The sequence below is a fragment of the Acinetobacter sp. MB5 genome (assembly GCF_003261585.1).
Taxonomy (GTDB): Bacteria; Pseudomonadota; Gammaproteobacteria; order Pseudomonadales; family Moraxellaceae; genus Acinetobacter.
In genome coordinates, this window is the sequence record NZ_POVU01000002.1 from 230,687 (window position 1) to 288,357 (window position 57,671).

The following is a 57,671-nucleotide window of genomic DNA, read 5'->3' on the forward strand; positions in this document are numbered from 1 at the left end:
GAACAAATGCAGTAAGGTTTCGACATCGGCAATATCATTGATCGCAACAATATCGAAATGAAATTGTTTTGGATTTTCAAACCATGCCCGAATGACATTGCGCCCTATTCGCCCAAATCCGTTAATTGCGATTCGTTGCATGATCTTAATTTCCTAATAACCCCAAATTGAGTCCGTTATCTTAAAACATTCAAGATGGTGATGATAGCTGAACAATCCATTTTTCAAATATAATTCAAAAACAATTAGCTACATACCCATAAAAACAATGAAAAAAATTTTCCTGTGTTGCTCCCTTCTGCTTTTATGTCATTTGAGCTTTGCAGCAGAAGCTTATTCACTCTGCTCTCAAAGCCAGCAAACCCAGCTACTCCAGAAATACCACCTCAAACAAAGTCAATATTCAGAAGATAATGACAATTATATCAGTTGCTTAAACCTTGATTCAAAACAGCAAAAAGTTGCTTTGGCAATTAGTCGCTTAACTTCTACTCCACCACATAACGAAGATGATGTCCCAGAAACTTTTAATTTAACGCTTTACCTGATTGATCCCGCATTATCACAACCAATGAGTCACACAGTGATCGAAAAAAATATTGAATCTGATGCTCTCGAGTTTACAGGCATTGAATTTGATACCCATCGTTTTTCTAACTTAACAAACCAAGATGTACTTGGTATCAGGTTATCTCACAGTGTATATGGAGGAATCAAAGCTCAAGAAGATCGTTTATTACTGCTTCAGTTAGAACATAAGCAAAAAATTCGAAAAATTTTAGATCTTATGACAAATGATTCATCTGGAATACAAATTGGCTGTGGAGGCGTATTTTCAGCAGTTGATCGAATTTTGATTTTAAATCCACAAACACATTTCGGTTTACAAGACATTCGTATTCAGACAACCAAAACGATCAACACAGTGGATATAGAAAGTTGTCAATCACAAAAACAAATCATCAAAAAACGCTATAAAATCCAATTTAATGGCACATATTATGTGATTCCAGATGATGGATTGGTGCATGAAGCACTCTAGATATTTAATTTTGCACCATTAAGATAAAATATATTAAAAATCAATTTTTTATCTTAAAAAACACAAACCACTCTTTTATTTTCGGTTTGAGTAGAGCAATTTCTTTAAAATCAGGAAAAATGCTTACAATTTAATCACCGAAAGCATATAACAAACATAGACTTATTTTCATAGATTTGTCGTGATTTATAGCTAAAATCGTTGGTCATACCCTGATTTTTCGTTATAATTTGGCGTTTTTAAATTATCAGCCTCGTATTAATCAGTTTTACTATTCTAAAAGATTTGATTTAATGCGTTTAGCCAAAATGATTAGATGGAGTGACTTGTTGTGAGTACACGTTTTATGACGTCCGCTGAAATTCGTGAAGCCTTTTTGCATTTCTTTGAAACAAAAGGTCATACACGTGTCGCATCGAGTTCTCTCGTTCCCGCGAATGACCCAACATTACTATTTACCAATGCGGGTATGAACCAGTTCAAAGACTGCTTCTTGGGTTTAGAAAAACGTGATTATATCCGTGCGACAACTTCACAGAAATGTGTTCGCGCAGGCGGAAAACACAACGACTTAGATAACGTTGGTTATACTGCACGTCACCATACTTTCTTTGAAATGTTGGGTAACTTCTCGTTTGGTGATTACTTCAAACGTGATGCTATTACCTATGCATGGGAATTCTTAACCTCAGAGCAATGGCTCGGTTTGGACAAAAGCAAACTCTATGTCACTGTTTACCATACAGACGATGAAGCCTATGACATCTGGAACAAAGAAGTTGGTCTAGCTGCTGAACGTATTATCCGTATTGGTGACAATAAAGGCGAAAAATACGCATCAGATAATTTCTGGGCAATGGGCGATACAGGCCCTTGCGGTCCTTGTTCTGAAATTTTCTACGATCATGGTGATCATATCTGGGGTGGTTTACCTGGTTCTGCCGAAGAAGATGGCGACCGCTATATCGAAATCTGGAACAACGTCTTCATGCAGTTTAACCGTACTGCCGATGGCGTGTTACATGCATTGCCTGCCCCTTCTGTTGATACAGGTATGGGCTTAGAGCGTATTTCTGCCGTTTTACAACACGTAAACTCGAACTACGACATCGACTTGTTCCAACACCTGATTAAAGCGGCGGCTGAAATTATTGGAACAGAAGATCAAGGACAACCGTCTTTACGTGTGGTTGCTGACCATGCGCGTTCTTGCTGCTTCCTGATTGCTGATGGTGTTAACCCATCGAATGAAGGTCGTGGTTATGTGTTACGCCGTATTATCCGCCGTGCGATTCGTCACGGTAACAAACTTGGTGCAACTGGCACATTCTTCTACAAAATGTTGCAACCTTTAATTGACGTGATGGGCGAAGCTTATCCGCAATTGATCGAGAACCGTGAACGCATCGAAGCAGCACTGATCAAAGAAGAAGAACAGTTTGCAAAAACGCTTGAACAAGGTTTGAAAGTTCTTGAAGGCGAACTCAGCCAGTTAAAAGGCAATGTTATTCCTGGTGAAGTCGTGTTCAAACTCTATGACACATACGGCTTCCCTGCTGACTTGACTGCTGACATTGCACGTGAACGCGAACTGACCATTGATGAAGCTGGTTTTGAAACTGAAATGGCTGCTCAACGTCAACGCGCGCGTGATGCAGGCAAATTCAATGTTGACTATAACAGCATTGTGAAAGTGGACAGTGAAACTCAATTTGAAGGTTACACTGCAACTCAAGGTCAAGGTCAAATCGTCGCAATCTATAAAGATGGCGAACAGGTTGACGAAGTGGTTGAAGGTGACGAAGCCCTCATCGTACTGAACCAAACCCCTTTCTATGCTGAAAGCGGTGGTCAGATTGGCGATACGGGTATCTTCAAAAACGAGACAGGTATTTTTGAAGTTCAAGACACCAAAAAATCAGGTGCGGCATTTGTTCACCAAGGTATCGTAACCATGGGTAGCCTAAAAGCTGCTCAAAATGTGGAAGCCACTGTCAAAGCTGACTTGCGTGAAGCTACTGCACGTAACCACTCTGCAACTCACTTGTTACATGCTGCACTGCGTCAAGTTTTAGGTGCTCACGTTCAACAAAAAGGCTCTTTGGTTGCTTCTGACATTTTACGTTTTGACTTTGCCAATGACCAACCTGTGAGCTTCGAGCAACTTCAACAAGTTGAACGTTTGGTCAATCGTGAAGTGATTGCCAACACTGCGGTAACAACTGAAGTACTAGACATCGAATCTGCCAAAGCCAAAGGTGCAATGATGCTGTTTGGTGAAAAATATGGTGATGAAGTTCGCGTATTATCAATGGGTTCGATCATTGATGAAAAAAACTTCTCAATCGAACTTTGTGGTGGTATTCACGTTAAACGCACAGGTGACATTGGTCTGTTCAAAATCACCTCTGAAGGTGGTGTTGCCGCAGGTGTTCGTCGTATTGAAGCGGTTACAGGTACGAAAGCGCTTGAAGTTGTACAAAAAACCGATGCAACCATTCAACTCATCAATGGTCTATTGAAAGCTCAAAAAGACCAAACCCTAGAAAAAGTTCAAGCAACTGTTGAGCAAGCATCAAGCTTGCAAAAACAGATTGAACAGTTGAATCAAAAACTTGCGAATTTCCAAGCAAGTGAATTGATCAACCAAATGCAAACGATTGCTGGTCGAACTACTTTGATTAGCAGCGTTCAAAACGTCGATGCGAAAGCATTACGACACTTACACGACAGTATCAAGTCCAAATTCGACAATGCTGTGATTGTTTTAGCGGGTGTTGAAGCTGACAAAGTGAGCTTATTGGCATCAGTTGCGAAAGAATTCACAGCAACCTTGAAAGCGGGTGATATCATCAAGCACTTAAGCCAAGAGCTTGGTGGCAAAGGCGGTGGGAAACCAGATCTAGCACAAGGCGGGGCACCACTCAATGACAAGTTTGATCAGGTTATGGCAGCACTCCCTGCTTGGCTTGAGCAAAAATAATCTCACTTTTTGTGTAACTGACCCTGTTTAAAGCAGGGTCACGGCTTGTATGGAAAAATTATGGCATTAATCGTACAAAAATATGGTGGTACCTCAATGGGAACACCCGAGCGCATTTTAAATGTAGCTCGTCGCGTGAAGCGCTGGCATGATCATGGTCACAAGGTGGTTGTGGTGGTGTCTGCAATGAGTGGTGAAACCAACCGCTTGTTGTCTCTCGCGAAAGCCATTACCGAGACACCTGATCCTCGTGAACTTGACCAAATGGTATCTACGGGTGAACAGGTTACTATTTCCATGTTAGCGATGGCACTCAATTCAATTGGTGTTGAAGCTAAATCTTACACAGGTCGTCAAGTGGGTATTAAGACCGACAGCGCCTTTACCAAAGCACGTATTGAAGCAATCGATACCGATGTCATGACTGCCGATCTAGATGAAGGTCGTGTAATTGTGGTTGCTGGCTTCCAAGGTGTAGATGCGATTGGCAATACAACAACACTTGGTCGTGGTGGTTCAGATACGACTGGTGTGGCACTTGCTGCTGCGCTACGTGCAGATGAATGCCAAATCTACACAGACGTTGACGGTGTATATACCACCGATCCACGTGTTGCACCAAAAGCGAAGAAAATTGATCGTATCTCTTTTGAAGAAATGCTTGAGATGGCATCTTTAGGCTCAAAAGTTTTACAAATTCGTTCAGTTGAATTCGCAGGAAAATATCAGGTTCCGCTACGTGTCTTGTCAAGTTTTGACAACGATAACGACGGCGTATTTGATGATGAATTCAAACAAAACGTAGGTACACTCATTACAACTGAAGCGGAAGACACTATGGAACAGCCTATTATCTCTGGTATCGCATTCAACCGCGATGAAGCTAAATTGACTATTTTAGGTGTACCTGATGAACCAGGTATCGCTTCAAAAATCTTATCTCCAATCGGTGCTGCCAACATCGAAGTCGATATGATCGTACAAAATATTGAAGAAGATGGTACAACCGACTTCACTTTCACTGTAAACCGTACGGACTTCGCAAAAGCAAAAGCAATTTTGGACAATATTGCGAAAGAAATTAACGCACGTGAAGTGACTGCACGTGATGACATCGTTAAAGTGTCTATCGTGGGTGTTGGTATGCGTTCTCATGCGGGCGTTGCAAGCAAAATGTTTACAGCTCTTGCTGAAGAAAACATTAACATTTTGATGATTTCAACTTCTGAAATCAAAATCTCTGTGTTAATTGAAGAAAACTATTTAGAGCTTGCTGTTCGTAGCCTACACACTGCTTTCGGTTTAGACCGTGAACATGGTGAAAGTAGCGCACGTGCTTAAAGCTTATTCACCATCTTCAACTTTTTAAGAAGATGAGTGAGAAAAAACGAGAGCCGCTCTATGGAAACTAGAGCGGCTCTGTTATATTAGCAGAGAATATTTAGAAAATATTTAACAATCACGGTATCCTACTGCTTCTTAGTAGTTATCGCTTGCTGTTAAATTATTTTTTCTGAGGTTGTGGTTTAATTTTTGCATGACAGCAATGCAGGTTTGGCGCTTAGCAAGGAGATAGACATGCTGATTCTGACTCGACGTGTCGGAGAAACTTTAATGATTGGGGATCAAGTCAGTGTGACCGTACTTGGTGTTAAAGGCAATCAAGTTCGCATTGGTGTGAACGCTCCCAAAGAAGTATCAGTGCATCGTGAAGAGATTTATCAACGCATTCAACATGAACGCGCTATGCACGAGCACCTTCAAAACATTGATCAAGATTATCAACCATCATTTTACGATGATGAGTTTAATCAAAATAAGTTTAACCGCTAATTTACAGATGGCGTATTGCTATGCAGTCTGTAAAAATATTAAAAGCGATCCGTTTGGTCGCTTTTAATATTTTAAATACACTCACTCTAAGCCTAAAGCCTTTCTCACAGGCTTATAGCTACGGCGATGTTGATCAATTACACCAAATTCGGCAATTGCGTCAAAATGTGCCTTGGTTGGATAACCCTTATGTTTTGCAAAAGCATATTGCGGATATTGTTGGTCTAGTTCCAGCATTTGCCGATCACGTGTCACCTTAGCCAAAATACTGGCTGCACTAATTTCAGCGTGAGTTGCATCTCCCCCAACAATCGCTTCGCAAGCAATCGTTAAACCTTTTGGAATCTGATTACCATCCACTAAAACCTTTTCAGGTTGGACAGATAAACCCTCTACTGCTCGACGCATCGCTAGAAAAGTCGCTTGTAAAATATTTAACTGATCAATTTCTTCATGGGTTGCTTCTGCAATTGACCATGCCAACGCTTTTTCCTGAATTTCAACAAATAATTTTTCACGCTTCTTTTCAGTCAGTTTTTTAGAATCATTTAAGCCATCAATAGGATTATTCGGATCTAAAATAACGGCTGCCGCAACAACCGAACCTACCAAAGGACCTCGCCCTGCTTCATCGACTCCTGCAATTTTCATGTATTTTTCCTAGCGTTTTAATGTTTCAGCAACACACTGATTTAATGTACGTGTCACAGCATTACTAACAATTGTTGCGCGAGCAGTAGGATCAATTGCAGCGGTTGCTAAATCAACAGCAGTAATATTCTCAGGTGCTTTATCACTTACGCAGCCACAAACATTATTTTGAACCGTTTGTTGTTGCTCAGTCGTCATTGCACGACTCATGATTTGCCATGCAGGCTGGTTATTAATTTCCGTAGTACACTTGGCATTAATTGCAATTTTAATCGCTGTCATTCCCAGTTGCTGTGCAGTACCTGTTTGCGAATCACCAGTTACTAACGTTCCATCTGTTGCACATGCGCTACACAACATTGTCAAAGCACAAAGTACGCCAAAAGATTTTTTCATTTTGCAGTTACACCATAAATTAATTGGGATATTTTGCCCAAAGCATTACAAAAAGCATGTGATTTTTACCGTCCACATGACTATTTGTATGAAATCAGACCATAAAACAAGAGATTGTTCTAAATTTCATACAACACTGTTACGCAGATTGCATTTTAAGCCAATATCTTCAATTTTTATAATGCAAAAACCTATAAACAGCTTCCAATTGAGAAAGCTTCATGAACACACAGTCACCTTATTACACGCGTACGGCACAGTATCTACATTGGCTGATGGCAATTATTTTTATTAGTGCGTGGATCATCGGTTTTTATAGTGGCAATTTCCTCAGCTACGATACAGATGGTGCATTCAAAGGTGATGTCATTACACTGCATAAAAATATTGCAACCACCATTTTATTTTTAGTGGTTATTCGCATTTTCTGGCGCTACACACACCCTGCTCCACAACTTCCCGACAGCATGTCTACAAGTATGAAAACCATGGCACATTTGGGACATTTAGGGCTATATTTCATGTTACTAGCATTACCAATTACTGGCTGCTTATTTAGCTGGACTGCTGGGCATCCTGCACCTGTTTTATATTTGTTTAACATTCCACAACTTCTGGATAAAAACCCAGACATTATGAACATTGTAAAACCTGTTCATATTTACTTGTCTTGGGCAGCAGGTTTATTGTTGGTTGGACATATTTTGGCAGCACTTAAACACCATTTTATCAATAAAGACACTGTTCTGCTCAGCATGACTCGCCAACCAAAGTAGTGATTTCAAATAAAAAAGGAACGCATTCACGTTCCTTTTTTCAGAATTTAAAGAATCTAAAATTTACAATGCATGGATTTGATTTATCCATTTTTCTTTTTCAACATCATTCAAGAAAGATGCTTCAAATGAATTAATCGCCAATTTTTTCAATTCATCTTCAGTCAGATGCAACGCATCTGCAATCGCAACAAAGTTATCATTCATATATCCACCAAAATAAGCTGGATCATCTGAATTGACTGTCACACATAAACCCTGCTCAAGCAGGCGTTTAATATTGTGATCACGCATATCATTAACAACACACAGTTTTAAGTTACTGAGTGGACATACAGTCAATGGCATACGTTCTTTTGCCAAACGCTGCATTAAAACAGGATCTTCTTCTGAACGAACCCCATGGTCAACACGATTGACTTTGAGCAAATCCAATGCTTGCCACACGTATTCTGCTGGACCTTCTTCACCCGCATGTGCAACGATCAAGAAGCCAGCTTCACGTGCCTGTGCAAAAACACGTTCAAACTTTTCTGGTGGATGCCCCACTTCACTTGAATCGAGTCCCACACCAATAATTTTATCTTTAAATGGCAAAGCTTGCTGAAGTGTTTCAATGGCATCTTCTTCACTTAAATGACGCAGGAAGCACATAATCAGTTCTGAACTAATGCCCAATTTGGTTTTCGCATCATCACATGCACGCATTAAACCATTCAACACTGTTTCAAATGCAATTCCACGCACCGTGTGGGTTTGCGGATCAAAGAACATTTCCGTATGGACGACATTGTCCTGCTGGCATTTTTCAAAATATGCCCAAGCCAGATCATAAAAATCTTGCTCATGAATCAGGACATTCGCACCTGCATAATAAATATCTAAAAATGATTGCAGATTATGAAAATTATAGGCTTGCTTCACTTCCTCAATCGTTTGATAAGGGATCGCAACTTGATTGCGTTTCGCAATCGCAAACATGAGCTCAGGCTCAAACGTACCTTCAATATGTACATGCAGCTCCGCCTTTGGCAAAGCACGAATGAGATCAAGTTGACTCATGTTATCTCCTAAAAACAAAAAGGGTGCAAACCGAGTTTACACCCCAAATTTTAATTAAAAATTAACCGCCAAAGGCAATAAACTTAATCACCCAAAGCACTGCCACAATCCACACCATATAAGGCACACTGCGTGCTTTTCCTGTGAATAGCTTAATTAATGCATAGCTAATAAAGCCCATTGCAATACCATCGGCAATTGAATAGGCAAATGGCATGAACACCAAAGTCAAAAAGGCTGGAACAGCTTCAGTAATATCATCCCATTCAATATGGGTGATCCCCTGAATCATCAATACACCAATAAACAATAACGCTGGTGCTGTTGCAAAACCAGGAACTGATTGAGCCAATGGAGCAAAGAACAGACATCCTAAAAATAGGATCGCAACCACAACTGCTGTTAAACCTGTACGTCCACCTGCTGCAACGCCCGAGGCCGATTCAATATATGGTGTCGTTGAAGATGTACCCAGTGCAGCACCTGCAATAATGGCACTAGAATCAGCAAACAAAGCTTTTTTCAAACGCGGCAACTTACCTTCTTTTAATAAGCCAGCGCGGTGTGCAACACCCACCAAGGTACCTGTCGAGTCAAATAAGTCCACCAAGAAGAAGACAAAAATAACCCCAACCATACTTGCAGTGAACAGACCTTTAAAGTCCATTTGCAAAAATGTTGGTGCCAATGATGGAACCTCACCCACCACGCCTTGAAACTTGTTTAAGCCCATCACGGTTGAAATCGCAGTGATTGCCAAAATACTAATAATAATTGCGCCGCGTACACGGAAGTGATGCAAAATCACAATCATTAAAAAGCCCAGTAAAGTCAGCAAAACAGTGGGTTGCTTAATATCACCCAAACCCACTAAAGTGGCGTCATTATGAACAATAATGCCTGCATTTTTTAATGCAATGAGTGCCAAGAACAGACCAATACCGCCACCAATCGCAAATTTAAGTGACATTGGAATTGCATTTACAATGGCTTCACGGACTTTCAAAAAGCTAATTAAAACAAAGATAAGTCCTGAGATAAACACCGCAGCCAGCGCTGTTTGCCAGTGCACATGCATACCTAAACACACTGAATAGGTAAAATATGCATTGAGTCCCATACCAGGTGCGAGTGCGATTGGATAATTTGCAATTAATCCCATCACTAAACAACCAATGGCTGCAGCCAGACAGGTCGCTACAAATACCGCACCATGATCCATTCCTGTGGTAGAAAGAACCAATGGGTTAACAATAATGATGTAACACATGGTGATAAATGTAGTTACACCTGCAAGCACTTCTGTTCTAAACGTTGTCTTGTTTTCACTTAACTTAAATAAACGCTCAAGTACACCTGATGAAGATTGAGGAGTCGCCATATACAGCCCTTGAAAAAAATGTCGGTGGTGTGCAATACACGTCAACATTCACGAGAGAATTCGTAAAACAACATAGATTGAGCATTGCTAAACTCAATGCTCAATCTATGTAAATCACCTTAACTACCCCAAATGAAATTAAAAAAGCCGCATTTCTCGATGCAGCTCATTTAAATATTTGGCAGTCAGTTAATGCTCAGCCAAAAAACAGTGCCTTAGTATAACATAAGTCTGCAAAATGTTGCATTTTGTGATGATCTTATCAGTTCCTTTACTTACCTAACCACTGTGCCAGAGTCACCCGATCATTTTGTCCATAATCCTGTACGGTACGAATTTGGATAAATCCAACATTTGCAAATATGTTTCGCACAGCAGCACCCTGATCATAGCCATGTTCTAGAACTACCCATGCTTTGGGATTCAACCAATCTACCGAGTGCTGCACAATGGTCTGCAAATCTGCCAATCCATGCTCATCGGCAACCAATGCACGTAAAGGCTCTGCACCCAGTTGCGCCATATGCTCATCTTCAGGATCAATATAAGGCGGATTTGACACAATCAAATCAAACTTTTGCGCTGGAATTGCGTCAAACCATGCGCCGCAGGCAAACTTCACTTGCTGTAAATGATGGCGCTGCGCATTTTCCTGTGCGACCTGCAAAGTCGGCAAATAAATATCGGTTGCCAAAACCTGCCACTGCGGGCGTTCACTGGCAAGTGCCAAAGCAATTGCGCCCGTCCCCGTCCCTAAATCCACCATTGAACACTGTTCAGGCAAATCCAGATTGAGTACAGTTTCAACCAAAATTTCGGTATCAGGTCGCGGCACTAAAGTATCAGCAGTCACTTTTAAATCCAGCGTCCAAAATGGCTGTGAACCAATCACGTAAGCTAAAGGCTCACCCTGCTCTAAACGCAGCAGTCCTGACTTATATTGTTGAACTTGATCTTCCGTCAAATCTTGTTCACCACGATACTTGAGTTCCAAGGCACTCATGCCAATAACATATTCAAGCAGCCAGATCGCTTCCTGACGCTCGTAACTATCGGCATCACCTCGCAGATTTAAAGCTTCTGCAATCTTCATTAGCCGCCATTTTCCTGTGCAAGCATGGCTAACTGATCCGCCTGATATTCACGATGTAAACTATCGAGCAACTCAGTCAAATCACCTTCCATAATCGCATCCAACTTATATAAAGTCAGGTTAATACGGTGATCAGTCATACGACCTTGTGGATAGTTATAGGTACGAATACGCTCCGAACGATCGCCAGAACCGACCAAATCACGGCGCATTTCAGAGGTTGCTGTTTCTTGCGCTGCACGTTTGGCATTTTCCAAACGCGACACCAAGAGCGCCATCGCTTTGGCTTTGTTTTTATGCTGTGAACGCTCGTCCTGACATTCCACCACAACACCTGTTGGAATATGGGTAATACGCACGGCTGAATCTGTTTTGTTAATGTGCTGACCACCCGCACCCGATGCACGGTAAGTATCAATTCGTAAATCGGCAGGGTTAATTTCAACCGTCGTATCAACATCAACCTCAGGTAAAATCGCAACCGTACACGCTGAAGTATGTACTCGACCTTGCGATTCAGTTGCAGGTACGCGTTGTACACGGTGTGCACCACTTTCAAATTTTAAGCGGCCATAGACACCATCACCATTCACCAAACAAATGACTTCTTTATAACCGCCATGCTCACCTTCATTTTCAGACAGGATTTCAATACGCCAACCTTGCGTTTCAGCGTATTTGCTATACATACGGAATAAATCACCTGAGAAAATTGCAGCTTCATCCCCTCCTGTTCCTGCACGAATTTCCAAATATGCTGAGTTCGCATCATTTGGATCTTTAGGAATCATGAGAATGTTTAGATCAGCTTCAAGTTGCTCAATTAAGGCTTTATTTTCTTTAATTTCTTCTTGAGCCATATCCTTAAAATCAGGATCGCTGAGCATACTTTCTGCGGTTGTAATATCTTCTTCAGCTTGGCGATATTTTTGCCAGACTTCGGTAATTTCAGACAAATCACTGTGTTCACGGGATAATTTGCGGAATCGCTTATTATCAGAAATCACTTCTGCATCCGCCAATAATGCGGTTAACTCTTCATGACGGTCAGAGAGTTGGTCTAATCGTAAACGCAACGATTCTTTCATTGTAAAAATATCTCAATAATAACAGTGCTAAAACTAGCAGAATTCGAACTGCACATAGTTTAACTCATTCTTATCAGAAATAAACCTAAGCCTTTTTATATGTAAAATCGATGAACAACTAAACCCAGTTTGTTCTCCTAATCATTTATCTAAAAAGCAAAATCAAAAGAACCACCCGCCACCTTATTTTGAGCACTACGGAAAATTGCCATAACATTGCACTTAAATTGTATAAGTCTCACAATTGATCATTTAATGAATTATTTTAATATAAAACATACAAACATTAACTAAAGCATCGTAAGGCTGTGTGAATTCTTCATGATTAATCTGAATTATCTTGTTACCTTTGCCAGCAATCAAATATGTTCGATGACATGGAGTATCAACGATGAAAAAATTCGCAATGATCTTAATGAGTGCCACGTTGGCAACGTCAGCGCTTACAAGTGTTGCTCACGCAGGTGATGCTAATGTCGCTATTACAAGTGCTCTTGGTAGTGTCGTAGGCACGTCTGTTGGCCGCCACATCGGTGGCAACAGTGGTGCCCTTGTCGGCTCAGCCATTGGTGGTGGCGCTGGTGCCGCTGTTTCAAGCAACCGTCACAACCGAACATCAGCAGCCATTGGCGGTGCTGTTGGTGGTGCAGCAGGTTATTCTGTCGGTAAAAATGTCGGTGGTAACCGTGGCGGACTGGTGGGTGCTGGTTTAGGTGCAGCGGGTGGTTCAGTCTTGGGCAATAGAATTGCCAATGATAAACGTGCTGACCGTAACTATTATTATAGTCAAGCACATCATCACAGACATCATCACCACTACTACCGCTAAGCAGTATTCTAATCAGGTTAAAATGGGGTATATTAGTCACTCATTATTATAATAACTCCATTTGAACTATGAGAAATCTCAGCGATATTCGCTTTTCGATTTTGGAGCTAGCTTCAATACGTGAAGGCCAGAGCACCCAAGCAACTTTAGAACACACGTTGCAACTCGCCCAGTATGCAGAGCAACTTGGGTACTATCGCATGCTATTAGCAGAACATCACAATATGAGTGGTATTGCGAGTTCTGCGACGTCAGTTTTACTGACCTACTTACTTTCAAATACCAAACACATTACTTTAGGTTCTGGGGGTGTCATGTTACCCAACCATGCCCCTCTTGTTGTTGCAGAACAATTTGGGACAATGGCGACACTCTTTCCTAATCGTGTAGTGCTCGGCTTGGGACGTGCTCCTGGTACAGATCCGATAACGATGCGGGCATTGAGACGTGGTCATCAGGCTTCCGAAGATCAGTTCCCCCAAGATGTTCTAGAAATTCTGCAATATTTCAAAACACCGCGCCCCAATCAGCAGATTATTGCCACACCAGGACAAAACACCCATGTTCCTGTTCTCTTGCTAGGATCAAGTTTATTTAGTGCTCAACTGGCTGCTCAACTAGGACTCCCTTACGCATTTGCCTCACACTTTGCACCTCGTTTTTTAGAAGAAGCAATAAAACTTTATCGAGAAAACTTTCAACCTTCGGAATATCTTGATCAACCCTATATCGCTATTGGTGTCCCTACAGTTGTTGCACAAACGGATGAAGAAGCCCAGTTTTTAGCAACGACTGCGTATCAGCGCATTTTGGCTTTATTCCACGGACAAAGCTTAAAACTTAAACCACCAGTTCCATCTATGAAAGGGTTATGGTCAGTTGACGAACAACAAGCTGTTCATAATTTTTATCGCCTTGCTCAAATTGGTTCAATTGAAACAGTACAACACGGTTTACAACGATTAGCAGACCAGTTAGCTGTCGATGAGTTCATTTTCACTTGCGATATTTATGACATGCAAAAGCGACTCAATAACTTCAGATATTTAATAGAAATGAAATAAGTTAGTTAAACCGATCATTACACTTCTGTAAAGCAACGTTACCCCATGCTCTTCTTATTACGTTATACTATAACTTTTATGCGATTTTGAGTTGTGGTTTATGTTGCTGAAACGGATAAGTATACTCCTGACAATTTCTTGTAGTTTTATTGGTTGTACCGAGACACCTCCAACTTCAAAATCAATAACAAAAATTCCTGTTCAGCCATCCATTCCACACACTGCACTTCCTCCTATTTCATACCAATCTTGGCTGTTACAGAGTGATCATCAATATAAAGTTCAAGCATATAAAAGCTTTTTAGCACAGCAACAGGTTCAATTTGTTGTCCCCGATTTTGAAATGTTCCGTTCTGCTCGTGACTGGCAACAATGCAATTATGATGAATATGATGTTCCAGAGCCATCCGTCTGGCAAAATGCCGTCCCAACTTTACGTTTACTCAAACACCTACATGACACAGGCATTATTACTGATTTTGAAGTCACATCCAGCTACCGCTCTCCTTATCTAAATCGCTGTGCAGGTGGTGCAAAATCATCAAGCCATGTACTCAACTCAGCGATTGATTTTCGAATTGGTCCACCTCAACCTTCAGAACAAGAAGTATCAGAAATTCAAGCAACCAAGATTAAGCTTTGCAAATTTTGGCAACAAGAAGGACAAGCGCTCAATATGGGACTCGGCATTTATAGTACGGGACAAATTCATATCGACACACAAGGTTTTCGAACATGGGGGCCTGACCATACATGGCATAGTTCTCTATGCGGAGAAATAATTCAATAAAAACAAACCATGAATAAAAAATCCGTCAATTTGACGGATTTTTTATTCGAACAATATATTCAATTAACGGAATTTTTTATGGTTTACATCACGAATAGTCAATATCTTTTGACCTTCTTGTTTAGCTTGAGCCAATTTTCCAGCTTTCACCAAGGCATTGGTTTTATCAATTTCCATGACTAAATCATCAAAACCTGCGCGATACGCTTTTAATTGTTGAGGATCTTTTTGCACTCGATTTGGTGGCATTTTTTTTGCGTCTAACGCAGCAGCACGCATTTGGCTCAAAGCAAGCGTTGCCTGTTTTGGATTATTACTACTAGCAAAGGTATTATAATTACTCGCCAGAATATGCATATCGCTACCTAAGCTCGCTGCAATGCCCCATTGGCTAGCAAGTAATGTTGATACCGCCAGAACACCGCCTAACACAAATTTTTTCATCATCACGTCCCTATTGGTTATTGGGTAAGTTATCTTGACTTGGCAAGCATGCCATAACTTTGAAATGAAATAGAAGTAGAAAGTCAGTTATCACGTTGAATTTAAGTAAACTAATGTTAAGCACTTGCATTAATGTTATATTATAACATAACATTAATGCATTCATTGTGTTTAGGACATTCGCTATGCTGACCCAAAAAAAACTTCCTGTGACTGTTCTCTCAGGTTTTTTAGGTGCAGGCAAAACCACTTTACTTAATCATATTTTAAATAACCGAGAAGGTCGTCGAATCGCGGTGATTGTCAATGACATGTCCGAAGTCAATATCGATGCAACATTGGTCAAACAAGGGGGAGCCGCACTTTCCCGTACAGATGAACAACTGGTCGAAATGAGCAATGGCTGTATTTGCTGTACTTTGCGAGAAGATTTATTACTCGAAGTAAAACGCTTAGCCTTAGAAAATAAATTTGATCAAATCGTGATTGAATCTACAGGTATTTCCGAGCCTTTGCCTGTTGCTGAAACCTTTACTTTTGAAGATGAACACGGCATTTCTCTGAATCAGTTTGCACAACTCGATACGATGGTTACGGTCATTGATGCGTTTAATTTCCTTAAAGATTATGCATCTATGGATATGCTACATCAACGCGGTGAGTCTCTCGGCGAAGAAGATGAACGTTGTGTGGTTGATCTGCTCATCGACCAAATTGAATTTTGTGATGTGCTCATTATTAATAAGATTGACTTAATTCACACAGAACAACAGCAACAACTTTTAGCGATCTTGCATCGTCTAAATCCACGCGCAAAAATTCAAATTGCTGAGTTTTCTAAAGTTCCCCTAGACAGCATTTTAAATACACAATTATTTGACTTCGAACAAGCTGCCCAGGCGCCAGGTTGGTTAAAAGAGTTACGTGGTGAACATACGCCTGAAACGGAAGAATATGGTATTCACAGTTTTGTCTATCGTGCTCGCCGTCCGTTTCACCCTGAACGCTTTTATCAACTCACCCAAAATGAATGGCAAGGCGTGATTCGTTCTAAAGGCTTCTTTTGGCTTGCCAGCGCTCCAACTATGGCTGCATCTTGGTCACAAGCAGGTGCAATGGCGCGTCATGGCATGGCTGGCTATTGGTGGGCGAGCATTCCACCCGAGGAGTGGCCACAAGATGCTGAATCACTGGCTGAAATTCGAAAATACTGGGACAAGCAAGTTGGAGATGCACGTCAGGAAATTGTCTTGATTGGAATGCAGATGGATCAACAACAATTAATTGCCAAGTTTGATGCTTGCTTACTCAATGATGATGAAATGGCTCTTGGCCCAAATGCTTGGCAAGGCTTTAACAATCCATTCGAAGGCTGGAGTGTTTGATCATGAATCAAAGTCTGCCTGACATTTCACAAACTCAGCAGCCAAATGACTCAAGCCCTTTGGCTTGGGTCGGTATGCAAGGCATTGATCTACCGTTACAACTTGAGCAAAGTACAGGAACTTACCCTATTCTTTGTAAAGTCGATGCTACGGTTAATTTACCTCGTGCAGATATTAAAGGCATTCACATGTCGCGTTTATATCAGCACTGCAATCAACTGCATCAACTCAGCACTTTGGAGATCTCTCAGCTTTTACAAAAGATGGTCATGAGTCATCAAGATTGTGGCTCTTCAGCAGCACAGTTTAATTGCCAATTTAAGTTACTCTTACAACGCCATGCACTTTCAAGCCCTGAGCTATTTGGCTGGAAATCTTACCCTGCCAGACTTCATGCAAAATTGGAAAATGGGAAATTCACCCTTGAACTGGGTGTCGAAGTGAGTTATTCATCCACCTGTCCATGCTCAGCCGCACTCTCCCGACAGGTTATTTACGATGCATTTCTTGCCGATTATTCCGAAGATATCGAAGTCAATACGCAACAGGTGGCTGAATGGCTATTACAAAATGCATCTCTTGCTACACCGCATAGTCAACGCAGTTTGGCTCACGTCACGATTCGACACCACTTAACAACTCAGGACTTAAAAATTGTGGAATTGATTGATCTCATCGAAGAAACCTTGCAGACCTCAACGCAAACCGCGGTCAAGCGAATTGATGAACAAACATTTGCCAAGCGTAACGGGGAAAACCTGATGTTTGTGGAAGATGCTGCACGGCGTTTAAGTCATGCTTTAACACAACATTATACAGATTGGTCACTCAAGGTTGACCATCAGGAGAGTTTACACCCTCATAATGCGGTTGCTTATCAGCATTCTGAACACTGGTTAACTGACATCTAAATATAAAGTTTCTTTAACTTCTTCCATAACCACATAGCTGTGTGATGAAGCTGAAGCAGGTAATTTTTTCAGTAAATCGCCAAGCAAACGTCGATAGGCACTCATCTCTTTCAGGCGGGCTTTCACCAGATAATCAAACTCACCTGAAATGAGATGGCACTCCAAAACTTCAGGAATTTGTGCCAGATCATGCGCGACCCGATCAAAGACATCCCCAGATTTGGCAGAGAGCTTAATCTCAAGAAAAACCAACAAATTTTTATCTACTAATGCAGGGTTAACACGCGCATAATAACCAGTAATGATCCCGTCTCGCTCTAAGCGTTTCACACGCTCAGAACAAGGCGTAGTGGATAAATTCACCCGAGTTGCAAGCTCACTGATGGCAATACGCCCATCTCTTTGCAAAATGTCCAAAATGAGGCGATCTGTACGGTCTAATGGTCGCATAGATTTTTTCCTTCCCTAGAAGTCATTTGTCAGCGAAAACTTATAGAATTCACTATATTTTAGCTTAAAAAATAGTTAAATAAACTGATTACCTAACTCTATACTAGCAAAATCAACTAAGGATTTACACAGAGGGTTTGTGATGCATGTCATCATTCTAGGCAGTGGCGTTATTGGAGTAACCAGTGCTTATTATCTCGCAAAACAAGGGGCTAAAGTGACTGTGCTTGACCGCCAGCCAAACCCTGCTGAAGAAACAAGTTTTGGCAATGCAGGACAGATTTCCCCTGGTTATTCAACCCCTTGGGCTGCTCCTGGCATTCCATTAAAAGCCATTAAATGGATGTTCCAACGCCATGCGCCACTGGCAATTCGTCTAGATGGTTCATTATGGCAACTCAAATGGATGTCACAAATGCTCGCAAACTGTAATGCTGAGCGTTATGCCATCAACAAAGAGCGTATGACGCGTGTTGCCGAATACAGCCGCGACTGTTTACGTGAGCTACGTAAAGATACAGGTATTAGCTATGAAAACCGCTCAGGTGGCACATTACAGCTATTCCGCAATCAAGCTCAGATCGAAGCAGTACAACGTGACATTAAAGTTCTTGAAGAATGTGGCGTACCACATGAATTGCTTACACCTGATCAATTATCAAGTGTTGAACCAGCCTTGGCACGTGCCAAAGATCGTTTGACTGGTGGTCTACGTTTGCCAAACGATGAAACCGGTGACTGTTACTTATTTACCAATCGTCTCGCAAAAATTGCAGAAGACATGGGTGTTGAGTTCCGCTTTAACCAAAATGTTGAATCTTTGGTTTGGGAAGGAGACAAAGTTACAGGCGTTAAAGTTGGCAATGAAATTCTGAAAGCTGACCAGTTTGTCTTGGCATTTGGTAGCTATAGCCGTGATTTTATTGCACCACTTGGCTTAGATGTTCCAGTTTACCCAGTAAAAGGTTACTCAATTACGGTTCCTATTGTTGATGCAAGCCTTGCTCCACAATCGACGGTACTGGATGAAACTTATAAAATTGCAGTCACCCGTTTTGACAACCGTATTCGTGTTGGTGGTATGGCTGAATTGGGCGGTTTTGATTTACGTCTCAATCCAAATCGTCGTGCAACCTTGGAAATGGTTGTGAATGACTTGTTCCCAGGTGGTGATGTCTCTCAAGCAACTTTCTGGACAGGCTTACGCCCGATGACTCCAGACAGCACACCGATCATTGGTGCAACCAAATACAAAAACCTATTCATGAACACTGGTCACGGTACGCTTGGCTGGACGATGTCTTGTGGTTCAGGGAAATTACTGAGCGATATTATCTTTAATAATAAAACAGAAATTAGTACTGAAGGTTTGGCGATTAGCCGTTACGGACATTAAGTTTCCTGCTCTCTCCCAACTAAAAGAGCTGACCTCGGTCAGCTCTTTTTTTATCCAAAACATTTTAACCGATACGACGTTTAAGACCTGTCATTTGCAAAATACGCGTAGAGATTTCTTCAATCGACATCTCAGAAACATTCAAATATGGAATGCCTTCCGAAATGTAAATTCCTTCTACTGCACGCAGTTCCATTTGGCATTGATTAAAGCTTGCATAACGACTACCCGCCTTACGTTCAGTGCGAATTGCAACAAGACGCTCAGCATCAATCATCAAACCAAACAGCTTGTTTTTATGCTGCTTCAATACAGCAGGCAAGCGGTTATCATCCAAGTCTTCTTCAGTCAGTGGATAATTCGCAACACGAATACCAAATTGCAAAGAGAGATAAATCGACGTCGGGGTTTTACCTGAGCGCGACACACCAATCAAAATAATATCGGCTTTATCATAATGACGGGTACGTGCACCATCATCATTGTCTAAAGCAAAATGAACCGCATCAATACGTGCCTTATAATATTCGGTATCGGTCACTGCGTGTGTTTGACCAATCAAAGTCGTTGGTGGAGTTCCCAACTCTTGTTCAATTTTACTAATCAATCCCTCAAAAACATCCAAGTTAACCGCATTGGCTGTATTGATAATTTCACGGACATTTGGGTCAACCAACGTATCAAAAACAAGTGGCAGCTTACCCTCTTCATGCTGGCAGCTATTAATCTCTTCAACCACCTTCATAGCGGCTTCTTCAGTCGTAATATATGGGATAATATGAATATCAAAATTGACGTTTGGAAACTGTGCCAATAGTGAATGCCCCAAGGTTTCAGCGGTAATTGCCGTTCCATCAGAAATGAAAAACACCGTTCTTTTAATTTGTTTACCTTCAGGCATTAAAAAACTCCTCAAATGTTTGTCTTAATGACGTATATTCTTTATAGTAATCCCATCTTACAGAACTGTCGCTTAGTTGACATCAAAAAAGAACTAAGTGTTTGTGTTTTTGACATGATCAAATAAATCACATATTGCAAAAGTGGAGAAACTACTTTGGAAGCGCGCGTAATAGGTCTAGAAAAATTAGGGAAACATGACGTTGAACTTGTTGGTGGGAAAAACTCTTCTTTAGGAGAAATGATCAGCCACCTCTCTAATGCAGGAGTATCCGTTCCTGGTGGTTTTGCAACCACCGCCGCTGCGTATCGTGAATTTCTTGAGCAAAGTGGTCTTAACGCTAAAATTCAAGCTGAACTTGACCAGCTTAATGTCGATGACGTAAATGCCCTCGCGATTACTGGTGCAAAAATTCGTCAATGGATTGTTGATACTCCACTGACTAAAGAATTAGAAAAAGAAGTGCGTGAAGCATTTGCAGAACTTTCAAACGGCAACCCTGATATTGCCGTTGCTGTACGCTCATCTGCAACCGCAGAAGACCTTCCAGATGCATCTTTTGCTGGTCAGCAAGAAACTTTCTTGAATATCCGTGGTATCGACAACGTTCTTATCGCAATTAAAGAAGTATTTGCATCATTATTTAATGACCGTGCAATTGCTTACCGTGTACACCAAGGCTTCGACCATAAACTTGTTGCACTTTCTGCGGGTATCCAACGTATGGTTCGCTCAGAAACTGGTGCAGCTGGTGTTATGTTTACATTAGACACTGAATCTGGTTTCCGTGATGTCGTATTTATTACTGCATCTTATGGTTTGGGTGAAATGGTTGTACAAGGTGCTGTTAACCCTGACGAATTCTACCTATCTAAGCCATTGCTCAACAATGGTAAACATGCCGTGATCCGTCGTAACCTTGGCTCTAAACACCAAAAAATGATTTATGGTGATGAAGGTGCTGCGGGTAAATCCGTAACAATTGTTGATGTTGAAAAACAAGATCGTCAACAATTTGCGCTAAATGACCATGAACTGCATGAACTTGCTAAACAAGCATTGATCATCGAACAACATTACGGTGCTCCAATGGACATCGAATGGGCAAAAGATGGTGATGATGAGCAAATCTATATTGTTCAAGCACGTCCTGAAACTGTAAAAAGCCGCCAAAATGTAGGCACTATGGAACGTTACCTGCTTAAACAAAAAGGTACTGTTCTTGCTGAAGGTCGTTCAATCGGTCAACGTATTGGTTCTGGTAAAGTTCGCATCGTAACGTCTATTAAAGAAATGGACAAAGTTCAAGATGGTGACGTACTTGTATCAGACATGACTGACCCGGATTGGGAACCAGTAATGAAACGTGCAGCAGCAATTGTCACTAACCGTGGTGGTCGTACATGTCACGCAGCAATTATTGCTCGTGAACTAGGCGTTCCAGCAATTGTTGGTTGTGGTAATGCAACAGAAGTTTTAACTGATGGTCAAGACGTGACTGTGTCTTGTGCCGAAGGTGACACTGGCTTCATTTACGAAGGTGCTTTGGACTTTGAAGTACAACGTAACTCAATCGAGTCTATGCCAAAACTTCCGTTCAAGATTATGATGAACGTGGGTAACCCAGACCGTGCATTTGACTTTGCTCAAATTCCAAATGAAGGGATTGGCTTAGCACGTCTTGAGTTCATCATTAACCGTATGATCGGTGTGCATCCAAAAGCATTGCTAAACATTGACAGCCTACCACGTGAAACTCGTGCTGCTGTGATGATGCGTACAGCGGGTTATGCATCTCCTGTTGAGTTTTATGTTGAGAAGTTGGTTGAAGGTATTACGACTCTTGCTGCTGCATTTGCAGATAAACCAGTAATTGTGCGTATGTCTGACTTCAAATCAAATGAATATGCAAACTTAATCGGTGGTAAGCTTTACGAACCAGAGGAAGAAAACCCAATGTTGGGCTTCCGTGGTGCTAGCCGTTACGTTTCAGAAAACTTCCGTGATTGTTTTGAACTTGAATGCCGTGCATTAAAAAAAGCTCGTGATGAAATGGGTTTAACCAATATTCAAATCATGATTCCTTTTGTACGTACTGTTGCAGAAGCAAAACGCGTGATTGAACTATTGGCACAAAATGGTTTGAAACGTGGTGAAAATGGCCTTAAAATCATCATGATGTGTGAATTGCCGACCAATGCATTATTGGCTGAACAATTCCTTGAACATTTTGATGGTTTCTCTATCGGCTCAAATGACTTGACTCAGTTAACACTTGGTCTTGACCGTGACTCTGGTATTGTTTCTCACTTATTTGATGAACGTGATGCCGCTGTAAAAGCACTTCTTTCCATGGCAATCCATGCTTGCCGTAAAGCAGGTAAATATGTTGGTATCTGTGGTCAAGGCCCTTCAGATCACCCTGATCTAGCTAAATGGCTTATGGAACAAGGTATTGAATCTGTGTCCCTCAACCCTGATTCAGTGTTAGACACATGGTTCTTCTTATCTGAAGAAAAAATTAAACAACTTTAAGTCCTTTTAAAAACATGTTAAAAAAGACCCCTAGATGGGTCTTTTTTATTGAATATTGAGAAAACGGTTTTATGCAAATATATTTAGCGCGAAATAATCAACAAGCAGGACCTTATACCCTAGAACAGCTTAATCAAATGCTTACAAATCAACAGGTACTCCTTACCGATCTTGCTTGGCATCAAGGTATGACCGAATGGAAACCTTTGGGCGAGCTCACACACGGTCAACTTTTTTATCAACCGCAGAATTATTCAGAGCCAGTATCACCTTTTTCTTCTGTTAATCTGTCGAAAAATCCACAGCAACCAAAACCAGAACTTGCTCCAATAGAAAAAAGAGTTTTCGCAAAGCTTATTGATCTTTTGCTTTGGTTACCTGCATTTGCCTTGCCATCTTTTTACATGGATGAAGCAACCAAAACTCAAATTATCAAACTGCAAGAGCAAGGCATTAATACGAGTTCACAAACTGAAATCTTTAGTTTAGTTCCAACTGATGCATGGCACAGCATGCTTGCATATATTGTCATTATGTTAGCAATTCAAGCATTTTTCCTTGCAAAATCAGGACAAAGTATTGGGAAATACATTGCGAAAATCCAAATTGTAGATGCTGAAAATAATAGTGCAGTTGGTCTAACCCGTGTGTTTTTATTACGCAGTGTTGTCTTCATTATTTTAAATTTACTTTTCATGCCTTTTATCACCATACTAGATTTTGCGTTCGGTTTTGGCGAAAAAAGACAAACTTTGCACGATCGGATTGCTAAAACTAAAGTTATAAATCGAATAAAAATCAAGAATAAATCGGAATAATTGGAAATAGCTACCATTAATTAGCTGCATGATTTTACAAATTTTTTTATTTTTTAAATCTTAAATCCAACTTAATTTGTTGGATTTAAATAACTTATTTTTGCTTGCTGTAAATATAGCTTAGTTAAACAATATAGGGCATAATGCCCTACAAAGTAGCGGTGCCCGATGTTTTGAGGGAAAAGTTCCTTCAAAACATCTGACACTATAATCGCTATCCCATCTTCTAGGTATGTAAATGGGACTCTTCACCGAGGTTGTAAAATGAGACAAACGATATTAGCTGTATTGTCTTTATCTACGATTTCTGCACTCTTGACAGGGTGTGGTGGTGATTTAGTACTTCTAAACTCAAAAGGTCCAGTCGCTCAAGGTCTTAGCGGACTCATGATGACTGCGATCTATCTTATGCTATTGGTAGTAATTCCATCTATCGCAATGGCATTATGGTTTGGTTGGAAATATCGCGCGTCGAATAAAGATGCAGACTATAAACCTACATGGGCGCATTCAACTGCAATTGAAATCGCAGTTTGGGGCATCCCTATCATTATTATTGCAATTTTAGCATATATCGCATGGTGGGGTTCTCACCAATACGATCCATATCGCCCGCTTGACGCTGAAAAAACAGAAAAACCTGTTGATATTCAAGTTATTGCTGAGCCATATAAATGGGTATTTATCTACCCTGAGCAACAAATTGCAACGATCAATGAATTGCGTTTCCCAGAGCAAACACCGGTACATTTCCATATTACCTCTGACTTTACAATGAACTCGTTCTTCATTCCTTCGTTAGCTGGTCAAATTTATGCAATGGCAGGTATGCAAACCCACTTACACGTTCTAGCGAATGACGTAGGTGTTTACCGCGGTTTCTCTTCAAACTATAGCGGTTATGGTTTCTCTCAAATGCATTTCAAAGCGCACAGCGTAAGCAAAGCAGACTTTGATAAATGGGTTGCTGATGTTAAAGCTGGTAAAGGTAGTGAATACACTGCTGTCCAAAAAGAAACTTTGGACTTTACAGGCTTACAAGCCTTGCGTGATGGCGAGCGTTCTGAGCATCAGATCGAGGGTATGTTAGCTGACGCTAAAACACCTGAAGAAAAAGCTGCTGCTGAAGCAGTTGAAAAGCTAGGGACTTATCCGCACCATCCTCATCCAGTAACTTACTTCTCTTCAGTTGAACCTCAACTGTTTAAGAAAGTTATTGAGAAATATATGAGCAATTACCATGGTGCAGACCAAGCTCATGCTGATGCTTCTCACGCTACTGCAGGGGAATAAACATGGATATGCTATTAGGTAAACTTGGATGGGGTGCCATCCCGAAAGAACCAATCGTGATCGTAACGTCTATCGTTATGGCACTTGGTGCAATCGCTGTTCTAGCAGGTATTACTTACTTTAAAAAGTGGAACTACCTCTGGAAAGAATGGGCTATGTCTGTAGACCATAAGAAAATCGGTATCATGTATATCTTGGTATCTGTGGTCATGTTACTACGTGGTTTCGCAGATGCATTCATGATGCGTCTTCAATTATTCCTAGCAAGTGGTGGCGGTGAAGGTTACTTACACCCTGACCATTACGACCAGATCTTCACTGCCCACGGCGTGATCATGATCTTCTTCGTTGCAATGGGTCTAGTTGTTGGTCTGTTCAATATCGTTGTACCTTTACAAATTGGTGCACGCGACGTTGCATTCCCTTTACTTAACCAGTTCAGTTTCTGGGCATTTGCTGGTGCTGCTGGTCTAGTTATGGCTTCACTTGTTCTTGGTGAATTCGCTGCAACTGGTTGGTTAGCCTACCCTCCTCTTTCAGGTATCCAATACTCTCCAGGTGTTGGTGTTGACTACTGGATTTGGGCTCTACAAGTCTCTGGTCTTGGTACACTTTTAACTGGTGTTAACTTCTTTGTTACCATCATTAAAATGCGTGCTCCAGGCATGAAACTTATGGATATGCCTATTTTCACTTGGACTGCATTATTTACCTGCGTTTTGATTGTTGCGACTTTCCCTGTATTGACTGCAACAGTTGCAATGTTGACGCTTGACCGTTACTTCGACTTCCACTTCTTCACAAATGAGCTTGGCGGTAGCCCAATGCTTTACGTGAACTTGATCTGGACTTGGGGTCACCCTGAAGTGTATATCTTGGTATTGCCTGCATTTGGTGTGTACTCTGAAGTTGTACCTGTGTTTTCTCGCAAAGCACTATTTGGTTACAAAACAATGGTATATGCAACTGGTGCAATTGCCGTTCTTTCTCTTATCGTTTGGTTACACCACTTCTTCACCATGGGTGCAGGAGCGAACGTTAACGCGTTCTTTGGTATTATGACCATGATTATTGCGATCCCTACTGGTGTGAAAATCTTCTCTTGGTTATTCACCATGTACAAAGGTCGTATTACGTACACATCTCCAATGCTTTGGACACTTGGCTTCCTTGTGACTTTCGGTATTGGTGGTTTGACTGGTGTACTTATGGCGGTTCCACCTGCGGACTTCCTTGTACACAACTCTTTATTCCTTATCGCCCACTTCCATAACGTAATTATTGGTGGTGTTGTATTTGCGATGTTTGCTGCAATTACCTTCTGGTGGCCAAAAATGTTTGGTTGGAAGCTAAATGAAGCATGGGGTAAAGCATCTTTCTGGTTCTGGTTCATCGGTTTCTATTTTGCATTCATGCCGCTTTATGTCCTTGGTTTCATGGGTATGACTCGTCGTTTAAATACATATGACAACCCTGAATGGACACCTTACCTATCTATCGCAATGGTTGGTGCGGTATTGGTTGCTATCGGTATCTTCTGTTTCGTTATGCAAATTGTTGTTGGTTACTTACAACGTAACAACAATATCGACCATACTGGCGATGCATGGGATGGCCGTACATTTGAGTGGGCAACTTCGTCACCAGCTCCGTTCTATAACTTTGCTTACTTACCACAAGGCGAACATATTGATCGCTTCTGGTTAGACAAAGAAAACGGTGTTGCATACATTAAACCAACTAAATATGAAGACATTCATATGCCTACAGACCGTGTTGCTGGTTTTGCTCTTGCAATCCTGATCACTGTTATGGCATTTGGATTAATCTGGCATATTTGGTGGCTTGTTGTTGTGACTTTTGTTTCAGCAATCGTGACTTTCATTCGAAGCTCAAATACCAAAGTTGTTGATTACTACGTACCTGCTGCTGAAGTTGAACGTATTGAAAATGAACGCTTTGCGATTCTTGAAAAACACATGAAGAAGGACTAAGACAATGGCTGACGTACTTCATCACGATAGCCACGGGCACGACGATCATCATCACCACGATGATACCGATCTGACTACCTTTGGTTTCTGGACTTACTTGATGAGTGACTTGGTTCTATTCGGGACACTCTTCATTGCTTACGTGGTTTTGCATACGCACATTCCAGCAGGCACGCCAAGTCCAAAAGAATTGTTCGGTGAATCTTTAGGTTACGTTTTAATTGAAACCTTCGCGCTTTTGATTTCTTCTGTAACATTTGGTTTTGCTGTACTGGCACGTTACAAAAATAACGTGAATGGCGTAATTACTTGGTTAATTATCACTTGGTTATTTGGTGCTACCTTCATCGGTATGGAGCTTAACGAGTTCCATCACCTTGTACTTGAAGGTCATGGCCCAAGTCACAGTGCATTCTTATCTGCATTCTTTACTTTGGTTGGTACACACGGTATCCACGTGACTTCTGGTCTTGTTTGGATGATCGTTTTGATGTTCCAAATCAAAAAGAATGGTTTAACTTTACCAAATACACGTCGCCTCGCTTGCTTAAGCTTGTTCTGGCACTTCCTAGACATCGTCTGGATCTGTGTATTTAGTGTTGTTTACTTGATGGGAGTTATCTCATGAGTCATGATCATCATTCATCCGATGCGTCTCATGGCAACGTGAAACAATATACCATTGGTTTTATCTTATCTATCGTGCTCACCATCATCCCTTTCGGGATGGTGATGACTGGTGGTTTTGACCGTGGTCTATTGCTTGCAGTTGTTGGTATTACTGCGATTATTCAGGTTCTCGTTCAGCTCGTGTTGTTCTTGCACATGAATGCTTCTGAAGAACAACGTTGGAGCGTAATCGCATTTATCTATACCATCTTAACCATCGCAATCTTGTTGATTGGTTCTGTTTGGGTAATGAACTATCTACATTTCAACATGATGATCTAAACTGGTTGTCATGCTGAAAAAATATATATTCCTGACCAAGCCAGGGATACTCTTCGGTAACTTCGTTACTACCTTGGGCGGCTTTTTCTTAGCCGCCCAAGGCTCTGTAGATATCCTCTTACTTCTCATCACACTCTTAGGTACGACCCTAGTTGTTGCCTCAGGTTGTGTTGTCAATAACTTCATTGACCAAGACATCGACCACAAGATGGAGCGCACACAAAATCGTGCTCTTGTCAAAAAAACCATTGAGCCTCAAGCAGCCCTAATTTTTGCAACAATCTTAGGTTTAGCAGGTTTAAGTCTTTTATGGTTCTTTGTGAATGCGTATGCAACTGGCTTTGCGGTTCTTGGCTTTATTGTTTATGTATGCTTATACAGTTTATGGTCAAAACGTACCTCCATTCACCAAACAGTGATTGGTAGTATTTCAGGTGCTTGTCCACCCGTAATTGGCTATACCGCTGTTGCACACGAGTTTGATGTTGCTGCTTTACTGGTCTTCTTAGCGTATGCAATTTGGCAAATGCCTCATTCATGGGGAATTGCAATTTATCGTTTCGATGACTACAAACGTGCAGGAATTCCAATTTTGCCTGTTGCCCGCTCAATTATCAGAACCAAAATTGAATCTTTGATTTATGTGGTTTTATTTGCTGCGGTACTCAATGGTCTATATTGTTTTGGTTATACCAATATCTTTTTCTTAATTACCTTTAATGCTTTATGTGCATACTGGTTGTACTTATCCATTATTGGTTTTAAAGCTGAAAATGATCAGGTTTGGGCAAAACGCTATTTTCTGTATTCTGTAATTTTAATTACTGCACTCAGCATTAGCTTCAGCTTTAGCTATCAATCTCCTGCCCCACATTTGCCAATTTTCTAAAAAAGATAGAGTTCAACTCTATCTTTTTTCTTTTATATAATTATTGCTATCATAAATACAACAATTATTATTTATCTTTTTTACCCATGAACCTTAAAAAAACAATTTTAACCAGCCTTTTACTCAGTTCAATTAGTCCCCTTTTATTGCTTAGCCATGAAGCAAATGCAGGAGCAGAGTTTATATGCAGCCCAGATTTTGATTTACAAGGTAAATCTTATAACACTTGTAGTAATTTACCTGTACTCATTCCTTCAAATGATAATAAAGTGAATATGATATTATTATTAAGTGATTTAGGGCTTGCGGAAATTCAACCAATAAAAGGTGATACAGACCTTTGGACTGCTGTTTATGCTCAAGTTCCCTTTGAATCTGACACACTGATTCAAATGAGCAAAAATAAAGTCAACAATGCTCGTCAGTCTTTTAAAAAATCTGATGATTATTTAGATGAACGCTGTAGAACACTTGATAGTGGTAAAATGAATTTTATCCAGCAAGTACAGAATAATAAAAATATTGCACCGAATGAAAAACAACAACTCATTGCGGAGCGCAATAAAATTACAGGCTGTGGTGAAAAAATGGCCTTTATTATTATAAATCAACAATGGTCAGCAACTGCTCGTCAGTACGTCTCTTACTTAAATGCTAGTATCGCTTTTTATAATGCGAGTTATGCAACAGCAGATAAGATTTACACTGTGCTCAGCACTGTTGATGATGCTTGGCTTAAAGAAACTTCACAGTATATGTTGATTCGAAGTCGCTTAAATTTAGTTTATAGCTCAGGCATGGGGCAATATGGCGACTTAGATTTAAATAAAATTAATCCAGCACAACCACAACAGCTACTTGGTACCATCCGCAACTATTTGAAGCTATATCCGAATGGACAATATGTGGCAAGTGCACGTGGTTATTTACGCCGCGCCTTTTGGCTTGCAGGACAACAACCTGCTTTAATCAATGAATTGGTTTGGCAAATGCAAAATCCCAAATCACCTTATTACAATTTAGATATACAAGCATTACCTGCAGAGATTGATCACCAAATATTTAGTAGTAAAAATTTTAAAGTAAGCAATTTAAGTGACCCATTTTTTCTAGCTACCTATGATTTAATGATGATGCGGAATGACCCAGTTGAAGGATATAAACCCATTACTTGGTTACAACTGAATACACAAAAAGAACATTTCAAGCAACAACCTACTTTATTCCAGTATTTACAAGCCGCACATTTATTCTATGTACAAAATAAACCACGTGAAGCACTGAGTCTATTAACAGTAACAGGCAACACCAATCAAAACTACCTACATCTCAGTCAAGGTTTTTTAAAAGGTAAAATTTTAGATCAACTCAACCCAAATCAGGCTGAAAATTATTGGAGTGAAGCGTTATCTCAAGCAAAACACCGTGAACAGCGTGGATTATTTGAAGTCGCACTCACACCCTATTTAATAAAGAAACAAGATGTTACGGCTTTTACTGGCAAGAACCCAAGTATTCGCCAACTCAATTTGCAAAAAAACTTTATTGTCAACAATACAAATCCTAATGCTTTACAACAAATCATAAAAAGTAGCCAAGCCACGAACGATCAAAAGCAAGTAGCGCTTTTCACATTATTAAACAGAGCTTTAACTCATCAAAATTATGCACTTTTTAATGAATATTATAAAAATTTACCAGTAGACGCCGCACAATATAAATATTTTGATGGTGCACAAAAATACAATAATAAACCGCCATTTTCTGACTTTGTTTGGAATGGCACTCAGATTAGTGCTCAATTAAAATGCTCAGATTTACCCAAATTGACTGCGCAATTAGAAAAAATACCCAAAGATCCATTACTGAATATTTGTATGGGCGAATATGCACGTAATTTACATTTTGGATTCAGAGAAGATAGTGACTATCAAAATGATCGTTTTAGTGGTCCTGTTTTCGCCCGTGGCAATATTTATAGAAGCGTTATTCAATCAGACAATAAAAGTGATTTACAAGCCTATGCACTCTACCGTGCAATCATGTGTTACTCGCCAAGTGGTATAAATGACTGTGGTGATACTGAGGTTGCAAAACCAATACGCAAACAATGGTATGACCAAATTAAACGGGATTATCCAAATACGCCTTGGGCAAAATCACTGAAATATTATTGGTAAGCGAACATGCTGAAAACAATATATTCGATACTATTTGCTCTCGTTGCAGGTTCTAGTCTTGCCGCTTGCCAACAAAGTCACTCAGCAGAAAATCTATATCATGTCGATGCCAATCAATATCAGGCATTTTGGTTATGGGGAAATATTCCATCTGCCGCATATTTATCCCATGCGCAAACATTATATATTTTGCAAGGTGAAATTCGACTGGATCCGCACTCTCGACATTCTATCTTGATTCAACAAGGTGTTCCTGTTTTACATATTCCAAAACAAAAAGTTTGGCTCGTATTCAGAAATTATCACCTAAATTGGCATGGCGATGAATTAGCTAAGATTTTACAACGAGTCAAGCAATGGGAGCGTGCTGGCAACCAAATTCAAGGGATTCAAATTGATTTTGATGCCCGCACTAAAAATTTAAATGACTATGCCCAATTTTTACAGCACTTAAGAACACAGCTTCCCAAACAATATCGGCTGAGTATTACCAGTCTAATGGATTGGACGAACTTACGTAACCCAAATACGATTAGGCTATTTAGAGATAATATTGATGAAATCATAATTCAAACTTATCAAGGTTCAACCACCATCCCCAATTATCAAGACTATTTAAAGAAAATTGCTGCATTGCAATTGCCCTATAAAATTGGCTTAGTGCAATATGGTGAATGGAATCCAAGCCTTAACTTCGCTGCAAATCAAAACTTTAAAGGTTATGTGATTTTCCTGTTACCGAAAAAGTTTGATAAATAATGACGTTTTTCCTTGAGTTCATAGAGCTGATCTTATAAAATTCAGCCTTCGCAATTTGCGACTCAACATTTTAGTTGAGACTCCTTGCTTCTAAAAATTCATTTAGGGGCTGTCTAAACCGTAAGGAGCTGACAATGCGTCATTACGAAATCGTACTTTTAGTACACCCTGATCAAAGCGATCAAGTGGTTGGTATGGTAGAACGCTATATCTCTCACATCAAAGATGCTGAAGGTCAAATTCACCGCTTAGAAGATTGGGGCCGTCGTCAATTGGCTTACCCAATTAACAAGATTCACAAAGCGCACTACATTTTAATGAACGTTGAATGTGGTCAAACGACTCTTGATGAGTTAGAAGAATTGTTCCGTTATAACGATGCAATTATTCGTAACTTGATCATCCGTCGTGAACACGCAATTACTGAAGAGTCTTTGCTTGCTAAGAGTGCTGAAGAAAAACGTGCGCGTAAAGCTCAACGTGAAGAAGCACAGCAAGTAGCTCAAGAAGCTGCTGAATAAGGAGAACATCAATGGCACGTTTTTACCGTCGTCGCAAGTTCTGCCGCTTTACAGCTGAGAATGTTGCGTACATCGATTACAAAGATATCGACACTTTAAAACAGTACATCACTGAAAACGGCAAGATTGTTCCTAGCCGTATCACTGGTACTAAAGCTCGTTATCAACGTCAATTAGCGCTTGCTATCAAACAAGCTCGCTACTTGTCTTTGATTCCGTACACTGACAACCATAAGTGAGGTGATCTGTGGACGTTATCTTATTACAACGCATTAAAAACCTTGGTAAATTAGGCGACAAAGTATCAGTTAAAGCTGGTTACGGTCGTAACTTCTTGATCCCTCAAGGTAAAGCTGTTGCTGCAACTGAAGCAAACACGACTGCTTTTGAAGCTCGTCGTGCTGAACTTGAGAAGCAAGAAGCTGAAGTATTAGCTGCTGCTACTGCACGTGCTGATCAATTGAACGAAGTGAACATCGTTATCACTGCTAAAGCTGGTGACGAAGGCAAATTGTTCGGTTCTATCGGTACTCGTGACATCGCTGACGCTTTAACTAATGCTGGTCTTGTTGTAGACCGTGCAGAAGTTCGTTTACCTAACGGTGCGCTTCGTCACACTGGTGAATTCAACATCGCAATCCAATTGCACCATGATGTTGCTGCTGAAGTACTTGTTACTATCGTTTCTGAGTAATTTCAGTAATTCCCAAAAAGAGCATGCTTCTGCATGCTCTTTTTTTTCGCTATAGTTTTTTCTGATTTATCCGTTCATTTATATTGTTTTTAAGATTATGTAGTTTTCTACTTTTGCTTTAAGATAGAACGGCTAATCTTTTTGTTTTTCCCTGCTTTATTCAGTTTAAGGTTATCTATGTCTCAGGCGAATGCCACAGTTGCACAACACTCTGTTTCTTCTGAAAATAAAAATACGGAGTCGTCAGGTCAGCTCAAAGAATTTCGTACACCTCCACATAACTTGGCGATTGAACAAGCCGTTTTAGCTGCACTCATGACTGTTGCCGAGTCTTTCGAACAAGTCAGCGATGTTTTAAACGAAAATGACTTTTATGCGACTCGTCATAAATATATTTTTCGTGCCATTGAAAAACTGGCTCAAGAGAACTCTCCTTACGATGCAGTTTTGGTAAACGACTGGTTACTTAAACAGAATCTGATAGATGCTGTTGGTGGTGAAGATTACCTCATGCAACTTATGTCAGACTCCCCTGCAAGTTTCTACAACCTAGAAACCTATGCTGTTAAAATTCGTGAGTTTGCAACACTACGCAGCATGATCAAGGCGAGCAATGAAATTTTGCTCAATGCATACAACACCAATGGCCGTAGCGTTTCTGAAATTTTAGACTTAGCCGAAACCAATATTTTCTCTATTGCTGAACAGCACAATAACAACAAGAAAAATTCTGGTCCTCAACCGATTACCTCTGTGGTTTCAGACGTATTCAATAAACTCAGTGAATTATCACAACTTGAAGGCAACATCACAGGCTTAACGACTGGATTTGTTGAACTCGATAACAAAACCTCGGGCATGCAAGGTGGCGATATGATTATTGTCGCGGCACGTCCATCGATGGGTAAAACGACATTTGCCATGAATCTGGTTGAAAGTGTTTTATTCAACTGCGATTTGCCAGCTTTAGTATTTTCAATGGAGATGCCAGCCGACTCCATTGCCATGCGTTTAATTTCGTCTTACGGGAAAGTCCATCAAGGCCATTTACGTTCAGGTAAATTAGACAGTGATGAATGGTCTAAAGTGACAGGCACGATTTTACAGCTTCAAGAAAAGCATCTTTATATTGATGACTCCTCTGCACTTCCACCAACAGAATTACGTGCACGTGCTCGTCGTGTTGCCAAACAGCATGGTGGAAAACTCGGCTGTATTATGGTCGACTATTTACAGCTCATGAAAGTACCAGGTATGGGAGACAACCGTGTTGGCGAGATTGGTGAAATTTCTCGAAGCTTAAAAGCTTTGGCAAAAGAAATGGACTGCCCTGTCATCGCACTCTCTCAGCTGAACCGAAGTCTGGAAAACCGACCAAACAAGCGCCCTGTGATGTCTGACTTACGTGAATCTGGAGCGATTGAGCAAGATGCCGACTTAATCATGTTTATTTACCGTGATGAAGTCTATAACAAAGAATCCAAAGAAGCTGGCACTGCCGAAATCATTATCGGTAAACAACGTAACGGCCCAATCGGAACCGTACGACTGGCTTTTGAAGGACAATATACTCGTTTTAGTAATTTATCTCCCGAGTATTACAACCAATTTGATGACGAAGAATAACTTCTTAAGGAGTCCAAAAGTGCGTCAGGCTACCGTTACCATCAATCGCAAAGCATTACAACACAACTTGAATCGTGTCAAACAGCTCGCGCCAGATTCAAAGATTGTCAGCATGGTAAAGGCAAATGCTTATGGTCACGGATTAGAAAACTGCCTGTCTGCACTGACGCAATCTGATGCCTTTGGTGTTGCATGCATAGATGAAGCAATTGAAATTCGCCAATTGGGTTTTAATCAACTAGTTACCCTCATTGAAGGCGTTTTCAGCGAAGAAGAAATGAAAATTGCGATCGACAACAAGTTTGAATGCATGCTGCACCATCAACAACAATTAGATTGGGTTCGTCAGTACAAAACAGAATATCAAGCAAAAGGCCTAAAAGTCTGGGTCAAACTTAACAGTGGCATGAACCGTTTAGGTTTCAAGGTTCCTGAGATCATTGATATTATCAACACGCTGAAAGCAGAAGGTTTTGAATGTGTCTTAGCTATGCACTTTGCGAATGCAGATGCAGATGATCACCCAATGAATGAACAACAGAAACAGCAATTCTTACAAGTACGTGAAGCTTGCTCACCTGTTCTTGCTTCTTGCTGCAACTCTGCTGCAATCATGAAATGGCCTGAACTTCATTTTGATTATGTTCGACCAGGCATTATGCTTTACGGTGCAACTCCTTTTGACCATCATCCTGTTGCAGAACTCGGACTTCAACCCGTCATGACATTTACTGCTGGAATCATGGCTTTAAACAAAATTAAAGCGGGCGAGAAAGTGGGTTATGGTTCAACATTCATTGCACCGAAAGATATGGAAATTGCCATCGTTTCTATTGGCTATGGCGATGGTTACCCACGCGCATATATCGAACAAAACTATGTTGTGGTAAATGGTCAAACTGTACCTTTAGTTGGTCGTGTCAGCATGGATATGATGGCGATCGATGTCACAGGTCTAAATACAACAATTGATACCGCTGTGGAGCTTTGGGGAACTCAGCGTTTGGTCGATGATGTTGCAAAAGCCAACGGCACAATTGGTTATGAGTTACTTTGTCGTCTGACTAAGCGCCCTGCTCGCCAAGCGATTTAATAACATCTAAATAAAAAGCCAAGTTTTAACTTGGCTTTTTTTGCTTTTGCTGCATTTTAAATAGACCAATGTATTGCAATATTAGTTCAAATCCTTACAGGAAATATTCCTGATCAGGCTTGGGAATTTCATGTAATCCACGTCTTAAAGTTTCTGACCATTGCCGACTAATGTTTTGAAAATACGGATCTTCACTGGTAATTCGTTTACCATGCGGAATTTTCAGACTATTTACCCGATAGACTAAAAGATCGAGTGGCATTCCCACAGAAACATTAGACCGCAATGTTGAATCAAAAGAGATTAAACTACAACGAATCGCCTCATCTAACGGCATATCATAAGTTAAAGCACGATCAAGAATTGGTTTACCGTATTTACTCTCACCAATTTGAAAAAATGGCGTGTCTTTGGTTGCACAAATAAAGTTGCCTTGCGGATAAATATTATAAAGTTGCAGTTCAGCATCTCCGATCTGCCCTCCAACCAATAAGCTACAGTAATAATTGCTTTGCTCTAACGTATCTTCAGTCACATCTTGAATGACTTTACGCAAGGTTCGCCCAACCAGTTGAGCAACTTCAAACATGGTATTGACCGTATATAAATTTGGCTCTTGTTTTAATGCAATTTGATTGCGTAAATGTCCAATTACAGCCTGAGTTGTTGCGAGATTCCCTGCCGTCTGAATAGCAATAAAACGTTCCTGATGTACACCAAACGTATAAAGTTTACGAAAAACTGAAATCTGATCAACACCCGCATTGGTACGCGTATCACTAATAAAGACTAAACCATCTTTCAAACGCAAAGCACAGCAATAGGTCATTAACACTTCCTTCGTTTAAATCTAGCATGGCAGAACTTGCACAATGGAGTGCATTGTCTCTAACCCACCATGTTCACGTACTCCTCGAATAGGAGCAACATCATAATAATCCCGACCGATTGCAACATAAATATGTGAGCGTGGTGTAAAGATCTGATTACTAATATCAAAACAATACCATGTTTGATCTATATATGCTTCTGCCCAAGCATGACTGGCTAGATGTATCATATCTGGAGCGTATAAATAGCCAGAAACATAACGTGCAGGAATTCCCAAGGCTCGGCACATCGCAATAAATATGTGACTATGATCCTGACAAACTCCACCCGACTGATGTGCCTTAAACACTTCAGCTGCGGGTGTATGTACTTCTGTTGCCTGTGGACAATACGGAATATATTCCAAAATTGCAGCGGCTAAAGCCTGCAATTCGGCACGTGTTTTCTGTTGAACATATTCATGAGCAAATGCAGACATTTCACGGTTGCATTCAGTCATTATTGTTGGCTGCAAAAAAACACTGGGGTGAATTACATCATTAAGCATTGATGTTTCACACTTTTGATCAATCTCAACAATGCCCTGCACCATAATAGTGAGTTGCTGATAAGCATATCGCTGCGTACTGGTCACCCATAAATTATTAAAAGCATCTCGCTGGGTATCGTATGTGCCTGGAATACTTAAATCCCATGAATGTACCCGCTGATGCCCTCCACTTTGAGGAATCATCTTAATATATTGAATACTGTTTCTTGCAGCCTCACTATATTGATAATGGGTTTGATGATTAATCATTAATTTCATGTGACTACTCCAAACATTTCCTGTAAGCGAGTATTTAATGCATGATAAGTGCCCAAATCTGGTTGCAACTTAAAATCATGCCAAGCATGAACATACTCATGCCAATCAAATTCACTCAAAGCATTTGCAAGAATATCGAGCTTTTCCATCGTGTCTCGACTTTCTTGCTGCATACGCAATTCCTGATCGAGCTTTTCAATATATTTTCCTAGACTAAAATAGAGAAAAATATTTTGAGATTCGCTTTCAAGCACGGCTTCAATATCACTAATGGTTTGACAAATCGATCCTGCATTATCTTTTGCATATTTAAACATTGCATTCAGTTCAGCATAACTTTGACGTGACAGCACCCCACGTAAAGCCTGAACATTGTCATAAGCAACATTAAATTGCTGGCTAAATGAATAAACCTGCTCAGGATCAAGCAAGAGTTCTGTCAGTGATGCCGCATCATAAGCAGGTAAATACAAAGCACCTATCAGTTGCTTGGCATGTTCATCATCCTGTAATGGCAGATACTGGCACAAAAAATTAATTCGAGTTAAGTAACGCCCCAACCAGTAAATATTGTATGCATTTGAAATAAGCAATAGCATGTTTTTCCCCTTATGCATCCAATGTTTCAATAACCCAAGTATCTTTGATACCACCGCCTTGTGAAGAGTTCACAACCAAAGATCCTTCTTTCATTGCCACACGGGTCAAACCACCTGGTACGATTTCAGTTCGTTGTGGTGAACTCAAAATAAATGGACGCAAGTCGATATGACGTTCTGCCACGCCTTTATCTGTCAAAGTGGGTGCAACAGACAAATCGAGCGTTGGTTGTGCAATATATAAATGCGGATGAGTAATCACTTTCTGTTTGAATTCAGCAATTTGTTTTTCTGTTGCTTGAGGGCCAATCAACATACCATAGCCACCAGAGCCTTGCGCTTCTTTCACCACTAGATTATGCATATTTTCAATAACATATTCTAAGTCATGACGAGAACGACACTGGTAGGTAGGCACATTTTTTAAAATCGGTTTTTCGCTCAAATAATACTCAATCATTTTATCAACATAAGGATAAATTGATTTGTCATCTGCAACACCTGTCCCAGGCGCATTCGCAATAATCACGTTTTGTTTTAAATAGGCCGACATTAATCCAGGAACACCTAGACAACTGTCTGGACGGAAACTTAAAGGATCTAAAAATGCATCGTCTAAACGACGATAAATCACGTCAATTCGTTGTTTACCATAAACAGTTTTGGCATAAACCATATCATTTTCAACAAATAAATCCTGACCTGTCACTAAAGGCACATCCATTTCACGCGCCAAAAATGCATGTTCATAGTAAGCACTGTTAAAACGCCCTGGTGTCAGAACCACAACAGTTGGACGATCAACCAAGGCATTTTCTTCTAAAATTGCACGTAAAAGTTGTGGATATTGTTCAATCTCATAAAGTTTGCTTTTTTGGCACAAATCAGGCATCAATTTTTTGCTGATTTTTCGGCTTTCCAGCATGTATGACACACCTGATGGTGTTCGCAAATTATCTTCTAAAACAAAGAACTCACCCGTTCCATCTCGAATAATATCAATTCCGCTAATTTGCGAATAAATCTGACCTTTCAATTTAAAATTCAGCATTTGTGGCTGAAAGGCTTCATGACTTAATACCTGAACTTCAGGCACAATGCCACTTTTCAAAATTTCCTGACGATTGTAAATATCATCCAGAAAATGGTTGAGTGCATCGACACGCTGTGCACATCCTGTAGAAATCTTGTCCCACTGTTTTTTTGCAATTACACGAGGAATTAAATCATAAGGAATGGTTCGTTCTGTTCCTTCAGCATCTCCATATACGGTAAAGGTAATTCCATGATAAAGAAAGAATTCTTTGGCTTCTTTATTGAGAATTTTCAGTTCTGCTAGACTTCGTTCAAATAACCATTTTTCAATATTGCGACAAGCTTCTGCCGACATGTGTTGATCATCCAGCATTTCATTAAAGAACTTCGAGTGAAGTTGCTGAAATAAATTTTTATCCTGCTGGCTTTTAGGCTGAACATGCTGTGGTTCTAAGTGACTATATCCTGTAGCTGTAACAACGTTATCAATCATATTTAAAGGTTCTTTATTATCTTTTAGCATATCAACCTCTCATCTTTATTAAGGCTTGTCTTTTGATTAGCAAAATTGATGCCATAGCACCCTAGCATTTTTTACTTCAGTTTTTTGTCTTGCTCGATATTTATTATTGATATCTCATCTACAAAAGACTAGTGTATAGAGAACTTTTTCGTTTCGAGTTGTTTGAAATCCTCTCGACTTCAACACTTCTCATTCATTTAACTTTATCAGTATCTTATATCATCTCATGTCCACACAAGAAAAAGAAACCTCCAACAGCCTGCATCGGCAATGGCAAATTTTATCGTGCCTGACCACAGGAAAATGGACAGGTACCCGTCAGCTACAAGAGACTTTGCAACGCGAAGGTATCGATATTAGTTTACGCACTATTCAACGTGACCTAAACCAACTCGCTCTACGCTTTCCCATTGAAAGTAATAGAGAAGTTCCTCAAGGTTGGCGTTGGCGATCTGATGCCCCGATTCAAAGTTTACCGCATATGACCAGCTCTCAAGCAGTCACTTTTATGATGGTTGAAGAACATCTTAAACACCTACTTCCACCGAGTTTAATTAATGAAATGATGCCTTGGTTTGATTTGGCTCGACGTAGCTTATCTAGCCAAAACAACGTGCGCCAATGGATTAATCGGGTGCGAATTGTGCCCGCAAGTCAACCCCTCATTCCACCAACCATTGATCAGCTAGCACAACAAGTGATCTATGAAGGTCTTTTGCAAGATAAACAAATTGAATGTGTGTATGAAGGACGTGAGCGTAAAGAAAAGAATTACTTGCTCAATCCATTAGGGCTGGTACAAAAGGGTGCAATTATCTACCTAATCTGTACTCGCCATGATCGTCAGGATATTCAAACCTTTGCTTTGCACCGTTTTAAGTCCGCAAACTTATCTGCAAATCGTGCAATGCACCCTGTTGATTTTAATATCGATCAATATATTGAATCGGGTGCTTTAGGGTTTCGAATCGACACGCATAAACCAACCGAAATGGTGCAACTACAACTCACCATGTTAGAAGCAGACGCAAAAACTTTTTATGAGTCTCAACTCAGTCGAGATCAAACTATTCAGCGCGTAGATAATGAACAGGTCTTAATTCAAGCTACTGTTCCATTAACATCGCAGTTGGTTTGGTGGTTAAGAAGTTTCGGGCAGAAAATTCGTCATATTGAACCTGCCCAAGTTGCGACATATGTTAATGAGGCAATTTAGACACTTCATCGACCTCTATAAATGCATAGCGCTGAAATGTCAGTTGATTCAATTGGGCTGAAATCGGCGTTTGTAAAAATTCGTCCAGAGTTTTCTTCACGACTGCTTCAACGTCATCACCTTTTTGCAATGTTCCTTCACCTACGTCCTCATGTACCTCGCCATCTACAACCATATAACGACGTTGTAATTCACCTTGATGATATTGTTCAAAGAAATAGCTATTGGCTAGAGAAAATAAAACAAACTGAACAATGTCATCTTTAACCTCGGACACATCATAAGACTGTCCCGCATGGTAAATAATCAGACAAGCAACTTCATTACTATACACAGCTATAGTATTTTCATCGTGTTCTAAATCTGTGGCTTCCGCGAAGCTGATATCCCCCAAATATTCAAGAGGAGTTCCAAACAATTTTTCCAAATTGTCCTGAGATGAAATAGCTTTCTTGACTATACAACCCGAAATGTTCAGCTTCTTCATAATAGCATCACCTATATTTTTTTTATTCAGCCATGCTATGAGCATACTTGATTTTTAAATATATCACTATCTTAGCAGATGATTAAAGTGGACTTATGACGGAGACAATATGCTGAAACACATAAGGATCTGATAACAATTCAAATCTTTCATCATCTGGATATGTAACCGCGATATGATAATTTTCACCAGCAAAGGCTTTAATAGCGGATAAATCTTTCCAATAGGTTGCTAAGAAAAAATGCTCCCATTTGCCCTGAGACTCTCGACGAACATAAGCACCTAAATTTCCCGCAATACTTTCAGAATGCAACACACCTGTTTGTTGTAAATGCTCGGAAAATCCATCTGCATGTTGTCGTGGTACACATCCATGCCATGTTCTTACGATCATTTTGACTCCAGTCTATGTGTAAAACATACAGTATAAAGGGATTTATGTTTTTAGATAGAGTGAATAAAAAATAAGCCTATTATTCATCACTGATAATAGGCTAATCTGATCTGAACGCTATTTTTATTATGATCTGTTATTTTTATTTAGGAAGAACAACACTCATCTGATCAGTTTAAGCATGCCAATTCACCACGGTTATATCGAATATGCTTGAAGGTCATGGCTTTTTCTCATTGTTGATGTGATGTATTCACTATATGAAGATTTTCACTGTCTGAGAAATAAATAGATTGCATGAGCTTTTAAATAAAAATGCTTAATTTATTTTCTACTAAGCTTTTGAACCAACATAAAAAAGCCCGATACAATGATCGGGCTTTTCATTTCTAAATTTGAGTTAAGCTGATTTACGCATCGCATTGTTTTTACGAATTGTAATCATGATCAACTGAACTGCCGCAGGTGTCACACCTGGAATACGGCTCGCTTGTGCCAAAGTTTCTGGGCGAACTGTTTTCAATTTTTGTGTAATTTCACGAGATAAACCTGAAACCACGTCATAGTCAAAATCTGCTGGGATTTTGGTTTCTTCAAGACGTTTTAACTGTGCGACATCTTCATGCTGACGGTTGATATAACCTTCATATTTCACAGCAATTTCAATTTGTTCACCGACTTGTTGCGATACTTCAGAACCTGTTAATTCTGCAATTTGCTCAAAGCTGATATTCGGGCGTTTTAACAGATCAATTGCGCTACATTCTTTGCTGAGATCTGCACCTGTCATTTCAACGAATTTTTTACCCATCGGGTTATTTGGTGCAGCCCACAAGTGTTGTAAACGTGAGGTTTCTTGCTCAACTGCTTCCATTTTTTCACAGTAAGCTGCCCAACGTGTATCATCCACCAAACCAAGCTCACGACCAATTGTAGTTAAACGTTGATCTGCATTGTCTTCACGCAGCATTAAGCGATATTCGGCACGTGATGTGAACATACGGTACGGTTCTTTTGTCCCTAGCGTAATCAAATCGTCGACCAACACACCCATGTAAGCTTGATCACGTTTTGGTGTCCATTCTTCTTGTTCCCACGCACGACGTGCAGCGTTTAATCCCGCAAGTAAACCTTGTGCACCTGCTTCTTCATAACCTGTTGTACCGTTGATTTGACCTGCAAAATACAAACCATTAATCGCTTTGGTTTCAAGGGTAAATTTCAGACCTTGCGGGTTGAAGTAGTCATATTCAATCGCATAACCAGGACGTAAAATGTGTGCATTCTCCATCCCGCGAATTGAACGAACCAACTCAAATTGCACATCAAACGGTAAAGAAGTTGAAATACCATTTGGATAAAGCTCATGTGTATCCAAACCTTCAGGCTCCAAGAACACCTGATGTGAATCTTTATCAGCAAAACGATGGATTTTATCTTCAATCGATGGGCAATAACGTGGGCCAACCCCTTCAATTACGCCTGTATACATTGGCGAACGGTCTAAACCGCCACGAATAATGTCATGGGTTTTTTCATTGGTATGCGTAATATAGCAATTGACTTGTTCTGGGTGCATCGACACATCACCCATAAATGACATCACTGGTGATGGAAAATCACCTGGTTGTGGTGTCATTACAGAGAAATCAACAGAACGTGCATCAATACGTGGTGGCGTACCTGTTTTTAAACGACCAACTGGCAATTTAAGTTCACGTAAACGGTGTGCTAAAGCAATTGATGGTGGATCACCTGCACGACCACCGCTCGATTTTTCCAATCCAACATGAATGACACCGCCCAAGAATGTTCCTGTGGTGAGTACAACCGTTTTTGCATCAAAACGGATACCCATTTGAGTCACTACACCTTTAACGGTATCACCATCAACAATCAAGTCATCCGCAGCTTGCTGGAAAATGTCCAAATTGGCTTGGTTTTCCAAGGTTTCACGAATCGCTGCTTTATAACGAACACGGTCAGCCTGCGCACGTGTCGCACGAACCGCTGCACCTTTGCGTGAATTCAAGATACGGAACTGAATGCCACCCTTATCCGCAGCAAGCGCCATTGCACCACCGAGTGCATCAATTTCGCGCACTAAATGAGACTTACCAATCCCACCAATAGCAGGGTTACAGCTCATCTGCCCTAAAGTCTCAATATTATGAGTTAATAGTAATGTCTGTCGGCCCATACGCGCAGCCGCAAGCGCAGCCTCTGTACCAGCATGACCACCACCAATAACGATGACATCGTAAACTTTAGGATAATGCATAATTAATCTTGTGTCGGAACTAAAAAAAGACGAAATATTATAGCAAAGAATGGTGCAAAAATATCAAAAACTTGCACTTTCACAGATAACCTTGATGAGATATAGCAATAGTTATACACAACTCATAAATACATCGCAGATCTTGCAAAAATGTTCACAAACATACGCATCTTGTTACTAAATAAACAAGGACATTTTTTGATTATTTTTTATACTAAAAAGGCAGCTTTACAACAATACAAAAAGGCAGATTATCACATGAACAAAAATATCATCGCAACTGCAATTTGTTTAGGTTTGTCATTCGGTTGTGCGTCACTCGCTCAAGCAAATGACAAAGTTGATAAAATGTACAATAGCAAAATGATTCAACAGGTTTGTAAAGGCAAGCATGTTGGAGATGCTGTTTCATTTGCGTCAAGAGGAGTTCTTTGGAACGGAACCTGTCAAACTCAATTCATTCCAATGCATCCCAAAATGATCCAAGGCAATGAAAACGAATTGTATGACACCTGTCAAAATGACCCTCATGCAAAAATGGCAACAATTAATGGCCAAGAAATGAAAGGAAAATGTGCTCTCGCATTTACTCCTCCTCGTCCAATGCAATAAAACTCGCTTTTTACAAGCCCATCCTCCAACGATCAAGATCTCATCTTGATCGTTTTTGAGTAGAATATAATTTATTCATTATATTTTTTTCAGCTCATCATTATCTTTACAAGTAATTTAAATAAAACTTAAAAATAACCACTACTCCGTCGTAGTTATATTCCACTCACCTAGCAACAAGTGGAAAAACTATTAAGCATGATTAATATATTACTTAATTATTACAATACTTTTGGCAAGATTTATGCATAAAATAATATACGAATAAAATATTTTAAATATTAATCCCTATTAAATTAATCAAGTTTAAAATCATATTACCAACCATTTTACTCATATTTAAAGATCACAAAACACAACCAAATTAGTCAGGATTTTTAGTTTAAAAATCGCTCACAATCCAAATATAATAAATTTCAAATATATGATTTTATTTATTATTTTTTTACCAAACGAATAAATGTTTTTTATTGTTTCTTTTTTATTTTTTTTATTCAATAATAGCATTAACAGATATTTCAATAGGCTTATTAATATGAGCTTAGAGACTAAAAAATCCGATAAAAGATTAGTTAAAGAAATTATCATTATTCTGATAATTAAAGTAACTATTCTCATGTTAATCAAAAATATTTGGTTTAATTCTCCAACTTTTCCTAAAAACTTTGACAATCAAGTTGCCGAGCGAATCGCTGGCACTCCATACCCAATTAAGGAGACACGTTGATGATTTCTGAAAGCGTGGTCGATCTTTCGCGGTTACAATTTGCAATGACCGCGTTATATCACTTTTTATTTGTTCCCCTAACTTTAGGCATGTCTTTCCTTCTTGCCATCATGGAAACAACGTATGTCGTTTCTGGCAAAGAAATCTATAAAGACATGACCAAGTTTTGGGGCAAGCTCTTCGGTATTAACTTTGCGTTAGGCGTAACAACAGGTCTAACCATGGAATTCCAGTTTGGTACAAACTGGGCATATTATTCGCACTATGTTGGTGACATTTTTGGCGCACCACTGGCGATCGAAGGCTTAATGGCATTTTTCCTTGAATCAACATTTATTGGTTTATTCTTCTTTGGATGGGAACGTCTTTCTCGCGTTCAACACTTAAGTGTAACTTGGTTAGTTGCCCTTGGCTCTAACTTGTCAGCACTTTGGATTTTGATTGCGAACGGCTGGATGCAAAACCCTGTTGGAGCAGCATTCAATTTTGAAACCATGCGTATGGAATTGACTGACTTTGGTGCATTGTTATTTAACCCTGTTGCCCAAGTGAAATTTGTACATACTGTTTCTTCTGGTTATGTCACAGGTTCTATCTTTGTATTAGCTATTTCAAGCTATTACTTACTTAAAAAACGTGATTTAGCATTTGCTCGCCGCTCTTTTGCAATCGCTGCCATTTTTGGTCTTGCTTCAACATTCTGCGTTATTTTACTTGGTGATGAATCAGGCTATGAAATTGGTGACGTTCAAAAAACCAAATTGGCTTCAATCGAAGCAGAGTGGAACACTGAGCCAGCACCTGCAAGCTTTACTTTGTTCGGTATTCCAAACCAGCAAGAAATGCGAACTGACTATGCCATTAAAATCCCATATGTATTAGGTTTGATTGCAACACGCTCAACAACTGGTCAAGTGACTGGTATTAAAGACTTAATGTCTGAGCATGAAGGCCGTATCCGTAATGGTATGATCGCTTATGGTCAACTCGAAAAACTTCGTGCTGGTGACCGTACGCCTGAATTGCTAGCAGCATTTAAAGCAACTCAAAAAGACTTAGGTTATGGCCTACTTCTTAAAAAATATACACCAAACGTTACTGATGCGACTGATGACCAAATCAAGTCTGCAGTAAAAGATAGTATTCCGAACGTAAAAGCATTGTTCTTCACTTTCCGTGCAATGGTGGCATCTGGTGCATTAATGCTGTTGTTATTCTTGCTTGCAGCGTGGTCTGTGGCTAAACGCAACTTTGAACAAAAACCATGGTTACTTAAATTTGCGCTATACGCTTTACCATTACCTTGGGTCGCAACTCAAACAGGTTGGTATGTTGCCGAAGGTGGCCGTCAACCTTGGACAATTGGTGAAGTATTACCAACTCACCTTTCAGCTTCTAGCTTAAGTACAAGCGATCTAGCAGGTTCTATTTTTGCCTTAGTTGCCTTCTATACTGTGCTGCTCATTATCGAAATGTATTTGATGATCAAATTTGCCCGCCTTGGCCCAAGTTCTTTACATACTGGCAAATATCATTTTGAAAAATCAGACACACATCACCAATCTGCAGTTGGGGAGGCTCAATCATGATTGAATATGAATTACTCAAAATCATTTGGTGGGTTCTTGTCGGTGTCTTATTAATTGGCTTTGCTCTAACTGATGGCTTTGACATGGGCTCCATGGCAATCATGCCTTTCGTAGGTAAAACTGATAACGAACGTCGTGCTGCAATCAACACGATTGCACCACATTGGGATGGCAACCAAGTTTGGTTTATTACCGCAGGCGGTGCGTTATTTGCTGCTTGGCCAATGGTCTATGCGGTTGCCTTCTCAGGTATGTACTGGGCACTCTTACTGGTTCTATTCGCTTTGTTCCTCCGCCCTGTTGGTTTTGACTATCGTTCAAAATTAGAAAATACCAAATGGCGCACATCGTGGGACTGGGGTTTATGTGTTGGTGGTGCAGTTCCAGCATTGGTCTTCGGGGTTGCTTTTGGTAACTTATTCCAAGGCGTACCATTCCATTTTGATGATACACTTCGTTCAGAATATACAGGTAGCTTCTTTGCTCTGCTGAACCCATTTGCGTTAGTTTGCGGTATTGTAAGCTTATCTATGCTCTGCGCACATGGTGGTGCATGGTTGATGTTACGTACAGATGGCATTTTGCGTCAGCGTTCAGCCAAAGCAACTCAAATCATGGGTATTGTGTTCTTAGTCTGCTTCCTTGCTGCAGGTGCATGGTTGTATTTTGGTCAAATGCCAGGCTACAGTCTTGCAACAGCTTTAAACACTGATGCTGCCATTAATCCATTAACTAAACATGTTGTAACTAATGCAAACCCAGGCTGGATGAATAACTATTCAACTTATCCAATTACTATGGCTGCTCCAGTGGTTGCGATTTTAGGTGGATTATTGACTATTCTCGGCGGTGGTTCAGGTAAAGCTGGCATAAGTTTTACAGGCACCAGTCTCAGTATCATTGGTGCAATCTTAACAGCTGGTTTCGCATTGTTCCCGTTCTTGTTACCTTCAAGCATTGATCCAACATCAAGCTTAACCATGTGGGATGCAACTTCTAGCCACCGTACATTAATGGTAATGACTGTCGCGGCTTGCATTTTCGTTCCAATCATCTTGCTATACACCACATGGTGTTATTACAAAATGTGGGGCGTTATTACCAACAAACATATTGAAACTCATTCACATAGTCTGTACTAATAGGAGAATAGAATATGTGGTACTTTGCGTGGATTCTCGGAATTTTAATGGCATGTTTCGCAAGTGTACTCAGTGCACTTTACACTGAACATCATCAAAATTTAGACGAGGAATAAGAAAATGGCCGAAGCAATGACAGCATCTAAAAAAAGTACAGTAGAGATTCTCATCATGATTGTTTCTTTCATGTTGGCATTGCCCTTGGCTGCAATTTTACTGATCTACCCTTCTTTGATGCTTGATGAAAATGGATACTACAATCACTCAGTACTCATGTTAGTCATGTTAGGCATCTCAGGTGGTTTTATTTATGGTGTAGGGTTTGTTCCACGGTTTTGGTTATGGAAATGGCTGTTTAGTCCTGTAGTGGCATGGCCACTGATGGCTGTAGGCTATTATCTCTGGCTAGGCTAAAAACCTTACCAATAAAAAAACCAGCATATGCTGGTTTTTTTATTACATCAAATTTAGTGGAAAGTTTTGAAACGTGCTTCATCATCCATAAAAGTTTTTTCGCCAGCTGGTGCTTCAATTGAACCAAATACGAGTTGAGCACGAAGTTTCCAGCTCGCAGGAATAGCAAAAGTCTCAGCAGTTTCAGCATCTACAATCGGATTGTAGTGCTGTAGTGATGCACCTACACCATGTTCAGCCAATGCTGTCCAAACAGCAAACTGTGCAATTGCAGAAGAATGCTCAGACCAAACTGGGAAGTTGTCTGCATAAGCTGCAAATTGCGCTTGTAAACCTTCAATTACGTCTTGATCTTCATAAAACAATACTGTGCCTTTACCTGCTGCAAAGCTATTAATTTTATTATTAGTTGCTTCAAATGCAGATTCTGGAACAAGTTTGCGTAAAGTTTCACGCACAATTTCCCAAAATTTCACGTGTGATGCATCAAACAGAATCACAGCACGAGAAGATTGAGAATTAAATGATGATGGGCTAAGGCGGATCGTTTTCTTAATTAACGCTTCAATTTCATTATTAGATAATGCAACTTGATTACCAATCGTATAAATTGTACGGCGATTTTCAATTTTCTCAATAAAAGACATTTTGCAACTCCTGATTATTACGATTTCAGTAATTTGTAATAGCTTTAATTTTAATGTTTTATATTCGTAATAAAAGCAGGTTTATCTAAACACAGTGTCCTATTTTTAGAATAAAAATGGGCAGCATCAGGAGATGCTGCCCATAAAATTTCAAATTTACTTATCAGTTTCAAATAATGCAGCAACAAATGATTTAGCAGAAAATGGACGTAAATCATCAATTTTCTCACCTACACCAATAAAACGAATAGGCACATGCGTACGACTTGCGATATTGAAAAGTACACCACCTTTTGCTGTACCATCTAACTTAGTAATCGTAATACCTGTCAACCCGACAGCCTGATCGAATTCCTGCACTTGATTAATTGCATTTTGACCAGTCCCTGCATCAACCACCAGCATAATTTCATGAGGTGCAGTCGCATCAATTTTTTGCATGACACGTTTAACTTTTTTCAACTCTTCCATCAAGTTGCTTTTGTTATGCAAGCGGCCTGCAGTATCTGCAATCAGAACATCCACACCTTTTGCACGCGCACTTTCAAATGCATCAAAAATCACAGAAGCGCTATCTGCACCATGACCTTGAGCAACCACGGCAATATTATTACGCTCACCCCAAATTTGTAATTGTTCAGTTGCCGCAGCACGGAATGTATCACCTGCAGCCAACATGACTTTTTTACCTTCGCCTTGCAAACGTTTTGCTAACTTACCAATCGTTGTCGTTTTACCTACACCGTTAACACCTACCATAAGAATCACGTATGGATTCTTATTACTGTCAATATGTAAAGGTTTAACACGCGGAGCAAGCAAAGCCACAAGCTCTTCTTGAAGTGCTTTATATAAAGAATGAGAATAAATTAAATCACCACGAGCCGTACGTTCGGTCAAATTGGCAATAATGGTTTTCGTTGCTTCAACACCAATATCCGCAATTAGAAGCTGTTCTTCAACTTCTTCTAACAACTCATCGTCAATTTCTTTACCACCGATCAAAATATTGACCATACCATCAGTAAAGTTCTTACGGGTTTTGGTCAAACCTTCTTTCATTCGACCAAAGAAACCTGTTTTAGGTTTTTCTTGGTCTTCTGTTTCAGAAACTGACGCTGTACTTTGTGGTTGTACATCAACAACTGGTTCAGCTTTTTTTTCTACAATTGGGACATCAACAACAGGTAAACTTGGCAAAGTGACATCATCATCACCAATATCTGCATCTATCAAGAATTTGTTTTGCCCATGTGTTTGTTCTTGCATGCTGATCCCTTGAAAAACATTGCATTAAAAAGAATGAGTTTAACACATGTTTTCGACTTTCTGCCGCCCAACACTGGCTAAAATCTCGGCGGTGTATCATCTGGAGCTAATGCAGGATACCGTGTGATCTTAATTTTTTCGTATTGATAGGCTCGCACAACCAGAAAATACTGCCACTGTGTTAAATCTTGTTTGGCCAGTAAGTGTTTGGCAAGGCGTTGCGTTTGAGGATATTGTGCTGACTGAGCCAATTGAGCAATGGCATGGAATTGTTTCTCTTGAATTGGGCAAATACAGAGTAAATAAACAAATGAAAATACAAACAAGACAATAAAACTCACCAAAAAATGCGAGAAATACTGAAAGGTAAATTTGGTTCTGAATGTGGAAAAAACGTCTATAGATTTAAGCATGACCAACCTCTATGACTATCTAGTGTAAGTTGATCATGCTCAGAGTACAATAGTTTAATTTATACGAAACAATAACTAAACGAACCCATTGATTAACCTGTTACATGCCGAACAAATGCAAAATATAAAATTACCGCCGCAATCGCCATAATGACAACCAATAAAAAGATATTTACCCCTTCTTCTGCATGAGGTGGGTGTAATGGGTCATCAATTGCCAAGCGACGTAGTTCATGATTATAAATTTTATAAAATGCAAGTCGCTCTTCAGGTTGTAGTTGACGTGTAAAACCTGCAATTTTAGCACGATGAGAAATCCCCAATTCGCCAATATGCTGATCTTCATGATAAATTGCATCCCCCAACTGCTGGCGATGTAATCTTGCGAGCGCTTTAATTTGTGCATGATCAAGCGGAATATCAAACTCCAGACCATCTATTATTGTTGCTGTCATGACGAACTCTCCTTGTTATAGTTTTATCTTTAATAACTATATTAATAAAAAACATTTCTGCTGAATGTTTAATCATGTAAACTTGAAATATTGGGGATTACCCCCATTGTTAAATTGACTTAGTACGTGAATTGTAATATTACTTAAACCTATAAGTGTTAATTTAAATTAGACTTCAGTATAAGTCGGTCGTAATCATAATTAAAATAAGGAGCTAAATATGATTCAACAATTCTCTCAACAAGACCTAGAGCATGTGTACGCAAATGCAGTCAACACAATTCAATCACAAATGAACTTTTGTGATGCTGTGAAAGATTTAGAAAATGTAGCACACGCAGGTCATGGTAAAGCAGCATTATTCCTGGCAGAACTATATGCTCAAGGATTTCGCGTAGAACGAGACAGCTTAAAGGCTCAATACTGGCAAAAGCTGGCAACCATGAAAGCATAAAACAACGTCACTTAGGTGGCGTTTTTTTACCCTTTTTTACGTGGTCTATGTAAAAGTTTATATACATTTCTTCATTTTTGATCTCTTGCAAAATATCCTGATTTATTCCATCTTAACTCTACAACTAGAAAAAAATTAACACAGGATAGTATTAATATGACCAACGTAGCGTATGTGATTCAAAAAAAACTCGATCCAACCATTTATACCATTGCACCAGATGCTTCTATTACTGAAGCAGTTACACTGATGGCAACCAAGGATATCGGTGCATTAATTGTCACTGAAGGCAATCAAGTTGTCGGTATTCTTTCAGAACGAGATTGTGCACGAAAAATTATCATGCGTGACTTATCAGCAGATAGCACTCAAGTTTGTGAACTCATGACCTCCGCCGTCATTAGTGTACGCTTACACAATACTGTCGAAGAGTGTCTCAAATTAATGACTGATCGACACTTACGTCACCTACCAGTTTTAGATAATGATCAACTCGTTGGCATGGTTGCAATTGGTGATTTAGTTAAAGCAACCATTGAAGATCAACATGAATTGATCGAACAGCTACAACATTATATTTCGCATTAAATGTAATGTTTTTTTACACATTTAAAATTTAAATTTGTTGAAAAAACAGGCTATTTATTCCATTTTAATCATGCACTAGAACAACGAAAAATCTAGGTAAATCATGACAAATATTAAATATGTAATTGAAAAAAAACTTGATCCATCTGTACACACTATTTCACCATCGGCTTCAGTTACTGAAGCTATTTCTTTGATGACAAGCAAAAATATTGGGGCTTTGATTGTCACTGAGAAAGAACGTGTGGTTGGAATTCTGTCTGAACGCGATTGTGCTCGTAAAATGCTGAAATACCAATTTCTTACTGAAGAAGTTCAAGTACATCAGCTCATGACAGCCAATGTTCTAACGGTTCCACTTGAACATAGTGTGAAAGATAGTCTAAAACTGATGACAGATCATCACCTGCGCCATTTACCTGTTTTAGAACAGGAACAAGTGATTGGAATGGTTGCTGTCGGTGACTTAGTAAAAGCCATAATTGAAGATCAGCAAGACCTGATTCAACAATTAGAAAGCTATATTGATCAATACGGAGCGCTTGCTGACGCAACAATCCAAGATCAACAAAAACTGATTCAACAACTCCAGTCTTACGAGTCCTAAAAAGATCTACATAAAAAGGCGATGTTCAACATCGCCTTTTTTGATGCACTCTATATGAAGTTTACAAACCTAGTTTTTGTGCCACATAATCTGCATCTTTATCGCCACGGCCCGACAAGTTAACCACTATTTTTGTGTCTTTTGATAAATGTGGGGCTTCCCGCAATGCCCATGCAACAGCATGTGAACTTTCTAGTGCAGGTACAATTCCTTCTACACGCGATAGTGTCATAAAAGCATCCAGACATTCCTGATCTGTTGCTGTGGTATATTCAACTCGTCCCAAATCTTTCAAAAAGCTGTGCTGTGGACCTACCCCGGGGTAATCCAATCCCGAAGCAATCGAATGCACAGGCAAAGGTTGTCCCTGTTCATCTTCTAAAACATAACATGCCATACCATGAATTTGGCTGGGTTTACCCAAAGTTAATGTTGCTGAATGTTGAGTCGTGTCCAAACCATAACCCGCTGGCTCAACGCCAACCAGTTTGACATCCTCTTCGTTCAAAAAGGCTGTAAATGCACCAATTGCATTTGAACCACCGCCGACACAAGCGACCACATAATCTGGAAACTGCTGAAACTGCGCCTGACTTTGAACTTTAATTTCATCACCAATAATCGCTTGGAAATCCCGTACCATTTTTGGAAATGGATGTGGCCCAACAACCGAACCAATTGCATAGATATAGTTTTCAGGGTCTTTTAAATATTCTTCAAAGGCACTATCCACAGCATCTTTTAAAGTTGCTGTTCCTTGAGTCACAGCAACCAATTTAGCCCCTAAAATTTTCATTTTCACAACATTTGGATGTTCTTTTTCAATATCCACCTGCCCCATGTGAATTTCACAAGGAATTCCCACCAGCGCACAAGCTGTCGCTAATGCAACACCATGCTGCCCTGCACCTGTTTCGGCAATCACTTTAGTTTTGCCCATGTATTTTGCAAGTAGTGCTTCACCTAAACAGTGATTGATTTTATGAGCACCTGTATGATTGAGATCTTCACGTTTTAAATAAATCTGTGCTCCGCCCAACTGCTCAGACAAACGTTTCGCATAAAATAACGGGCTCGGACGACCCACATAATGCTGAAATAAATCATTAAGTTCTTGTTGAAATTCAGACGTATGTCGAATTTTTTCGTATGCGGTATTAATGTCATCCATCGCAGCTTTTAAATGCGGTGGAATAAACTGTCCACCATATTGCCCAAAAAAACCATCTTGTGTGGGTAAGGCAAAGCCCTGTAATTGCTGCATGATATACCTCTTCATTTATTGTTAGCGTGATAAGTATTTGGTCATATCCTCAATGCCTTTTAAAGTCATGGGATACATATGTTGTTCAAATGTCTGTTGAATCAAGCCGATGGTCTTGGTGTATGTCCAGTATCGTTGATCTTCTGGATTAAGCCATGCTGTTTTTTGAAAATGTTGCCGAATGCGCTGTAACCAGACCAGACCAGTTTCATCATTCATATATTCCACAGAGCCACCAATACTTTGCAGCTCGTAGGGTGCCATACTTGCATCCCCAACCAAAATTACCCGATAGTCTGAGCTGTATTTGTGCAGCAAATCCCATGTCGAGATTTGGCTAGCACGACGGCGCTGATTATCTTTCCAAACATGGTCATAAATGCAGTTATGAAAGTAAAAATAGTCAAGATGCTTAAATTCTGTTTTTGCAGCACTAAATAAGGCTTCACATTGTTGAATATAACCATCCATAGAACCACCAACATCAAACAACATCAGGACTTTGACACCATTACGACGTTCAGGAACAAGCTGAACATCCAGTATGCCCTGTTTAGCAGTTGCTTGAATGGTGGCATGAATATCAAGTTCTTGTGCGATACCTTGTCGCGCAAAACGACGTAAATAGCGCAGCGCTAATTGCATTTGTCGTGAAGTCAAATGCTGTTCATCATCAAGGTTTTTATATTGACGTTGTTCCCAGACTTTCACCGCAGAACGCTTGCGACTTGGCCCACCAATGCGAACGCCTGCGGGATGATCACCATATGCACCAAAAGGTGATGTACCTCCCGTACCAATCATTTTATTGCCGCCCTGATGCTTCTTATGCTGTTCTTTCAGGCGTTGTTCGAGCTGTTGTAATAATTCTGCGAGTGAATGGGCTTGTTGCAACTCTGCACGTTGTTGCTCAGTCAAATTCTTTTCAAGCAACTCTAAATCAAACCACTCTTTAGGAAGCTGCTGTAATTTATTTAGGATATCTTCTTGGGAAAGGGGTTCTACTGCATCCAAATAAGCTTTAAATGCCAGATCAAATTTATCGAAGTAACGTTCGTCCTTCACCATGAGCATACGAACCAGCATATAAAACTGTTCAGCATCGGCAAAGACTAATTGCTGCTCAATGGCTCGGTTTAAATCAAGCAATTCTTGGGTCGTCACTGGAACGCCATATTTTCTTAAAGTATAAAATAGACGCACAAACATGACTTTACTCTTTTAACGTCGTGTCATTAAAGCAAGACGTTGTAAAAGCTGCACGTCCTGTTCATTTTTAAGAAGTGCCCCGTACAAAGGTGGCAATTGGTTGGGTTCAAGGCGAATCTCAGATACATCTTCAGCCAAAATCAGTGCCAACCAATCAATCAGTTCAGACGTTGAAGGTGCTTTTTTAAGATTTGGAATTTCCCGAAGTTGATAGAATACTTCCAATGCTTGGCTGAGAACCTGCTGAGAAATTTGTGGAAAATGCACATCGACAATTTGTCGCATGGTTGCAACATCAGGAAAGTCAATATAATGAAAAAAACAACGACGCAAAAAGGCATTTGGCAGTTCTTTTTCATTGTTTGAGGTAATAATGACGATTGGACGCTGTTTCGCATGAATGGTTTGATTGGTTTCATAGATATAAAATGACATTTTGTCTAATTCATGCAGCAAGTCATTTGGAAACTCGATGTCTGCCTTGTCGATTTCATCAATCAATAAAACACAGCGCTCAGGACTGGTAAATGCCTCCCACAACTTCCCTGGCTTAATATAATTTTGAATATCATAGACACGATCATCACCTAACTGGCTATCTCGCAAACGTGACACCGCATCGTATTCATATAAACCCTGTTGCGCTTTGGTGGTCGACTTAATATGCCAAGTGATCAGCTTTAAGTCCATACTTGCAGCCACTTGTTCTGCAAGCAAGGTTTTGCCTGTACCTGGTTCGCCTTTGACAAGTAATGGTTTTTCCAAAGTGCAAGCAGCATTGACTGCCAGTTTAAGTCCTTCAGTTGCAATATATTGAGATGTGCCCTGAAACTTCACTACTGCTTTGTCAACCATAAGCTTTCACTCACTACAGTGGCGCTGTATTTTTTGCCTGTCGAGATTTATTTTGCAAAAATTTCAGCCAGAAGAAACCAACTATCCCACCTAAACCAACGACAAATAAGATTGTCCCTAGATTAACCCAGATCAAATTTTTTTCATGGGTGAGTATTCCAAATAGCACACCAAAAATTGCGGGAGCAATACCAGCATTCGTGCCTTCTGAAATGTTCGGCGTTACCATAAAGGCAAACACTATCCATGTTGAGATTGCACAGAACTTTGGATAGGGTTTGGTCATGAAATACCATAATAACAATACAAGAATTGCACCAATGACATAAACACTGATTGCAACAATATTCTCAGGAACTGCATCCAGTAGTGTCGTGAATTGATGCAATACGCTTGTATCCATGATTAAGCTCCTCGTAATCCTTCAGGTGCAACCGCATCTGGATTAATCAGACCTTCAGGAGGAACTTGAATAAAGAAACCTTTAGTTTGTAGCGAATCCATCACATGTAACACATTGGCACGCGCCAACTTACGTGTTTCAGTCAACTCAAGATGCATGACAAATGTGGCGCGTCCAAATGCTGTACGCAACATTTCTGGCACATCTGCAAATGGATCTTCTTGCGACTGCTCTGCATTTTGACGGGCAACATACAAATACATTTCATCTTTCTTGCTTGAGCGATAAATATCACAATGCACAACCATAAACCAGCACTCTTATCATACAAAAATAACGATATAAAAAATCCCGACGTCTTGCATCAACCATGATCAATGCAATTGTCAGGAAATATTGTATAGGAATTGCGGATTATTGGCGAACTTTCATCTGCAAAGCAAGATTTTCCTGATCCTGCTGCAAAATCTCAAGCAATGGCTGCGTGAGTATTTCATAACGCCAACCCATTAAATAATTAGATAATTTTTGTGTTTTTTGTGGCATTACAATGTATTGATACAACTCGTTGATCCATTTTTTACGCATCAGCACGGCATGTGGAATGCCTGTTTGTTCAACAACCTGATCAATCATGGCATCGACCTGTTCTGCCACAGGTTTAGAGACATGTTTGACTGGACGAGGAATACTGGCAGGCCAAAATTCCTTTTCAGGTAAATATTTTAATAAATCTAAAATCAGCTTGCCGTACTCACGAATCACGTTCGGGCGAATGTTTTTAATATTAGAAAGCTGAAAATGATTGCGTGGATTTTTCTCAACCAAGTCGATCATCGTTGCATTTTTAAGCAAGAAGCTACGCGGAATATTGAGACTCTTTGCGAATTGCTCACGCCAAATACTAAGCTGCTGTAACTGCATAAGCTGACGACGCGAATGCCGATAATTCCCCACATCTGTATATAACAAAGCTGTCGGTGTTTGCTGTGCAATTTCCTCAGTTAAGTGTTGACAATCT

Annotated in this window: 61 protein-coding genes and 1 pseudogene (2 of these 62 running past the window's edge); 35 read left to right on the top strand and 27 right to left on the bottom strand. The window is 40.0% G+C overall.

The window, feature by feature from the left end; genetic code table 11:
• Positions 1 to 141, bottom strand: the 5' portion of a protein-coding gene (locus C1A47_RS03715) for a type I glyceraldehyde-3-phosphate dehydrogenase (protein WP_111892557.1). The gene continues 888 nt to the left of window position 1, outside the view; 141 of the gene's 1,029 nt are visible here — the first part of the coding sequence; its start codon is at positions 139 to 141; the stop codon falls past the left edge of the window.
• 127 nt (positions 142 to 268) lie between these two features.
• Between C1A47_RS03715 and C1A47_RS03720 the strand changes: the two genes are divergently transcribed.
• From C1A47_RS03720 to csrA, 4 genes are all read left to right on the top strand, one after another.
• A complete protein-coding gene (locus C1A47_RS03720) occupies positions 269 to 1,042 on the top strand; it encodes a hypothetical protein (RefSeq protein WP_111892559.1) in 774 nt (257 codons plus the stop codon).
• Between the two features lie 346 nt (positions 1,043 to 1,388).
• Positions 1,389 to 4,025: an alanine--tRNA ligase gene (gene alaS / locus C1A47_RS03725; RefSeq protein ID WP_111892561.1), complete on the top strand. Its 2,637-nt coding sequence runs from the start codon at positions 1,389 to 1,391 to the stop codon at positions 4,023 to 4,025.
• Positions 4,026 to 4,085: 60 nt separating this feature from the next.
• The gene (locus C1A47_RS03730) at positions 4,086 to 5,366 is read left to right on the top strand and encodes an aspartate kinase (protein ID WP_111892563.1); all 1,281 of its coding nucleotides are present in this window, start codon (positions 4,086 to 4,088) and stop codon (positions 5,364 to 5,366) included.
• Between the two features lie 237 nt (positions 5,367 to 5,603).
• Positions 5,604 to 5,858: a carbon storage regulator CsrA gene (gene csrA, locus C1A47_RS03735; protein ID WP_004753025.1), complete on the top strand. Its 255-nt coding sequence runs from the start codon at positions 5,604 to 5,606 to the stop codon at positions 5,856 to 5,858.
• Positions 5,859 to 5,939: 81 nt separating this feature from the next.
• Here the strand turns inward: csrA and rnhB are convergent, their stop codons facing one another.
• Positions 5,940 to 6,509, bottom strand: coding sequence for a ribonuclease HII (gene rnhB / locus C1A47_RS03740; RefSeq protein ID WP_111892565.1), 570 nt, complete (start codon positions 6,507 to 6,509; stop codon positions 5,940 to 5,942).
• Positions 6,510 to 6,518: 9 nt separating this feature from the next.
• A complete protein-coding gene (locus C1A47_RS03745) occupies positions 6,519 to 6,905 on the bottom strand; it encodes a hypothetical protein (RefSeq protein ID WP_111892567.1) in 387 nt (128 codons plus the stop codon).
• A 221-nt stretch (positions 6,906 to 7,126) separates the two neighbouring features.
• Between C1A47_RS03745 and C1A47_RS03750 the strand changes: the two genes are divergently transcribed.
• Positions 7,127 to 7,681, top strand: a complete 555-nt coding sequence (locus tag C1A47_RS03750) for a cytochrome b (protein WP_111892569.1) — start codon at positions 7,127 to 7,129, stop codon at positions 7,679 to 7,681.
• 63 nt (positions 7,682 to 7,744) lie between these two features.
• Here C1A47_RS03750 and C1A47_RS03755 read toward each other — a convergent pair whose 3' ends face one another.
• The 4 genes from C1A47_RS03755 to prfA all read right to left on the bottom strand — a co-directional run bounded on the left by C1A47_RS03755 (position 7,745) and on the right by prfA (position 12,305).
• Complete coding sequence (locus tag C1A47_RS03755; protein WP_111892571.1) at positions 7,745 to 8,743, bottom strand: adenosine deaminase; 999 nt, start codon at positions 8,741 to 8,743, stop codon at positions 7,745 to 7,747.
• A gap of 61 nt (positions 8,744 to 8,804) precedes the next feature.
• A complete protein-coding gene (locus C1A47_RS03760) occupies positions 8,805 to 10,124 on the bottom strand; it encodes an NCS2 family permease (RefSeq protein WP_111892573.1) in 1,320 nt (439 codons plus the stop codon).
• A gap of 271 nt (positions 10,125 to 10,395) precedes the next feature.
• Positions 10,396 to 11,217 (bottom strand): peptide chain release factor N(5)-glutamine methyltransferase, encoded by an 822-nt coding sequence (prmC, locus tag C1A47_RS03765; RefSeq protein WP_111892575.1) that lies wholly within the window; start codon positions 11,215 to 11,217, stop codon positions 10,396 to 10,398.
• Positions 11,217 to 12,305, bottom strand: a complete 1,089-nt coding sequence (gene prfA, locus C1A47_RS03770; protein ID WP_111892577.1) for a peptide chain release factor 1 — start codon at positions 12,303 to 12,305, stop codon at positions 11,217 to 11,219. Before prfA ends, prmC begins: the two co-directional genes overlap by 1 nt.
• 391 nt (positions 12,306 to 12,696) lie before the next feature.
• On the opposite strand from prfA, the gene C1A47_RS03775 reads away from it, so the two are divergent.
• The 3 genes from C1A47_RS03775 (at position 12,697) to C1A47_RS03785 (ending at position 14,988) form a co-directional block, all read left to right on the top strand.
• Positions 12,697 to 13,134, top strand: coding sequence for a glycine zipper domain-containing protein (locus tag C1A47_RS03775; protein ID WP_111892579.1), 438 nt, complete (start codon positions 12,697 to 12,699; stop codon positions 13,132 to 13,134).
• A gap of 68 nt (positions 13,135 to 13,202) precedes the next feature.
• On the top strand, positions 13,203 to 14,198 hold the full coding sequence (locus C1A47_RS03780) for an LLM class flavin-dependent oxidoreductase (RefSeq protein ID WP_111892581.1): 996 nt from the start codon (positions 13,203 to 13,205) through the stop codon (positions 14,196 to 14,198).
• Positions 14,199 to 14,298: 100 nt separating this feature from the next.
• A complete protein-coding gene (locus C1A47_RS03785) occupies positions 14,299 to 14,988 on the top strand; it encodes a D-Ala-D-Ala carboxypeptidase family metallohydrolase (RefSeq protein ID WP_111892583.1) in 690 nt (229 codons plus the stop codon).
• A gap of 63 nt (positions 14,989 to 15,051) precedes the next feature.
• Here the strand turns inward: C1A47_RS03785 and cybC are convergent, their stop codons facing one another.
• Positions 15,052 to 15,435 (bottom strand): cytochrome b562, encoded by a 384-nt coding sequence (gene cybC, locus C1A47_RS03790; protein ID WP_111892585.1) that lies wholly within the window; start codon positions 15,433 to 15,435, stop codon positions 15,052 to 15,054.
• A 182-nt stretch (positions 15,436 to 15,617) separates the two neighbouring features.
• Here cybC and zigA point away from each other — a divergent pair, with 182 nt between their 5' ends.
• Together zigA and folE2 are read left to right on the top strand one after the other, a co-directional pair.
• On the top strand, positions 15,618 to 16,817 hold the full coding sequence (zigA, locus tag C1A47_RS03795) for a zinc metallochaperone GTPase ZigA (RefSeq protein ID WP_111892587.1): 1,200 nt from the start codon (positions 15,618 to 15,620) through the stop codon (positions 16,815 to 16,817).
• Positions 16,818 to 16,819: 2 nt separating this feature from the next.
• Positions 16,820 to 17,728 carry a GTP cyclohydrolase FolE2 gene (gene folE2 / locus C1A47_RS03800; RefSeq protein ID WP_111892589.1) on the top strand — a complete coding sequence of 303 codons (909 nt, stop codon included), beginning with the start codon at positions 16,820 to 16,822 and terminating at the stop codon, positions 17,726 to 17,728.
• Here the strand turns inward: folE2 and C1A47_RS03805 are convergent.
• On the bottom strand, positions 17,714 to 18,178 hold the full coding sequence (locus C1A47_RS03805; RefSeq protein WP_004903917.1) for an Lrp/AsnC ligand binding domain-containing protein: 465 nt from the start codon (positions 18,176 to 18,178) through the stop codon (positions 17,714 to 17,716). The two genes, folE2 and C1A47_RS03805, sit on opposite strands and share 15 nt — an antisense overlap.
• Positions 18,179 to 18,320: 142 nt before the next feature.
• On the opposite strand from C1A47_RS03805, the gene C1A47_RS03810 reads away from it, so the two are divergent.
• Entirely contained in the window at positions 18,321 to 19,574 is a 1,254-nt protein-coding gene (locus C1A47_RS03810) for a D-amino acid dehydrogenase (RefSeq protein ID WP_111892591.1), read from the top strand.
• Positions 19,575 to 19,638: 64 nt separating this feature from the next.
• Here the strand turns inward: C1A47_RS03810 and C1A47_RS03815 are convergent, their stop codons facing one another.
• A complete protein-coding gene (locus tag C1A47_RS03815; RefSeq protein ID WP_111892593.1) occupies positions 19,639 to 20,475 on the bottom strand; it encodes a pyruvate, water dikinase regulatory protein in 837 nt (278 codons plus the stop codon).
• A gap of 156 nt (positions 20,476 to 20,631) precedes the next feature.
• Here C1A47_RS03815 and ppsA point away from each other — a divergent pair, with 156 nt between their 5' ends.
• From ppsA to alr, 14 genes are all read left to right on the top strand, one after another.
• Positions 20,632 to 23,010 carry a phosphoenolpyruvate synthase gene (gene ppsA, locus C1A47_RS03820; RefSeq protein ID WP_111892595.1) on the top strand — a complete coding sequence of 793 codons (2,379 nt, stop codon included), beginning with the start codon at positions 20,632 to 20,634 and terminating at the stop codon, positions 23,008 to 23,010.
• 71 nt (positions 23,011 to 23,081) lie between these two features.
• Positions 23,082 to 23,828 carry an RDD family protein gene (locus C1A47_RS03825; protein ID WP_111892597.1) on the top strand — a complete coding sequence of 249 codons (747 nt, stop codon included), beginning with the start codon at positions 23,082 to 23,084 and terminating at the stop codon, positions 23,826 to 23,828.
• A gap of 264 nt (positions 23,829 to 24,092) precedes the next feature.
• Entirely contained in the window at positions 24,093 to 25,121 is a 1,029-nt protein-coding gene (gene cyoA / locus C1A47_RS03830) for a ubiquinol oxidase subunit II (RefSeq protein ID WP_111892599.1), read from the top strand.
• A gap of 2 nt (positions 25,122 to 25,123) precedes the next feature.
• A complete protein-coding gene (gene cyoB, locus C1A47_RS03835) occupies positions 25,124 to 27,115 on the top strand; it encodes a cytochrome o ubiquinol oxidase subunit I (protein WP_111892601.1) in 1,992 nt (663 codons plus the stop codon).
• A 4-nt stretch (positions 27,116 to 27,119) separates the two neighbouring features.
• On the top strand, positions 27,120 to 27,743 hold the full coding sequence (gene cyoC / locus C1A47_RS03840) for a cytochrome o ubiquinol oxidase subunit III (protein ID WP_111892603.1): 624 nt from the start codon (positions 27,120 to 27,122) through the stop codon (positions 27,741 to 27,743).
• Positions 27,740 to 28,066 (top strand): cytochrome o ubiquinol oxidase subunit IV, encoded by a 327-nt coding sequence (gene cyoD / locus C1A47_RS03845; protein ID WP_111892605.1) that lies wholly within the window; start codon positions 27,740 to 27,742, stop codon positions 28,064 to 28,066. Before cyoC ends, cyoD begins: the two co-directional genes overlap by 4 nt.
• Before the next feature lie 10 nt (positions 28,067 to 28,076).
• Complete coding sequence (gene cyoE / locus C1A47_RS03850; protein ID WP_111892607.1) at positions 28,077 to 28,955, top strand: heme o synthase; 879 nt, start codon at positions 28,077 to 28,079, stop codon at positions 28,953 to 28,955.
• Positions 28,956 to 29,041: 86 nt separating this feature from the next.
• The gene (locus tag C1A47_RS03855) at positions 29,042 to 31,135 is read left to right on the top strand and encodes a hypothetical protein (protein WP_111892609.1); all 2,094 of its coding nucleotides are present in this window, start codon (positions 29,042 to 29,044) and stop codon (positions 31,133 to 31,135) included.
• A gap of 6 nt (positions 31,136 to 31,141) precedes the next feature.
• Positions 31,142 to 31,894, top strand: coding sequence for a DUF3142 domain-containing protein (locus C1A47_RS03860; RefSeq protein WP_111892611.1), 753 nt, complete (start codon positions 31,142 to 31,144; stop codon positions 31,892 to 31,894).
• A gap of 134 nt (positions 31,895 to 32,028) precedes the next feature.
• Positions 32,029 to 32,415 (top strand): 30S ribosomal protein S6, encoded by a 387-nt coding sequence (gene rpsF / locus C1A47_RS03865; RefSeq protein ID WP_111892613.1) that lies wholly within the window; start codon positions 32,029 to 32,031, stop codon positions 32,413 to 32,415.
• An 11-nt stretch (positions 32,416 to 32,426) separates the two neighbouring features.
• Complete coding sequence (gene rpsR, locus C1A47_RS03870) at positions 32,427 to 32,654, top strand: 30S ribosomal protein S18 (RefSeq protein WP_000090661.1); 228 nt, start codon at positions 32,427 to 32,429, stop codon at positions 32,652 to 32,654.
• An 8-nt stretch (positions 32,655 to 32,662) separates the two neighbouring features.
• Positions 32,663 to 33,109 carry a 50S ribosomal protein L9 gene (gene rplI, locus C1A47_RS03875; RefSeq protein WP_111892615.1) on the top strand — a complete coding sequence of 149 codons (447 nt, stop codon included), beginning with the start codon at positions 32,663 to 32,665 and terminating at the stop codon, positions 33,107 to 33,109.
• 177 nt (positions 33,110 to 33,286) lie between these two features.
• On the top strand, positions 33,287 to 34,735 hold the full coding sequence (gene dnaB, locus C1A47_RS03880) for a replicative DNA helicase (protein ID WP_111892617.1): 1,449 nt from the start codon (positions 33,287 to 33,289) through the stop codon (positions 34,733 to 34,735).
• Positions 34,736 to 34,754: 19 nt separating this feature from the next.
• Entirely contained in the window at positions 34,755 to 35,828 is a 1,074-nt protein-coding gene (gene alr / locus C1A47_RS03885) for an alanine racemase (RefSeq protein WP_111892619.1), read from the top strand.
• 94 nt (positions 35,829 to 35,922) lie between these two features.
• On the opposite strand, the gene C1A47_RS03890 is transcribed toward alr, so the two are convergent.
• Genes C1A47_RS03890 through C1A47_RS03905 form a run of 4 tightly spaced genes read right to left on the bottom strand, consistent with a single transcriptional unit; the run spans position 35,923 to position 39,624 of the window.
• Positions 35,923 to 36,657 carry a proteasome-type protease gene (locus C1A47_RS03890; protein ID WP_111892621.1) on the bottom strand — a complete coding sequence of 245 codons (735 nt, stop codon included), beginning with the start codon at positions 36,655 to 36,657 and terminating at the stop codon, positions 35,923 to 35,925.
• Between the two features lie 21 nt (positions 36,658 to 36,678).
• The gene (locus tag C1A47_RS03895; protein ID WP_111892623.1) at positions 36,679 to 37,467 is read right to left on the bottom strand and encodes a transglutaminase family protein; all 789 of its coding nucleotides are present in this window, start codon (positions 37,465 to 37,467) and stop codon (positions 36,679 to 36,681) included.
• Positions 37,464 to 38,066 carry an alpha-E domain-containing protein gene (locus C1A47_RS03900; protein ID WP_111893079.1) on the bottom strand — a complete coding sequence of 201 codons (603 nt, stop codon included), beginning with the start codon at positions 38,064 to 38,066 and terminating at the stop codon, positions 37,464 to 37,466. The genes C1A47_RS03895 and C1A47_RS03900 overlap by 4 nt, the downstream gene beginning before the upstream one ends.
• A 10-nt stretch (positions 38,067 to 38,076) precedes the next feature.
• On the bottom strand, positions 38,077 to 39,624 hold the full coding sequence (locus C1A47_RS03905; RefSeq protein WP_111892625.1) for a circularly permuted type 2 ATP-grasp protein: 1,548 nt from the start codon (positions 39,622 to 39,624) through the stop codon (positions 38,077 to 38,079).
• 226 nt (positions 39,625 to 39,850) lie between these two features.
• Here C1A47_RS03905 and C1A47_RS03910 point away from each other — a divergent pair, with 226 nt between their 5' ends.
• Positions 39,851 to 40,840, top strand: a complete 990-nt coding sequence (locus tag C1A47_RS03910; protein ID WP_111892627.1) for a helix-turn-helix transcriptional regulator — start codon at positions 39,851 to 39,853, stop codon at positions 40,838 to 40,840.
• On the opposite strand, the gene C1A47_RS03915 is transcribed toward C1A47_RS03910, so the two are convergent.
• The 3 genes from C1A47_RS03915 to mnmG form a co-directional block, all read right to left on the bottom strand.
• Entirely contained in the window at positions 40,824 to 41,327 is a 504-nt protein-coding gene (locus C1A47_RS03915; RefSeq protein ID WP_111893081.1) for a hypothetical protein, read from the bottom strand. The two genes, C1A47_RS03910 and C1A47_RS03915, sit on opposite strands and share 17 nt — an antisense overlap.
• Positions 41,328 to 41,409: 82 nt before the next feature.
• Entirely contained in the window at positions 41,410 to 41,721 is a 312-nt protein-coding gene (locus C1A47_RS03920; RefSeq protein WP_111892629.1) for a hypothetical protein, read from the bottom strand.
• Between the two features lie 400 nt (positions 41,722 to 42,121).
• Entirely contained in the window at positions 42,122 to 44,002 is a 1,881-nt protein-coding gene (mnmG, locus tag C1A47_RS03925; protein ID WP_111892631.1) for a tRNA uridine-5-carboxymethylaminomethyl(34) synthesis enzyme MnmG, read from the bottom strand.
• A 258-nt stretch (positions 44,003 to 44,260) separates the two neighbouring features.
• On the opposite strand from mnmG, the gene C1A47_RS03930 reads away from it, so the two are divergent.
• The 6 genes from C1A47_RS03930 (at position 44,261) to C1A47_RS03955 (ending at position 48,486) form a co-directional block, all read left to right on the top strand.
• Entirely contained in the window at positions 44,261 to 44,614 is a 354-nt protein-coding gene (locus C1A47_RS03930) for a hypothetical protein (RefSeq protein WP_111893083.1), read from the top strand.
• Positions 44,615 to 45,149: 535 nt separating this feature from the next.
• A complete protein-coding gene (gene cydP, locus C1A47_RS03935) occupies positions 45,150 to 45,341 on the top strand; it encodes a cytochrome oxidase putative small subunit CydP (RefSeq protein WP_111892633.1) in 192 nt (63 codons plus the stop codon).
• Positions 45,341 to 46,930, top strand: a complete 1,590-nt coding sequence (locus C1A47_RS03940) for a cytochrome ubiquinol oxidase subunit I (protein WP_111892635.1) — start codon at positions 45,341 to 45,343, stop codon at positions 46,928 to 46,930. Before cydP ends, C1A47_RS03940 begins: the two co-directional genes overlap by 1 nt.
• Positions 46,927 to 48,072 carry a cytochrome d ubiquinol oxidase subunit II gene (gene cydB, locus C1A47_RS03945; RefSeq protein ID WP_111892637.1) on the top strand — a complete coding sequence of 382 codons (1,146 nt, stop codon included), beginning with the start codon at positions 46,927 to 46,929 and terminating at the stop codon, positions 48,070 to 48,072. The genes C1A47_RS03940 and cydB overlap by 4 nt, the downstream gene beginning before the upstream one ends.
• A 14-nt stretch (positions 48,073 to 48,086) precedes the next feature.
• On the top strand, positions 48,087 to 48,188 hold the full coding sequence (gene cydX / locus C1A47_RS03950; RefSeq protein ID WP_004753106.1) for a cytochrome bd-I oxidase subunit CydX: 102 nt from the start codon (positions 48,087 to 48,089) through the stop codon (positions 48,186 to 48,188).
• Positions 48,189 to 48,192: 4 nt separating this feature from the next.
• Positions 48,193 to 48,486 (top strand): cyd operon YbgE family protein, encoded by a 294-nt coding sequence (locus C1A47_RS03955; RefSeq protein WP_111892639.1) that lies wholly within the window; start codon positions 48,193 to 48,195, stop codon positions 48,484 to 48,486.
• Positions 48,487 to 48,539: 53 nt separating this feature from the next.
• Here the strand turns inward: C1A47_RS03955 and C1A47_RS03960 are convergent, their stop codons facing one another.
• The 4 genes from C1A47_RS03960 to C1A47_RS03975 all read right to left on the bottom strand — a co-directional run bounded on the left by C1A47_RS03960 (position 48,540) and on the right by C1A47_RS03975 (position 51,270).
• Positions 48,540 to 49,133, bottom strand: a complete 594-nt coding sequence (locus tag C1A47_RS03960; RefSeq protein WP_111892641.1) for a nitroreductase family protein — start codon at positions 49,131 to 49,133, stop codon at positions 48,540 to 48,542.
• A gap of 156 nt (positions 49,134 to 49,289) precedes the next feature.
• A complete protein-coding gene (ftsY, locus tag C1A47_RS03965; protein WP_111892643.1) occupies positions 49,290 to 50,402 on the bottom strand; it encodes a signal recognition particle-docking protein FtsY in 1,113 nt (370 codons plus the stop codon).
• A 77-nt stretch (positions 50,403 to 50,479) separates the two neighbouring features.
• On the bottom strand, positions 50,480 to 50,815 hold the full coding sequence (locus C1A47_RS03970; RefSeq protein ID WP_111892645.1) for a hypothetical protein: 336 nt from the start codon (positions 50,813 to 50,815) through the stop codon (positions 50,480 to 50,482).
• 92 nt (positions 50,816 to 50,907) lie between these two features.
• A complete protein-coding gene (locus C1A47_RS03975) occupies positions 50,908 to 51,270 on the bottom strand; it encodes a hypothetical protein (RefSeq protein WP_111892647.1) in 363 nt (120 codons plus the stop codon).
• A gap of 220 nt (positions 51,271 to 51,490) precedes the next feature.
• On the opposite strand from C1A47_RS03975, the gene C1A47_RS03980 reads away from it, so the two are divergent.
• The 3 genes and pseudogenes from C1A47_RS03980 to C1A47_RS03990 all read left to right on the top strand — a co-directional run.
• Positions 51,491 to 51,724: a hypothetical protein gene (locus tag C1A47_RS03980; RefSeq protein ID WP_111892649.1), complete on the top strand. Its 234-nt coding sequence runs from the start codon at positions 51,491 to 51,493 to the stop codon at positions 51,722 to 51,724.
• Between the two features lie 156 nt (positions 51,725 to 51,880).
• Positions 51,881 to 52,312 (top strand): CBS domain-containing protein, encoded by a 432-nt coding sequence (locus tag C1A47_RS03985; protein ID WP_111892651.1) that lies wholly within the window; start codon positions 51,881 to 51,883, stop codon positions 52,310 to 52,312.
• Between the two features lie 103 nt (positions 52,313 to 52,415).
• Positions 52,416 to 52,838 (top strand): annotated as a pseudogene (locus C1A47_RS03990) (CBS domain-containing protein); the annotation flags it as partial.
• 142 nt (positions 52,839 to 52,980) lie between these two features.
• Here C1A47_RS03990 and trpB read toward each other — a convergent pair.
• The 6 genes from trpB to C1A47_RS04020 form a co-directional block, all read right to left on the bottom strand.
• Complete coding sequence (gene trpB, locus C1A47_RS03995) at positions 52,981 to 54,183, bottom strand: tryptophan synthase subunit beta (RefSeq protein ID WP_413772945.1); 1,203 nt, start codon at positions 54,181 to 54,183, stop codon at positions 52,981 to 52,983.
• Positions 54,184 to 54,204: 21 nt separating this feature from the next.
• Positions 54,205 to 55,392, bottom strand: coding sequence for a vWA domain-containing protein (locus tag C1A47_RS04000; RefSeq protein ID WP_111892655.1), 1,188 nt, complete (start codon positions 55,390 to 55,392; stop codon positions 54,205 to 54,207).
• A 12-nt stretch (positions 55,393 to 55,404) separates the two neighbouring features.
• Complete coding sequence (locus C1A47_RS04005; RefSeq protein ID WP_111892657.1) at positions 55,405 to 56,247, bottom strand: AAA family ATPase; 843 nt, start codon at positions 56,245 to 56,247, stop codon at positions 55,405 to 55,407.
• Positions 56,248 to 56,260: 13 nt separating this feature from the next.
• On the bottom strand, positions 56,261 to 56,650 hold the full coding sequence (locus tag C1A47_RS04010) for a hypothetical protein (RefSeq protein ID WP_111892659.1): 390 nt from the start codon (positions 56,648 to 56,650) through the stop codon (positions 56,261 to 56,263).
• Positions 56,651 to 56,652: 2 nt separating this feature from the next.
• Entirely contained in the window at positions 56,653 to 56,958 is a 306-nt protein-coding gene (locus C1A47_RS04015; protein ID WP_413772946.1) for a YcgL domain-containing protein, read from the bottom strand.
• A gap of 106 nt (positions 56,959 to 57,064) precedes the next feature.
• Positions 57,065 to 57,671: the 3' portion of a ribonuclease D gene (locus tag C1A47_RS04020; protein WP_111892661.1), read on the bottom strand. 536 nt of this gene lie beyond the right edge of the window; 607 of the gene's 1,143 nt are visible here — the last part of the coding sequence; its start codon lies off the right edge, out of view; it ends in the stop codon at positions 57,065 to 57,067.

Coding starts and splice junctions, on each gene's coding strand:
- C1A47_RS03750 (WP_111892569.1), top strand. CDS start 7,127: ATGAACACACAGTCACCTTATTACACGCGTACGGCACAGTATCTACAT.
- rpsF (WP_111892613.1), top strand. CDS start 32,029: ATGCGTCATTACGAAATCGTACTTTTAGTACACCCTGATCAAAGCGAT.
- C1A47_RS03975 (WP_111892647.1), bottom strand. CDS start 51,270: ATGACAGCAACAATAATAGATGGTCTGGAGTTTGATATTCCGCTTGAT.
- cybC (WP_111892585.1), bottom strand. CDS start 15,435: ATGATGAAAAAATTTGTGTTAGGCGGTGTTCTGGCGGTATCAACATTA.
- prfA (WP_111892577.1), bottom strand. CDS start 12,305: ATGAAAGAATCGTTGCGTTTACGATTAGACCAACTCTCTGACCGTCAT.
- C1A47_RS03895 (WP_111892623.1), bottom strand. CDS start 37,467: ATGAAATTAATGATTAATCATCAAACCCATTATCAATATAGTGAGGCT.
- C1A47_RS03760 (WP_111892573.1), bottom strand. CDS start 10,124: ATGGCGACTCCTCAATCTTCATCAGGTGTACTTGAGCGTTTATTTAAG.
- C1A47_RS03775 (WP_111892579.1), top strand. CDS start 12,697: ATGAAAAAATTCGCAATGATCTTAATGAGTGCCACGTTGGCAACGTCA.
- folE2 (WP_111892589.1), top strand. CDS start 16,820: ATGAATCAAAGTCTGCCTGACATTTCACAAACTCAGCAGCCAAATGAC.
- dnaB (WP_111892617.1), top strand. CDS start 33,287: ATGTCTCAGGCGAATGCCACAGTTGCACAACACTCTGTTTCTTCTGAA.
- cydB (WP_111892637.1), top strand. CDS start 46,927: ATGATTGAATATGAATTACTCAAAATCATTTGGTGGGTTCTTGTCGGT.
- C1A47_RS04005 (WP_111892657.1), bottom strand. CDS start 56,247: ATGGTTGACAAAGCAGTAGTGAAGTTTCAGGGCACATCTCAATATATT.
- C1A47_RS04000 (WP_111892655.1), bottom strand. CDS start 55,392: ATGTTTGTGCGTCTATTTTATACTTTAAGAAAATATGGCGTTCCAGTG.
- C1A47_RS03860 (WP_111892611.1), top strand. CDS start 31,142: ATGCTGAAAACAATATATTCGATACTATTTGCTCTCGTTGCAGGTTCT.
- cyoC (WP_111892603.1), top strand. CDS start 27,120: ATGGCTGACGTACTTCATCACGATAGCCACGGGCACGACGATCATCAT.
- C1A47_RS03730 (WP_111892563.1), top strand. CDS start 4,086: ATGGCATTAATCGTACAAAAATATGGTGGTACCTCAATGGGAACACCC.
- csrA (WP_004753025.1), top strand. CDS start 5,604: ATGCTGATTCTGACTCGACGTGTCGGAGAAACTTTAATGATTGGGGAT.
- C1A47_RS03905 (WP_111892625.1), bottom strand. CDS start 39,624: ATGCTAAAAGATAATAAAGAACCTTTAAATATGATTGATAACGTTGTT.
- C1A47_RS03810 (WP_111892591.1), top strand. CDS start 18,321: ATGCATGTCATCATTCTAGGCAGTGGCGTTATTGGAGTAACCAGTGCT.
- C1A47_RS03985 (WP_111892651.1), top strand. CDS start 51,881: ATGACCAACGTAGCGTATGTGATTCAAAAAAAACTCGATCCAACCATT.
- C1A47_RS03920 (WP_111892629.1), bottom strand. CDS start 41,721: ATGATCGTAAGAACATGGCATGGATGTGTACCACGACAACATGCAGAT.
- mnmG (WP_111892631.1), bottom strand. CDS start 44,002: ATGCATTATCCTAAAGTTTACGATGTCATCGTTATTGGTGGTGGTCAT.
- cyoD (WP_111892605.1), top strand. CDS start 27,740: ATGAGTCATGATCATCATTCATCCGATGCGTCTCATGGCAACGTGAAA.
- C1A47_RS03955 (WP_111892639.1), top strand. CDS start 48,193: ATGGCCGAAGCAATGACAGCATCTAAAAAAAGTACAGTAGAGATTCTC.
- C1A47_RS03900 (WP_111893079.1), bottom strand. CDS start 38,066: ATGCTATTGCTTATTTCAAATGCATACAATATTTACTGGTTGGGGCGT.
- C1A47_RS04015 (WP_413772946.1), bottom strand. CDS start 56,958: ATGGTTGTGCATTGTGATATTTATCGCTCAAGCAAGAAAGATGAAATG.
- C1A47_RS03960 (WP_111892641.1), bottom strand. CDS start 49,133: ATGTCTTTTATTGAGAAAATTGAAAATCGCCGTACAATTTATACGATT.
- C1A47_RS03805 (WP_004903917.1), bottom strand. CDS start 18,178: ATGCGACCATTAGACCGTACAGATCGCCTCATTTTGGACATTTTGCAA.
- zigA (WP_111892587.1), top strand. CDS start 15,618: ATGCTGACCCAAAAAAAACTTCCTGTGACTGTTCTCTCAGGTTTTTTA.
- trpB (WP_413772945.1), bottom strand. CDS start 54,183: ATGCAGCAATTACAGGGCTTTGCCTTACCCACACAAGATGGTTTTTTT.
- rnhB (WP_111892565.1), bottom strand. CDS start 6,509: ATGAAAATTGCAGGAGTCGATGAAGCAGGGCGAGGTCCTTTGGTAGGT.
- cydP (WP_111892633.1), top strand. CDS start 45,150: ATGAGCTTAGAGACTAAAAAATCCGATAAAAGATTAGTTAAAGAAATT.
- C1A47_RS03930 (WP_111893083.1), top strand. CDS start 44,261: ATGAACAAAAATATCATCGCAACTGCAATTTGTTTAGGTTTGTCATTC.
- C1A47_RS03855 (WP_111892609.1), top strand. CDS start 29,042: ATGAACCTTAAAAAAACAATTTTAACCAGCCTTTTACTCAGTTCAATT.
- C1A47_RS03910 (WP_111892627.1), top strand. CDS start 39,851: ATGTCCACACAAGAAAAAGAAACCTCCAACAGCCTGCATCGGCAATGG.
- cydX (WP_004753106.1), top strand. CDS start 48,087: ATGTGGTACTTTGCGTGGATTCTCGGAATTTTAATGGCATGTTTCGCA.
- C1A47_RS03815 (WP_111892593.1), bottom strand. CDS start 20,475: ATGCCTGAAGGTAAACAAATTAAAAGAACGGTGTTTTTCATTTCTGAT.
- C1A47_RS03970 (WP_111892645.1), bottom strand. CDS start 50,815: ATGCTTAAATCTATAGACGTTTTTTCCACATTCAGAACCAAATTTACC.
- C1A47_RS03720 (WP_111892559.1), top strand. CDS start 269: ATGAAAAAAATTTTCCTGTGTTGCTCCCTTCTGCTTTTATGTCATTTG.
- cyoB (WP_111892601.1), top strand. CDS start 25,124: ATGGATATGCTATTAGGTAAACTTGGATGGGGTGCCATCCCGAAAGAA.
- cyoA (WP_111892599.1), top strand. CDS start 24,093: ATGAGACAAACGATATTAGCTGTATTGTCTTTATCTACGATTTCTGCA.
- C1A47_RS03980 (WP_111892649.1), top strand. CDS start 51,491: ATGATTCAACAATTCTCTCAACAAGACCTAGAGCATGTGTACGCAAAT.
- cyoE (WP_111892607.1), top strand. CDS start 28,077: ATGCTGAAAAAATATATATTCCTGACCAAGCCAGGGATACTCTTCGGT.
- C1A47_RS03890 (WP_111892621.1), bottom strand. CDS start 36,657: ATGACCTATTGCTGTGCTTTGCGTTTGAAAGATGGTTTAGTCTTTATT.
- C1A47_RS03755 (WP_111892571.1), bottom strand. CDS start 8,743: ATGAGTCAACTTGATCTCATTCGTGCTTTGCCAAAGGCGGAGCTGCAT.
- rpsR (WP_000090661.1), top strand. CDS start 32,427: ATGGCACGTTTTTACCGTCGTCGCAAGTTCTGCCGCTTTACAGCTGAG.
- C1A47_RS03745 (WP_111892567.1), bottom strand. CDS start 6,905: ATGAAAAAATCTTTTGGCGTACTTTGTGCTTTGACAATGTTGTGTAGC.
- C1A47_RS03825 (WP_111892597.1), top strand. CDS start 23,082: ATGCAAATATATTTAGCGCGAAATAATCAACAAGCAGGACCTTATACC.
- C1A47_RS03915 (WP_111893081.1), bottom strand. CDS start 41,327: ATGAAGAAGCTGAACATTTCGGGTTGTATAGTCAAGAAAGCTATTTCA.
- prmC (WP_111892575.1), bottom strand. CDS start 11,217: ATGAAGATTGCAGAAGCTTTAAATCTGCGAGGTGATGCCGATAGTTAC.
- alaS (WP_111892561.1), top strand. CDS start 1,389: ATGACGTCCGCTGAAATTCGTGAAGCCTTTTTGCATTTCTTTGAAACA.
- C1A47_RS04010 (WP_111892659.1), bottom strand. CDS start 56,650: ATGGATACAAGCGTATTGCATCAATTCACGACACTACTGGATGCAGTT.
- C1A47_RS03785 (WP_111892583.1), top strand. CDS start 14,299: ATGTTGCTGAAACGGATAAGTATACTCCTGACAATTTCTTGTAGTTTT.
- C1A47_RS03940 (WP_111892635.1), top strand. CDS start 45,341: ATGATTTCTGAAAGCGTGGTCGATCTTTCGCGGTTACAATTTGCAATG.
- ftsY (WP_111892643.1), bottom strand. CDS start 50,402: ATGCAAGAACAAACACATGGGCAAAACAAATTCTTGATAGATGCAGAT.
- C1A47_RS03780 (WP_111892581.1), top strand. CDS start 13,203: ATGAGAAATCTCAGCGATATTCGCTTTTCGATTTTGGAGCTAGCTTCA.